Here is a 57,671-nt window from a genome sequence, read left to right on the forward strand (position 1 = left end):
CAAAAAAGACGAAGAAGGATATTTTTGGTTTGAAGGAAGAAACGATGATATTATTATCAGTTCAGGTTATACAATTGGACCTTTTGAAGTTGAAGATGCGCTTGTAAAGCACCCACTTGTCAAAGAATGTGCGGTAGTAGGAAGTCCAGACCCAATTCGTGGCAATGTTGTTAAGGCATTTGTTATCCTAAAAGAAGGTGTCGAAGAAAGTCAGGAATTAGTTCAAGCTCTTCAGAGTCATGTGAAAGGGATAACCGCACCATATAAATATCCGCGGAAAATCGAGTTTGTTCAAGAACTTCCAAAAACGATATCTGGTAAAATTCGAAGAGTTGAACTTAGAAATCAAGAAATAAGTTTGAAAATCGAACATTAAAATAAAGTTAGCCATTTCATGGCTAACTTTAAAAAGTTTTACAGAAATGTGCGTTTAACTTTATGCCAAAAAGTGTTATCTTTAAGCTTAACTGTTTTTATCTTTTTGTCACTGAGTTTAATTTGAATTTTCTCTACTTGACGAATGCTCAAGGCTTCATTATCAATAGCCATGATTGGATGCTCGTTCCCTTCTTTTCCTACAATCAATGTGACTGTTTTATCAGCGCTCACAATAAATGGAGAACCTAATGTTCGATACCTGTTATTATTTAATGAGCCGAGTTCGGTGATTTGCATACAAGCTAATTTAGGGTCAACAACGGCACCGTGAACCGACTTATTGTATGCAGTACTGCCAGTCGGTGTAGAGATCACTAGTCCATCGCCTCGAAAGGTTTCGAGTTGCAAATTGTTAATGTATACATCCAAAATAAAAGTCTTCACAATGGCCGATTGAATGCTAAATTCATTGATACATAAATAGGATAATTCATCATCTATTGTTACTTCAATAATGGGATAACGACGTACTTTCATTTGCTGATTGTGAATTGCATCCATTATTGTTTCAGGGTGATCTAAATAAAAGTCACAATAAAAGCTAAGTTGATCGGTGTTTGAGAATCCAGCATATAGACAGTCATCACGGAAACCAGTTCTTCGAATGCACTGCAAGAAATCTCCATCTCCACCGATACTCGCGATAATATTTGCGTCTTTAGCCGAGTTAACAACTTTGAAGCCGTTTTCAGCCATCTGATTCATTAAATTATTTAAATCTTTATGTATTTTTTCAGTTTCTTTATAGTAAAAATAAATATTTTTTCTATCAGCCATTTATCATGCACCTCCTAATTCGTATACTAGCAGAATATGGATAATTTTCATACTACCTTATTTGATTTTAAAATAATTTTGAAACATTTTATTTCTTAATGCGTAATTAAGAGACGACAATAAAAAAAGGAGGCAATTAAGTGAATAAGAAACGTTGGGCAGCCTTAGGGATTGCTGTCGTGCTATTTATTTTTTCTAGTATAACAAATGTTTTTTCTACCATTGTTTCTAGTAACTTTCAAAGTTCTTTAGAGGAGATGATGAATCCAACAGGTAATTTATTAGGTGAGGAAGTGATTGAGGATGGAAATCCTTCCAATAAAATTGCTGTACTCGATATTAATGGAACGATTCAAGATACGGGTGAACCAACATCGCTATTTTCTACTGTCAGCTATAATCATCGAGCCTTTTTAAAAAATCTTAATCATGCGAAAAATGACGGTTCGGTAAAAGGAATTATTATTAGAGTTAATACCCCTGGTGGTGGAGTCGTAGAAAGTGCGCAAATCCATGATAAGATTGTTGAAATTCAGGAAGAAGCAAAAAAGCCTGTTTATATTTCTATGGGATCGATGGCTGCATCTGGAGGATATTACATATCAGCACCTGCTCAAAAGATTTATGCAAGCCCTGAAACATTAACAGGCTCTCTTGGAGTCATTATGCAAGGGGTCAACATTACAGGGTTAGCTGAAAAATATGGTGTTAAATTTGAAACGATTAAAAGTGGCGAATTTAAAGATATCATGAGTTCAACAAGGGAAATGACCGAAGAGGAAAGAACGATTCTTCAAAATATGATCAATAATTCTTATAATGGATTTGTTAGAGTTATTTCTGAAGGCCGGGATATTCCGGAAGAAGAAGTGAGACGTATTGCGGATGGCCGGGTATATGATGGACGTCAGGCTAAAGAGATTAATTTAATTGATGAATTTGGTTACTTTGAGGACGTTGTCGATGCGTTAAAAGAAGATCATAAATTGGGTAATGCACAAGTTATTAAATATACAGAAAGCTTCGGCTTTGGTTCTCTGTTCTCAATGAGTGCACGTGGATTGCTTGGACAAGATGATTTGGAACTTGCAGGGATTATGAATTTATTAACGCAAAGTCATTCACCACGGTTAATGTATTTGTATTCGGAATAGGGGTGAAGAGATGAATGAAATGAATGGGAATCAAGCAAATAATGAAAAGGAAAAAGAACCTGTATATGAACAATCACAATCCATTCCTATTGATGAGGGCCCATTAGAAGTAAATAAACAAAGTAATCTTAATAAAATCGATCAACTCGAGCTTAAGTATGCAGGATTTTGGATGCGATTTTGGGCTTATTTATTGGATATCGTGATTGTCGGAAGTATTAATCGTATTCTTGTCTATCCCCTATTTAGATTGTTTGACTTACCGGTTCGGGAGGCGAGTATGTTTGCACCTGTTTCGATCATCACGGCGATTATCTTCTATGCTTACTTTGTTTTAATGACTAAATACTTTGGTCAAACTTTAGGTAAAATGGTGTTCGGCCTTAAAGTTATTTCGCTGCAAGGCCAAAAATTGAATTGGTCAACTGTGATGTTTAGAGAGTGGGTTGGCCGATTTATTTCCGGAACGATTTTAATTTTATATATTGTTGTTGGCTTTTTACCGAAGAAACAAGGAGTTCATGACCTATTTGCAGATACAACGGTTATTCATGAGCGCTCATAATTACGAAACCCGTCATCATCCGATGATGGGTTTATTTATGTCTTTTTTTGCCAATAATATCAGGTTGAAAGGTGTGAACAAATTTGAAATGGATTTTGCTCGGGCTTCTGATACTTTTTTTATTATTATTGGTTATCCTAATATCTAGAATAAATATTTATATCGTCTTCAACCATGCAAGAGATAATGATTCATTAATTATTAAATTTAGAGCTTGGTTTGGACTTATTCGCTATACGCTCAATGTTCCAATCATTAAAATTGATGACAACTCTCCGGCGATCGTAATGGAAGAAGAAATGAAAAAAGGTAAAGAGGAAAAAGTAACTAGTGAGAAAAGAAGTCAATTCTTTGCTGAAGATTTTTTAAATGGTTTCAAGGATATGGAGAAATTATTAAAGCATGTTGTTTCATTGCATCGAATTATAAGAAACTTTTTGAAGAAGGTTTCCGTCAAACAATTACAATGGCATACGGTAATTGGAGTAGGGGAGGCTTCTTTGACGGGAATGTTAACTGGAGCCATTTGGACAGTCAAAGGTGGTATTATCGGCATTATTAGTAACTATTTCAAACTAAAAGTAAATCCGACTCTATTGGTTCAACCCCATTTTCAAATGCCTGTTTCGCAGACTTCATTTCAATGTATGCTTCAATTTAGAATCGGGCATGCTATGTTTGCAGGTATAAAATTAATCAAATTTTGGAAAGGTGGACGACCTCAGTTCAGATCGAGGCTGTTTTCTATCCTTTCTCAAGAAAAGACTAACACAGTTTAGAAGTGGAGGAATAAAGAATGGCTGATCATCCAATTCAAGGTTTAATGACGACCGCAATGGAAAATTTAAAAGAAATGATTGATGTGAATACGATTATTGGTGACCCTGTTGAAACCCCAGATGGCAGTGTGATCTTAACAGTCTCTAAAGTTGGTTTTGGTTTTGCTGCTGGAGGTAGTGAATTTACAGTAGATGGTCAAATATCAGATTCTGATAAATCAATGGTTCCATTTGGTGGTGGTAGTGGTGGTGGTGTGTCAATCACCCCTGTAGCATTTTTAATTGTAAGTTCTAGCGGAGTAAAGATGGTTCATCTTGATGAGAATACACATCTATATGAGAGAATTCTGGACCTTGCTCCACAAGCAGTTGATAAGATACAACAAATGTTTGAAAACAAAAATAAAAATGATGGTTCTAATCAGTCAAACGGTCAAGCAAACCCGAGTGAATACAATGGACCTAAAAAGGAATTAGATCTATAAAAAAGAGGTTTAAAGGTGCCAGACCCGCTAATTCATAACTTTAGTGGTTTCTGGTACCTTTTATTTCTATATGGGAAAAGTTAATGTAATATTACTAATGGAAAATAATAGTCAAATAATATTCCAAAATTAAGCCATTTTTATTGCAAATATTCTAAATCGAGGATATATTTACAATGTACATATATTGCTTTTTGAGGAGGAAATAGGATGGCATCTATTACATTTGGAGGAAATCCAGTAACATTAGTAGGAAGTGAAGTAAAAGTAGGGGAGAAAGCTCCTAATTTTACAGTTTTAGCAAATGATTTATCACCGGTAACGTTAGAAGATAGTAAAGGCAGCGTTCGCTTAATCAGTGTTGTTCCATCTCTTGACACTGGCGTATGTGATGCGCAAACTCGTCGCTTTAATGAAGAAGCTTCAAAGCTTGACAATGTTAACATTTTAACAATCAGTGTAGATCTTCCATTTGCACAAAAGCGTTGGTGTGGAGCTGCTGGAGTAGATAAAGTTCAAACGTTATCTGACCATCGTGACCTGTCTTTTGGTGAGGCATTTGGTGTTGTAATTCAAGAAAACCGTTTGTTAGCTCGTGCGGTATTTGTTGTTGATTCAAACGACACAGTTACGTATGCGGAATATGTAAGTGAAGCAACCAATCATCCAAATTATGAAGCTGCGATTGAAGCGGCTAAACAAGCAAAATAATCAAAGTTTAAAGTCGATAGAAAGCGGTAATTTTGCCGCTTTCTATTTATATGACTTCAATCTCTACAAGATTCCTCGTAAATACTCCAAATTTGCGTTTAAACCACTTTTAACTTGTCCATCTACATAAACATAGCTAAAATAAGGTACGAAAAGAAAACTCAGGAGGAATAACAGTGAAAATGACTCCAGTGGAAGAATTATTTACCGTTATAAATGAAACTGCAACACTTATTCAAGAAGAATCCAAATGTAGCTATTTAGAAGCTCTCGCAGAAACAGGGGAAAATCTATTTCAGGAAACTGTTTTACAGGAATTAAGTGAATTAACAGAAAAAAGGTTAAGGAAAACATATCAAGAGGTTCAACTAAGTAATTTTACTAAGGAAGATATTCGAAAATCATTCCAACTTGCCATTTTAAAAGGGATGAAAGACAGTACTCAACCAAATCATCAAATGACTCCAGATACAATCGGAATGTTAATAGGATACTTATTAAAAAAGTTTATAAAAAGTCCAACTTATCGATTATTAGATCCAGCTGTCGGTACAGGAAATTTGTTAACAGCAGCCATTAATCAAGATCCAGATAAAGCGATAGATGGAATCGGAATTGAAATTGATGATTTATTAATTAAATTAGCTTATGTTAATGCCAATTTACAGGAACATCCGATTCAATTTTTTAATCAAGATAGTTTAGAGCCGCTATTTATTGAGCCTGTTGATGCAGTCATCAGTGATCTGCCTGTTGGGTATTATCCGAATGACATAAGAGCGGCTGATTATGAACTAAAAGTTGATGAAGGTCATACATATGCACATCATTTATTTATTGAACAAAGTATCCGTCATGTTAAACCGGGAGGCTATTTATTTTTTATTATCCCTAATGGATTATTCGAGAGTGAACAAGCAAAGAAATTACAGGAATATCTAAGTAAAACGGTCAACATTCAAGGTATCATCCAATTGCCATTATCCATGTTTAAGAATAAGGAAACTGGGAAGAGTGTCTTCATCTTGCAAAAAAAAGCAGAAAAACTAAATGCACCAAAGCAAGTTTTATTAGTGAATATGCCTTCACTTTCAAACGTTACCGAAGTAGAAAAAATCTTAGTGAAAATTGATCGCTGGATTAATGAAAATAAATAATTTTTATCCTTTTCCCAGAAAACGACAATTATTATTTATTGAAATCACTTTCATTTGTCGAACCTTGTGAAAGATTGGTGAAAACTCTTGAATAATGAATCAGACAATGTTTTAATGATTAGTGAATAATAACTGGGCAAACTATAAGAGCAAGACTTTGACTTTCATTAATACGGATTAGTTTATATAAAGGAGCGTTAAAAGATGGCAAAAATTATAGCGATCAACGCTGGTAGTTCATCATTAAAGTTTCAATTATTTGAAATGCCTAGCGAGCAAGTAATCACTAAAGGGTTAATCGAAAGAATTGGACTTGATGAAGCGGTTTTTAACATTACAGTTAACGGTGAAAAACAATCTGAAACAACCGATATTCCCAACCATGATGTGGCTGTTAAACTTTTATTAAGCAAATTAACTGACCTTGGAATTATTAAATCACTGGATGAAATTGAAGGGGTTGGACACCGGGTTGTACATGGTGGTGAGGCATTTGCAGATTCTGTTTTAATTACAGACGAGGTACTACGCAAGATTGAAGAATTATCTGAGCTTGCGCCATTGCATAATCCTGCTAATATAACTGGAATTAAAGCATTCCAAAACGTGTTACCAAACGTACCAGCGATTGCGGTATTTGATACAGCTTTCCACCAAACAATGCCAATGAGCTCTTACGTTTACAGTCTTCCTTATGAATATTATAGAGATTTTGGTATTCGTAAATATGGTTTCCATGGTACATCTCATAAATATGTATCAGAGCGTGCGTCAGAAATGCTTGGCAGACCATTAAGTCAACTTCGTTTAATTTCCTGTCACCTTGGAAATGGGGCGAGTATTACAGCGATCGAAGGTGGAAAGTCGATTGATACAACAATGGGCTTTACACCACTAGCTGGTTTAACTATGGGTACACGTTCTGGGGATATTGATCCTGCATTAATTCCATATATTATGGAAAAAACAAATCAAAATGCTGATGAGGTATTAGAAGTCTTAAACAAAAAGAGTGGAATGCTTGCCCTATCAGGTTTCTCTAGTGATTTACGTGACATTGAACAAGCAGCAGCTGAAGGGAACGAACGAGCTGAACTTGCATTAACTGTTTTTGCAAGCCATATCCATAAATATATTGGTTCTTATGCAGCACGTATGTATGGTGTTGATGCAATTATTTTCACAGCTGGTATTGGTGAAAACAGTGACACGATCCGTGCACGTGTATTAAATGGCCTTGAATTTATGGGTGTGTATTGGGATCCATCTCTTAATGAAGTTCGTGGGGATGAACGTTTTATTAGTTACCCACACTCACCGGTTAAAGTAATGATTATTCCTACGGATGAAGAAGTAATGATTGCAAGAGACGTTATGCGCTTAAGCAATAAAGAAACAGCAAAGTCAAACTAATGGATTCATCAAAGACAAAGGGCCAACCCTTTGTCTTTTTGTATGCAAAGAAATTCCGATTGCGAATATGTTATACTGATAAAAAATAAGCGGTATAATTAAATACACATAATCCCTGGATTCGAAAAAAGCTAACTTTGCTTGAGCAAGCCTCTTATTTTTCAAATAGCAGTGAGGTAAGTAGGTTAGCCGATATTTCAAAACTCAAGGAGGGGCAATATGACGTTAACGATTCGGGAACAAAAGGTTCTGCAAGAGATTCGTGAATGGGAAAATCGTATGTACAATTCTGAGGCAAATGATTTTCAACGAACTTACGATAGATATATTGAAAATGCCATCCAACAACTACCCCAAAAGGTGAAAGAACAAGTTTTTTCAAATCTTGATAATTGGTTGTTTCATCTTCATGCAATGATTCAAGGATCTGAAATGCAAATTGATGCAAAGGAGAGAATCATTGCTAGTGGGAGGGTTTTTCTAGAAGATATTCATTCTATAGAAGATCTAAAACAGCTTACGATCGATCAACTACAATACATAGCAGGACAGCAAATTATTCGGCATCGGATTTATTCTTTCGCACAAGGTGGGATTTCCGGAACCGGTGGAACGCTTTTATTAGGAGCGGATATACCAGCAATGGCGGTCATCAATTTGCGAGCTGTTCAATTAATTGCAATGACGTATGGGATTGAGGTCAATACTCCTTTTGAAATGATGACTGCACTAAAGGTTTTTAATGCATCCATTCATCCTCCTTATTTACAAAGTGCTGGCTGGCAAGATTTAATGAATGATTTTGGTGGAGAAGATCCGCGTTATTTTTATGAAGGAAATGAGGACTTAGCAAATATTACATGGCTGGATCAATTATTTAAACAGCTTCTCAAAGGAATGGCCATTGTATTATTTAGAAAAAAAATGATTCAAGGAATACCATTTGTGAGTATGGCGATAGGGGCAGGGGTCAATTATCAATTTACAAAAAAAGTAACTGAATTTGCCCATAAATATTACCAAGCAAGATACTTAATTGAGAAAGAAGGTGGACGCAGATGAGTCTGCAGGAACATAAGAAAAATGCGTTAAAGAGTGTTCGTTGTCAAGTGATAACAGTAAGTGATACAAGAAATAAAGACAATGATAAAAGCGGGAAATTAATAATCGAACTGTTAGAGAATGCTGGACATACGATTGTCGATTATTTGATCGTGAAGGATGAAAAGGAATCGATTAAGGAAGCGGTTCTAAAAGGATGTGACAATCCAGATGTCGATGTGATTTTGACAAATGGTGGAACTGGGATTGCCATGAGGGATGTCACCATTGAAACAGTTAAATCACTGTTCGATAAGGAAATTGATGGCTTCGGTGAATTATTTAGGATGTTAAGCTATACAGAGGATATTGGTTCAGCAGCCATTCTATCTAGGGCAGTCGCAGGGGTAATTGGTCATAAAGCGGTATTTTCAACCCCAGGATCATCGGGAGCGGTTAAACTAGCTATGAATAAATTAATTCTGCCTGAATTAGGTCATGTTGTGAAAGAGCTTCAAAAAGACTTATAAAACGAAAAGAGTGACTTGGTGTCACTCTTTTTCCGTTTACATATGCACTTTTTCGCTAATGTCCTGATCTGTACGAAACCACAGCCATAAATCATTAATTGTAGAAGCAAGATCTGCGATTTCACGATTTAATTGACAGGATCGATCAAAATTAGATTCGTTGGAAAGCTGAGACTGTTTAGTATTGATGATTTTTTCTAGATCCTTTATACGGTCTGGAATCTTTCCGCGAATCTTTTCCCAATGCAGCAAAATGGATTGTTGGATATCAGTTGTTAACGAATCCCAATCTTCTTTTATAACAGGAACATCAATTCCTAATCGTTCATTATAGTAAAAATATTTATCCAATCCATTTCCTCCTATATGTTTTCTCTATTTTACTACAGAATGGTAAGAACTTCTATTAGTCAAATCTTAACAGTAATTTGCATAATATTTTTGTTAATTTTTTTATTTACCTATTGAATTTTAGCGAAAAAGTTGTTAAAGTTTAATTCATAGAGATGAATAAAAATATAACATTATGTATAAATATTCGTTTATCATATAGGGGGATTAGTAATGGAAAATCCAAAAGTTGTTCTCGCATATTCAGGTGGTTTAGATACATCAGTTGCTGTAAGTTGGTTAAAGGACCAAGGCTATGATGTTGTAGCGTGCTGCTTAGATGTCGGTGAGGGAAAAGACTTAGATTTTATTAAAGAAAAGGCGCTTAAGGTTGGGGCGGTACAATCTTATGTGATTGATGCTAAGGAAGAGTTTGCGCATGATTATGCATTGGTGTCATTACAAGCACATACATTATATGAAGGAAAATATCCACTTAGTTCTGCACTTTCAAGACCATTAATCTCAAAAAAACTAGTTGAAGTAGCAGAAGAAGTTGGTGCGGTAGCTGTTGCACATGGTTGCACAGGCAAAGGAAACGACCAAGTACGTTTTGAAGTATCAATCCAAGCATTAAATCCAAACTTAGAAGTAATCGCTCCCGTACGTGAGTGGGCTTGGTCAAGAGAAGAAGAAATTGAATATGCGAAGAAAAAGAATATTCCAATTCCAATTAATTTAGACAGTCCATATTCAATCGACCAAAACTTATGGGGAAGAGCGAACGAATGTGGAGTCTTAGAAGATCCATGGGCAACTCCTCCAAAGGATGCATATGAATTAACGGCTGAATTAGAAGATACTCCTGATACGCCAGATATTATTGAAATTGGCTTTGAAAAAGGGGTACCTGTTACTATTAACGGACAATCTTATCCATTAGCAAATTTAATTCAAGAATTAAATGTACTCGCAGGAAAACATGGGGTTGGAAGAATCGACCATGTAGAAAATCGTTTAGTTGGAATTAAGTCAAGGGAAGTATATGAATGTCCAGCTGCCATGACATTAATTAAAGCTCATAAAGAATTAGAAGACTTAACACTTGTTAAAGAAGTGGCCCATTTTAAACCAGTAATTGAGAAAAAAATAACGGAAATGATCTATGATGGACTATGGTTCTCTCCTTTAACTTCAGCTTTAAAGGCCTTCTTAGTAGAAACTCAAGAATATGTAACAGGTATAGTAAGAGTCAAACTGTTCAAAGGTCACGCGATTGTAGAAGGAAGAAAATCAGTACACTCGTTATATGATGAAAATTTAGCAACTTATACTTCAGATGATCAGTTTGATCATGCTTCAGCAGTAGGATTTATTAAGCTTTGGGGTCTACCAACAAAAGTTCAAAGTATTGTTCAATCAAACAAGAAGGTGACAGTGTGAAAAAACTTTGGGGCGGAAGATTTACCAAATCTGCAGAAGAATGGGTCGATGAATTTGGCGCCTCTATTTCCTTCGACCAAGAATTAGTAATAGAAGATATAACTGGCAGCATCGCCCATGTGACGATGCTTGCCAAAACAGGTATTTTGACAAATGAAGAAGCCCAGCAAATTAAAGGTGGATTAGAGACACTAAAGGCAAAGGCGCTAAATGATGAATTAAAATATTCCGTTGCACTTGAAGATATCCATTTAAATCTTGAAAGCCAGTTAACCAATTTAATTGGTCCTGTTGGTGGGAAGTTACATACGGGAAGAAGCCGTAATGACCAAGTAGCGACAGATATTCACTTATATTTACGAGAACAAGTCAACCTTGTTATAGATTTAGTGGAAGAGCTTCAACAGGCATTATTGGATAAGGCAGAGAGCCACATTGAAACCATTATGCCAGGCTATACTCATCTACAAAGAGCACAGCCGATCTCCTTTGCTCATCATTTAATGGCCTACTTTTGGATGTTAGAGCGTGATAAACAACGTTATAAGGAAAGTTTGAAACGAATCAATATTTCTCCGCTTGGAGCAGGGGCATTAGCGGGTACTACTTTTCCAATTGATCGAGAATACAGTGCGGAATTGTTAGGGTTTGATGGTATTTATGAGAACAGTCTAGATGCTGTGAGTGATCGTGACTTTATTCTTGAGTTTCACTCCAACAGCTCAATTTTAATGATGCATCTTTCCCGCTTAAGTGAGGAGATCATTTTATGGTCGAGTCAGGAATTTCGATTTATCGAACTTGATGATAGTTTCTCTACGGGGAGCAGCATCATGCCGCAAAAGAAAAATCCGGACATGGCAGAACTTATTCGTGGGAAAACAGGACGTGTGTATGGTAATTTAATGGGACTATTGACTGTCTTAAAAGGTTTGCCACTAGCTTATAATAAAGATATGCAAGAAGATAAAGAAGGGCTGTTTGATTCAGTTAAAACAATCACAGGTTCATTGAAAATTTTTGCAGGAATGATTCGCACGATGAAAGTGAATCAAGCTGAGATGATTCAAGCAACAAAACAAGATTTCTCGAATGCAACCGAGTTAGCTGATTACTTATCTGATAAAGGGATGCCGTTTAGAGAAGCGCATGAAGTTGTTGGAAAACTTGTTCTCCAATGTGTTCAGAAAAATTGTTACTTAGTTAATTTATCAATGGATGATTATAAAGCGGCCAGCAGCCTGTTTGAAGAGGATATTTATGAAGTACTAGCACCTGAAACTGCAGTAGCACGCCGTAACAGTGCTGGTGGGACAGGCTTCGCGCAAATAAAGATCGCCATTAATAAAGCGAAAAACTGCTTAGCCTAAAATAGAAAGCCACGTTATCAATTGGTAACGTGGCTTTTATATAGAGGTATTCACGATTACTCATCTACATCTTCACTGCGAACAACTAATACATCACAACGTGCATGACGTGTGATATGTTCAGATACGCTACCAATTAAGAAACGTTCAACTGCATTTAACCCCGTTGCTCCACACATGATTAAGTCAATTTCATTCTTTTTAGCAATATCTTTTGGAATTTTAATTTTTGGAGAACCATAATCAATGACATATTCTACATCTGCTACGCCAGCATCATTTGCTTCCTTTTTATAATTTTCCATTAATTCTTTTGCAAATAATTCAGCTCTTTCTGCAATGGTACGATCGTACGCTTCGACTGTTGCAAATGTACGTGTATCAATAATATGGGCAATGACTAATTTAGCGTTATTTCGTTTAGCAACTGCAATTGCCTTCTTAAAAGCCCATTCTGCTTCCTTAGATCCATCAACAGCGACTAGGATTTTCTTATAAGATAGTGCCATTAGAATTCCCTCCTTTTTCTACAACTTCATTATACAACATTTTTCGAGCCTATTTGTGAAAAGATTTAGAAAAGTTCGTTAAAAACAGGAAAATATTTTTGACTTATAGGAATAATTGAAGTTCTTTTGGAAACTTCGTTAAAATTTCAACTCCATCTTCAGTCACAAGAATGTCATCTTCAATTCGAACACCTGCCACACCTGGAACATAAATACCTGGCTCAATTGTATAAACCATTCCAGGTTCTAATACTAATGGGTTTGTTTCAGTTAAAGAAGGGTATTCATGAACTCCAATTCCCAAACCATGACCGAGCCGATGGGGGAAGTAATCTCCAAATCCCGCATTACGAATTATATTCCTAGCCGTTAGGTCAAGACTAGCACAGGTGACTCCTGGCTTGCTGGCTTCAATGGCTGCTAGTTGTGCTTTTAACACTGTATCGTAGATTTCTTTTTGTTTGTCATTTATATCACCGTATGCCACTGTACGGGTAATATCTGAACAATATCCATCAACGATGACTCCTAAGTCAAAAAGAACGAGGTCGCCTTTTTGAATTTTCGTCATTCCGGGAGTACCATGTGGAGACGCACCGTTTGCTCCAGTTAACACCATTGTTGCAAAGGACATGTCTGTAATCCCTTTTTTCTTTAATTCATATTCAATAGCAGCAACAATTTCTAATTCTGTTTTTCCTTCCTTAATTTCTGCACAACCGACTTTTACTGCATAATCGGCTAGCTTACAGGCTTCTCGAATGATTGAAACTTCTTTTTTATCCTTAATCATGCGGAGCTTTTGTAATTTTTCTTCGGCTGAAGTAAATATAGCGCTAGGAAAGATTGACCCAATGGCCTCAAAGCGTTCAACATTCATATGTGCCTTCTCAATCGCCACTTTTGAGACTTTTGAGATTCTTGAATAAATGGCTTTATTAATAAGCTCCCAAGGGTTTTCAATATCAGTATAGCCAATGATGTCATGATTCCAGCCTGAGCGTCTAGCATCTTCTATTTCCATTGCAGGGCAGACAAGAAACGGTTCTGCCTCTTGAAATAACAGTAGACCAAGCAACCTTTCATGCGGATCACTATAAAAACCACTTAAATAAAATACATTTTCTGTGGACGTAAGAAAAGTAACGTCTATTCCGTTTTCCTTCATCCAATGCAATAACTTTTCCAATCTTTGTTTCATCAAGCTACCTCCTTATTCTATAGGCCACTACATTTAATTAATGTCATTGTAAACCTTTCAAATTAGATATGAAAGGGGATAAAAAAACTGAAATACTAGGGCAAAAGAAAACTAAGCATGTTCTAAGGGGAATTAAGAACTATAATTCAGGAATGAGATAAATATTGTACCTATTGGTAAAGTGATAACGTAAAAATAAGGAGACTAGCTGAAAATTGCGTAATCTGTAAGGTAATACAGCAAAAAACAAAGGGTAAAATGGGGATGCCCTAAAAAACAGCGTTATAAGAGAATAATCCTTAATAATTGAATTAAAATAATCGGAATCCTACCAAAATGACGAATAACACCACATAATAAAATAAATAGATCGAATAGTGTGATATGTTGAAAAATGTAGTATTATAGACATAGCTAAATGACGGAGCTGGAAAAAGAAAATTTGAATATTCAAGTTACTAGTACAATGATTTTTTAGAAAAAATTTTTTAAAAATTAATAAAATAGATTGAAATAATATTATTTTAATATTATAATTTACTACACAAAAGCATAACAGTACAAAAGCGTAAAAGCGGTAAATAGAGAGAGAGCTATACAATTAAAGGGGGATAAAAAGGTGAAGAAGAGAAAGTTTTTTAGTTTTGCAGCAATAGGATTAGCTGGTTCATTATTACTTAGTGCATGCAGTGGAGATAGTACATCTGGTGATAATGCTGGGGAAGGGGAAAAAGTGTACAAAGTTGGAATTACGCAATTTGTCACACATCCTTCTTTAGACTCTGCTACGGAAGGGTTTAAGAAAGCTTTAAAAGAAGAAGGCCTTACTGTTGAATATGATGAACAAAATGCAAATGGAGACCAAACTACCGTTCAAACTATTGCTGCTAATTTAGCAGGTGATAATGTTGATTTAATCTTTGCGAATGCAACTCCGAGTGCACTAGCGGCGTTAAATGCGACGAAAGATATTCCAATCGTGTTTACATCAGTTACAGATCCGGTAAAAGTACAACTTGTTCAATCCATGGAAGAGCCTGGTGGTAATGTAACAGGTACAGCTGACATGCATCCTGAAGCGATTCCAAATACGGTTAAATTCATTCATGAAAATTTTCCAGATGCAACGATTGGAACAGTTTATAGCGCTGGTGAACCAAACTCAGTTGTTCAAGTTGAAGTGATGAGAGAGGCTGCTGAGGAATTAGGAATGAAAAAGCCTGTTGAATCTACAGTAGCAACATCAGCTGAAGTTAAGCAAGCAGCAGAATCACTAGTTGGCAAAGCTGATGTCATTTTTATTGTTACTGATAATACAGTGGTTTCAGCATTAGAATCTGTTGTCCAAGTAGCAGAGGAGAAAGATATTCCATTATTTGTTGGTGAACTAGATTCAGTAAATCGCGGAGGCTTTGCTGCATATGGATTTAGCTATGAAGATATCGGTTATGAGGCTGGTACTATGGCAGCTCAAATTTTAAAAGGTGAAAAAGAACCTTCTGAATTACCTGCTCAATATCCACAAAATCTAAAATTAGTAATGAATAAAAAGGCAGCAGAAGAAATGAATATTGAATTGAAAGATGAATGGAACGATATTGCAGAGTTTATTGAATAATAAACGTATTATAATGGGGCTCCGAACTTTTATGGAAGCCCCATTATTCTATATGGAACGCAATTGTAAGAATAGTTTTGAACTTAGACTAATGTTTAGCTTTAGCGCCTAGCCCCTAGAGATCACAAATCAAACCAAAAGGGCAATCTTCATTCCGACTCGTCTTGTGCTTGTCGGGGCTGAATAAGGCGCTTACGCTTTTCACGAAAGGAGATGCAACATGTTTAATGCTATATTTGGTTCCTTTGAGGCAGGGATTATTTATGCCCTGATGGCCTTAGGAGTTTATTTATCTTTTAGAATCTTAGACTTTCCAGATATGACAGTCGATGGTTCTTTCGTAACAGGAGCGGCAACAGCATCAGTATTAATTGTTAATGGGACAGATCCATTTATTGCGACATTTATAGCCCTTATTGTTGGATTTGTCGCTGGATGTATAACTGGACTTCTTCATACAAAAGGAAAAATCAATGCACTCCTAGCAGGGATTTTAATGCAAATTGCCCTTTATTCAATTAATTTACGCATTATGGGAAAACCAAACGTGCCATTGCTTCAGGAGGAAACAGTTATTACGAAGCTTACAAGCTTCTGGCAAAACTTAAAAATTGATGATGCGATTAACTCAGTTTTGTCGGCAATTGGACTGGGGGCTTTTATTCCTAAATCTTGGGGGATTCTGATCATTATGATCGTCGTTGTTTTTATTGTGAAAAAAGCTATAGATTTTTTCCTTAGAACAGATATTGGATTGGCTGTCCGTGCCACTGGTGATAATGAAACAATGATACGTAGTTTTTCGGCTGATACAGACTCTCTGAAAATCTTAGGATTAGGAATCTCAAATGCACTAGTCGCTTTTGCAGGTGCTATTATTGCTCAGTATAATGGATTTAGTGATGTTGGAATGGGAATTGGGTTAATCGTTATTGGTTTAGCCTCTGTTATTATCGGTGAAGCGATTTTCGGTGCGAAAAATGTTGTTAGAGCAACTTTAGCTGTTATTGGTGGTTCCATTTTATATCGTATCATTGTTGCATTGGCCCTTCGTGTTGAATTTTTGGATACGGGCGATATGAAGCTCATTACAGCAGTGATTGTAATTATTGCTTTAGTTTTGCCGAAAATAAATGATAGTCGGAAAGAAAAGCAGCGAAAAAAGAAAAGAATACAGACTATGACGAATGATCGTACCATTGGAGCATAGCGTATTAGAAACTTATTAAATTGATCTTGAACTGAAAACGAGGTGAAACCTTTGTTACAATTAGAAGGAATTAATAAAGTATTTAATGAAGGAACGCCAGATGAAAAAATAGCCTTACAGGAAATTACACTTAATCTAGAGCAAGGGGATTTTGTAACAATCATCGGCAGTAATGGCGCTGGTAAATCAACTTTGATGAATATTATTTCTGGAAAAATAATTACAGATCTTGGGTCTGTTTCCATTGATGGAAAAAATGTTACAAACATGAAAGAGCATAGCCGAGCTAAATTAGTCGGCCGTGTATTCCAGGACCCAATGGCAGGAACAGCCCCAACGATGACGATTGAAGAAAATTTAGCGATCGCTTATGCCAGAACTAAGCGAAGAGGCCTTCGGGTAGGGGTAACGAAAAAGAGAAGAGCCTTTTTTAAAGAGAAATTAGCTACGTTAAATCTCGGTTTGGAGAATCGACTAGAGGCTAAAGTGGGGCTACTATCAGGGGGGGAAAGACAGGCACTGTCCTTGTTAATGGCAACATTTACGGATCCAAAAATCCTTTTACTTGACGAACATACAGCTGCGCTCGATCCTTCCCGTGCAGAATTGATTACAAATTTAACGAGAGATATCGTACAAAACAATCGTCTAACGACATTAATGGTAACTCATAATATGCAACAAGCTTTAGATTTAGGGAATCGTCTTATTATGATGGATAAAGGCCAAGTTATTTTTCAGGCGAATAAAGAAGAAAAGAAACAATTGACCGTTGAGAAGCTTTTAGCAGAATTCCAAAGAATTCGCGGAGAACAACTGAATAGCGATAGAGCAATATTAATTTAGGAGACTGACAAGAATGTTCAGCTCCTTTTTTTGTTCTAAGATGTCCTCACTTTTATTACACTATAATAAGGGGCTGTACAAGGGGGAGATCTTTTGGCAAGAAAAATAGGGTTATATGGCATGTTAGCCTATTTTCTTTATGGGTTATTTTTTTATTGGTATTTATTTTATTTTGCTGATACGTCCTTACCTTTTGAATATCAAGGAACAGGAGCAGATCCGGCGACATTTTTTAATGGAAGAGAGCTAATGCTATCAGAAGAGTATTCAAAAATCCGTAATTTATTATTTTTCTTAGCAACTCCATTTGAATGGCTATTTTATTTGTTTATCCTACTATTTGGATTATCTAGAACTATTGAAAACTGGGCAAAGAATAGTTCAACTCATAAATCGATACAGACTGCCATTTATTTATTTTGGTTATCGATTATTTCGTTTGTTGTCACTTTTCCAATTAGTTATGTAAGCTATAAATTATCGAAAAGCTATCATATTTCAATCCAAACATTTTCTTCATGGATGAAGGAAGAACTCATTGATTTTTGGGTTAACTTTGGTTTGACTTTTGTCATTGTAGCGATTCTCTACTGGTTAATGAGGAAAAGTGAAAAAAGATGGTGGCTATATACGTGGCTTCTATCTGTTCCTTTTACGTTGTTTTTAACTTTTATACAACCAGTTGTCATTGCACCGCTATATAATGATTTTTATCCATTAAAAGATCAAGAGCTTGAAACAAAGATCCTAGAGTTGGCTAGCCAAGCTGATATTCCAGCCGATCATGTTTATGAGGTGAATATGGCTGATAAGACCAATGCATTAAATGCCTATGTCACTGGCATTGGCTCTAATGCACGAATTGTTCTCTGGGACACTACGCTTAATCAATTATCACATGAACAAATATTATTTATAATGGCACATGAAATGGCCCATTACGTTGAAAAGCATATTTATATCGGGATTGGAATTTCCTTGATTCTCTCTATTGTGGGGCTATATCTTATTTATCGGATGATGAATTGGGCGGTTCGACGCTATGGAGAAGCGCTAAAAATTTCCTCAGTTTCGGATTTGCGTTCATTGCCTCTATTTTTAATGATTATGTCTATGCTGTTTTTTGTAGCAAGTCCAATTGAAAATACCATTTCAAGATATCAAGAAATAAGGGCGGATCGGTATGCAATTGAATTAACAAAAGATACAGAAGCAGGCATAACTACTTTTCAAGAATTAGCTCGAGCTGGACTTAGTCAGGTAAATCCTCCGTTTCTAGTGAAAGTTTTCCGTTACGGTCATCCTACTATGTTAGAAAGAATTTCGACTTTAGAAGAGTACGAGATAAAACAAAAATGACTAGATGGAATAAATTCTACATTAATTGAAAACATCCTCCTAGTGTTTTAGGAGGATGTTTTTTTGTGGAAATTGTAATTACATAATTATTAAACTTTATTTAGCAATAAATTGTATCATCAGCTGGCCAAGGTACAGAGGTCTCCACTTCTATAAGTGGTGGGATGAATGCAAATGGTTTACTTATTCAGTGAGGGTCCCACCCTGACTGAATACAGTTAATGCCACTGGCGGATAATTTGAATGCAAACACGCCAAGGCGATTTTGATTTGAATGATGGAAAAAGGAGAATATTCTTGAGGGGAAAATAGGGTGCATTGACTCCTCTTTCTAAGTGCCAAATCGTTTAGTCAATTCTTTGTATTGATCTGATAGTTCCATAAAATTTTTTCGATTGCGTTGATCAATGGCTAGATCAATTTTGTTCAGTAACTTTTCCCTTTCTGCTTTTAACATAATTTCTGCTAAAAACATTTCAAGATACAAATCAAGCATATAACCCTCCTTAAGTTTCTTTTGTTTCAAGGCATTGGACTTAATCAATTCAGTGTTTGAGTTCTCTTTCATTTTGTTCACCTCGTTTTCTTATAAAACTCGCTTTTTAGTGAGTTTTCCTTATATTATATGAAATTATGATTCGTTAATCAACTGAATTTTACAAATTTTTAGAAAATATTAAATCTGTTTAATTGTGAACAATTTAGCAAACTTCAGTTTTTACTAGAAATAAAGACCTATATTTAAGGAAAATATTGGGTTTGTTTGCTATGATTGTACCTGTATATGTTAAAGGAGATGAATGGTATGAATGAAAAAATACTTATTGAGGATTTTGAAATTAACCCCCTGACGGTCGCGGTCCTCCCTTTGGAATATGAAGGTGATAAGATCTATTCAAAAGTATATCAGCTTGACGAGGAATCTGAATTATACGCCCCTTTTAAACCGCTGGATCTAATTAAAACCGCTTGTAACATCTATGGATCAAGTTATGAAGGCAGAAAAGATGGTTCTAGGCATTTAGTAGGAATTACTCATAAAATACCGATTGCCATTGACCCCACAAATTCCATTTATTTTTTCCCAACAACTTCACCAAGTAGGCCACAATGTGCATGGATTTCCTATGAGCATATTTGTGCATATAAGAAGATTGATTCTAAAAATACACTTGTTACGTTCCATAATAACAAGTCAATTGTCCTCCCAATTTCAAAGTACTCCTTTGATAGTCAAGTTAAAAGAGCAGCTTTACTACAAACAAGGATTATGCAAAAGATTAGAGATTACAAAAGACGTTCTAAAAATCATTCCAAAGCTTCTGAAAGTATAACCAAATATGGTGAGAGCGAGGAATATATTAAGATATACGGTTAGCTGATAATCCTACCTATAACATTAAGCAGAAGCATGAATCATAAAGCATGCTTCTGTTTTTCTTTATTTTCTATATTTAAATTTAATATATGTTTAGTTTTTTGAGTTAGAAGAAAATCTTTTGTATAAATAAAAACTAAGCAGTTCTTGAACTTTATTTCGGATTCTTGGATTAAAGTAATTATGTTGCTCCTCATATCCTTTATACAAAAAGAGAAAGCCGGTAAAGGCATCATCGTGACTGATCTGCTCGACTTTTAACTTTTGTTGTCTCATATAATATTTAACCTCTTTTAGTTCCTTTTGTATCGTTTTCATCGTTTCTTCAATTAGTTCTAAGTACGGCTGCTTTAATTTAAAAGGACTAGAGTTAACGATTTGAATGTCGCGGTTTAGAATGGTAAGTACCATCGGTAAATAGATGGCCTGTTCCATAACATTTCGATCTTGCTCAGGAATTCTAGTCATCTTCAAAACCTCCTTATCTCAAATGGGAACATTAGTTCTGTTTATTTTACATGAAATATATAGTGATTTCAAGTGCACATATCAAATATATCAACAGGTGTATTAGGTCATTTAACCCTTCACTTCACAATGGTTTTGAAAAAAATGACGTGACGAACAGGTTATTGGTTCGCAGGTACTTCGTTTTTAAGGTAAAATAAAGGAACACGTAAGTAAATCTGATTTTTCAGGCTTAACGGGCAGTAAAATCCACAACTCAAGATACTGAGTAGAGATCAACTGTCCGGTAAAGCTCCGAAATAATGAACACAGACTAACTACGCCAGCGGCAACGTCTGCGTGACCAGCATGCTGCCGGCCTCAACTAACCATCAGTGGCAAAGAACTCCACTGATAGAAGTTTCACTTTATTTAGGGCGGGGATCTAGCGCAATGAGATATGAAAAAAATCAAGAAAGAAAAAAATTAAAGAGAAGGCGAAAAAAGCGGAGATTACGGAAAGTTGTACTATTATTCTTTCTTCTCATCTTACTCTCGTTCGGATATGTTTTTATCCAGTACATACAGGGAATTAAAAATTCAATGGATGATACCAATATCAATCAGATAGAATATGAATTTAACGGAAAGAAAGATCGTTATGGCGGTACAAATGTATTATTGATTGGGAGCGATTCAAGAGGAGAGGATCGTGCACGCTCAGATACAATCATGGTTGCCCAATATCATCCTGAGAAACATTCTTACAAATTAATCTCAATCATGCGTGATACATATGTTGATATCCCTAACCATGGAAAAAATAAAATTAATACAGCCTTTGCAATAGGGGGGCCAGAGCTACTCCGGAAAACCATTAAAGAAAATTTTGATGTGGACGTCCAATATTATGCGATTATTGATTTTGAAGGTTTTGTTCATTTAATTGATGAGGCTTTTCCAGATGGGGTCGAAATTGAAGTGGAAAAGGCGATGTCGAAATATATTGGAGTTACGCTTGAACCAGGACTACAACGTCTTGATGGAGAACATTTATTAGGGTATGTACGGTTTCGACATGATGCCATGGGTGACTTTAATCGAGTTGAGCGACAACAAAAAGCCTTAAAAGAAGTAGCTGCTCAATTTTCTTCGATCCAAACTTTAACGAAACTACCCAAATTAGTGGGAGTCGTAAAGCCATTTGTGAATACAAACATGAATACATCAGATATTATTTATATAGGTAAAGATTATTTAACAAAGGATAATCGTAATATTGAGACACTAAGAATACCCGTAGATGGTGAATATGAACCACAAAGAATTAGCGGAGTCGGAGAAGTATTACGGATCGACCTTGAAGCAAACAGCGAGGCCATTGAAACATTTTTAGAAAAGTAGTGAATGGACAGGACCTCTAAAGGCCCTGCTTATGAAAGTTCCACTAGATTTACTGGGGATCTGTCTTGCGAATTTGATTGTAGGGTAGGAGAAATTGTGAATGGAATTTGAGACATTAAAAGATTGGATAACACTTGAAAATATTATGGAACTTATACAGGAATACCGATCGTTTGGTCCCTTAGCGGGTATCCTATTGCCGATGCTTGAGGCATTTTTTCCATTTTTGCCATTGTTCTTATTTGTTATGGCTAATGCAAATGCCTTTGGACTTTGGTTTGGATTTATTTTTTCATGGGTTGGAGCCTGTATAGGTGCCTTATTTGTTTTTTGGATTGTGAGAAAATACGGTCGTAAACGAGCTTTGAACTTTTTAACAAAACATAAACAAGTTCAAAAATTAATGAAGTGGGTTGAACGTCATGGGTTTGGCCCTCTGTTTATTCTCCTATGTTTTCCATTTACACCATCGGCCATTGTCAATATTGTAGCTGGTCTCTCAAAAATCAGTAGAAAACAATATATGTTGGCGGTCCTGAGTGGAAAGTTTGTAATGATATTTACAGTGAGCTTTATTGGACATGATATTCAATCTCTTTTAACCCAACCATTCAGAACAGCTATTGTCGGTGTGGTTATTTTTATTCTTTGGTATGTTGGAAAGAGAATCGAAGTAAAGATAAATAAAGGTGCAGAAAAAGTACAAAGGCGACAAGAAGGTTAATGCAGAAAAACGATTAATAGAAAGTTGCAGTTTGTCATTTGTCTACAAAAATCTATTGAAAGTGTGATGCATATGAAAGAGGAGTTGAAAAAAGAAGGGATTGAATGGTTAAAGGCATTTGCGATCGGAACGGTTGTTTTCGTTTTTATTCGTACATTTTTCTTCTCTAATTATGTAGTTGAAGGAGAGTCAATGATGCCAACTCTCCAAGATGGAAACAAGCTCGTTGTAAATAAAATTGGTTATCAAATTGGGGATTTAAATCGGTTTGATGTGATTGTCTTTCATGCCAATCAGGAAGAGGACTATGTTAAGCGGATTATTGGGTTGCCCGGAGATCAGTTGGAATATCGTGATGATGTGCTGTATATTAATGGGAAAAAATACAAAGAACCGTATTTAGAGAAATATCGAAAAGAGGCTTTTGGCGGTCGTTTAACCGGTGATTTTACTTTATTAGAAATGACAGGTAAAGAAACGGTACCTAAAGATCATATCTTTGTACTGGGAGATAATCGGCTTGGTAGTCGGGATAGCCGTGAATTTGGGTTTGTGTCTGTTGATCAAGTTGTTGGAAAGGTGGATCTACGTTATTGGCCCATCGATCAAATTGAGGTAACGTTTTAATAACAATTTTGGCTTTTAGATTCGTGACGTGCGAATCTTTTTTTTGTTAAAGGCTGTTTTCGTAAAGTTTGTTGTTAAAATTTTAAGGCCAAATTTAACGTGGACATAGCTTTTTCCGGGCTTTGAATTCATTTTGCAGCTCTTTTCTCTTCTGATAAAACTTGATACACAATATAAAAATAGATCAAACATCCTATTTTTCATGCTATAAGCAACAATGTCTGAGAAAAGAGCCTTGTTAAATGGAAGATAATAATACCGAAAAGATAATAAAAGAGCTTGTTAAAATATGATAAGATAAAAAGGCAAACCTGAAAGGGGGAGAAACATGTCCGTTCGTCTAATCATAGGGAGATCTGGAAGTGGAAAAACGACCCGTTGTCTCGATGAAATCAAAGCTAAATTAATGGAGAATCCGCAAGGAAATCCAATACTATATATTGTGCCAGACCAAATGACTTTTTTATCGGAATATCAATTAGTGCAAACGCCTGAACTAGGTGGAATGATCCGCGCTCAAGTCTATTCTTTTACAAGGCTTGCGTGGAAAATCCTTCAAGAAACTGGCGGAATTAGTCGTTATCACTTGAATAGTACGGGAATCAGTATGTTAATTCAAAAAATAATTGAGGATAAAAAAGAAGAGTTGCATTTATACAAACGTACGGCAGACAAAGCCGGTTTTATTAATCAAATGGAGCAAATGTTAATTGAATTTAAACGTTATTGTGTAGAGCCTCAAGAATTGATAGAGGTTGGTCAAAATGAATACAGCGGTAAAGTCTTAAAAGACAAGCTTCATGACTTACAGCTTATTTATGAAAATTTCGAAAGAGAACTAACGAATAAATATATTGACTCAGAAGATTATTTTCGATTGTTATCAGAGAAGATTGGTGAATCGAAATTGCTGAAAGAAGCTGAAATTTATATAGACGGCTTTCATGGTTATACGCCGCAAGAATATATGATCATTGAAGGGTTAATGAAACATTGCCCCCAAGTAACTATTACCTTAACATTGGATAAACCATTTTACGGTCAAGGACCTGATGACTTACATTTATTCCGTCTAACAGGTGAGAATTTTAGAACCTTAGTTGAAATGGCTAAAGTGAATGAATTGCCAGTTGAGGAAGTGCGATTAAAAGGACAAAAGAGATGGGGAAATTCTGCTTTACAGCATCTTGAAGCTTATTTTGACACAAGACCGGCCAAGACGTACAATGGCGACCATTCAATTTATATGGCAGAGGCTGTAAATCGCCGGGCTGAAATTGAAGGGGTTGCTCGGCAGATAAGACACCTTGTTTATAAAGAAAATTATCGCTATCGTGACATTGCAATCCTGATGAGAAATGGTCAAGATTACCAAGAAATAATCGAAACGATTTTTGGTGATTATGAAATTCCTTATTTTATTGATCAAAAACGAACGATGTTACACCATCCATTAGTTGAACTTATACGTTCTGTCCTTGAAATAATTAACAGTAATTGGCGATATGAACCCGTATTTCGAGCAATAAAAACAGAACTCTTATTCCCGTTTGGCCAAAATGTTGAAAAGCTACGGGAACAAATGGATCTTCTCGAAAATTACGTATTAGCCTATGGGATCAAAGGCGATAAGTGGATTAAAAGGGAGCGATGGAAGTATCGCCGAGTTCGTGGTTTAGAATTGGAAAATGTTGCACAAACGGATAAGGAAAGACAGATCGAACAAATTTTAAATGAATTACGTTTAATGATTACAGCACCAATTCTTCGCTTATCAAGAAGATTGAAAAAAGCTGAAAGTGGCCGTCAGTTGGGAGAAGCTCTTTATTTGTTTATCGAGGAATTAGATATTCCTGTAAAGTTGGAAAGCTGGAAAACGATCCAAGAAGAAAAAGGCAATCTTGTTAAAGCTCGAGAACATGATCAGGCTTGGAATGCAATTATTGACATTCTCGATCAATTTGTTGAAATTTTAGGGAATCAATCCATTTCTCTACCTGCATTTTTAAAAATAATGGAGGCTGGTTTAGAATCGCTACGATTCTCACTTGTTCCACCTGCCATGGATCAAGTGTTAGCAGGTGATTTAGAAAAATCCAGATTATCTAGTGTAAAGGTTGCCTTTGTCATTGGAATGAATGAAGGGGTCCTGCCAAAAAAGTTCACAGATGATGGAATTCTGGCTGATGAAGACCGTGAGAAAATCATTGTTAGTGGGCTAAAAATTGCACCATCAAGCAGATCTAGATTACTAGATGAAGAGTTTCTAGCGTATATGGCGTTCACGACTCCATCGGATCAACTATACATTAGCTATCCACTTGCTAATGAAGAGGGAAATGCGTTAATGCCTTCTCTTTATATTAAAAGAATCCAAGACTTATTCCCGAATTACACAAGGCTTGTTTATATGACAGATCCAAATGAAACGATTGAGGTAGATCAATTATCCTATATCTCTCATGAAAATAGAAGTCTATCCTATTTAACATCTCAGCTGCAGATGAAAAAGCGTCAATATCCTGTAGCAGACTTTTGGTGGGATGTTTATAACTGGTATGTCGAAGGGCCAAAGAAAGAGACAGCTCTCAGGGTGCTATCTAGTTTAACTTATAAAAATGGAGCTAAGCGATTACCGAACGAGTTGAGTCAAGAACTTTATGGAGATCATATTCAAGCAAGTGTTTCAAGAATGGAGCTGTTTCACAGCTGTCAATTTTCTCATTTTGCTCATCATGGCCTCAAGCTTCGCGAACGTCAAATGTTTCGTTTGGAGGCGCCAGATATAGGAGAGCTTTTCCATTCTGCCTTAAAGCATATTGCCCAAACCGTTATGGACAGTCAATTATCTTGGTCTGAATTAACGAGAGAACAGTCTGAAAGGTTAGCAAAAGAGGCAGTAGAAATATTAGCTCCAAAGCTGCAGAATGAAATTTTATTAAGTTCCAATCGTCACGCTTATATTATGAGAAAGCTCCAGCAAATCATTACTCGGGCTTCGATTATTTTAAGTGAGCATGCGAAGGCCAGCGGCTTTACTCCGGTAGGATTAGAAGTTGATTTCGGACCGAAAAAGGAATTGCCGCCATTAACGTTTAAATTGCGCAATGGAACAAATATGCAGCTTGTAGGCAGAATTGACCGAGTCGATAAAGCAGAGGATGAAAATGGTGTTTATTTAAGGATTATTGATTATAAATCAAGTGCCCAAGAGCTCAACCTTGCTGAAGTTTATTATGGAGTTGCATTGCAAATGCTAACGTATTTGGATATTATCCTTCATCATTCCAAGGAGCTTATTGGGCAAGAAGCCATACCTGCAGGTGTCCTTTATTTCCATGTGCATAATCCAATGCTAAATGCGAAGAAAATTATGACGATAGAAGATATTGAAAATGAGCTGTTTAAAAAGTTTAAAATGAATGGACTTGTTTTAGGTGAAGAAAATGCCGTCCAATTAATGGATTTAAGTTTGGATGCCGGATCAACATCTAATATTGTTCCCGCAAAAATGAATAAAGACGGAAGCTTTTCTAAACAATCAAAGATTGCTAGTAAGCAAGAGTTTAGTACAATTAGCGAGTACTTACACCATTTATATGTTAAAACGGGGAATGCGATTACAGAAGGCAATGTAGCCATCTCTCCTTATAAGTTAAAAGATCGGACCCCATGTACATTTTGTAGTTTTAAATCCTTTTGTCAATTCGATGACTCGATGGAGGAAAATCAATATCGTTTGCTTGTTCCAAGATCTAAAGATCAAGCAATTCAAATGATGGAGAAGGAGGTTGCAGATAATGACGACAAATAGAATTCCTCCTAAACCAGAAGATGCAACTTGGACAGATGACCAGTGGAAAGCAATAATGGCAAGTGGTCAGGATATATTAGTAGCGGCTGCAGCTGGATCTGGAAAAACGGCTGTGCTGGTTGAGCGGATCATTAATAAAGTCATTTCAAAGGAAAATCCAATTAATGTGGATGAACTATTAGTCGTTACCTTTACAAACGCGTCAGCGGCTGAAATGCGAAATCGTATTAGTGAAGCATTAGAAAAGGCGATCAATGATGATCCAACTTCCGCTCATTTACGAAAACAGTTAAGTTTATTAAATAAAGCTTCGATTTCAACGATTCACTCCTTTTGTTTAGATGTGATTCGAAAATATTATTATTTAATTGATATTGACCCAGGATTTCGAATTGCTGATTCAACAGAAGCCCAGATTTTGCGAGATGAGGTTTTAGATGAGTTATTTGAAGAGGAGTATGGGAAGCCAAATAATGAAGACTTTTTCAGATTGGTAGACAGTTTTACAAATGATCGAAGTGATGTTGCGTTAATGGATATCATTCGTGACCTATATGATTTTGCCCGTTCAAACCCTTCACCAAAAAGTTACTTACAAGACATTATCAATATGTATGAAGTTGAAAATGTAATAAAGCTTGAAGAGCTGCCGTTTATTGAAGCATTACTATTTGATGTGAAGCTTCAGCTTGAAGGGATTAAAGGATTACTAGAGACGGGACTGAATTTAACAAAGCAACCAGGGGGTCCAGCACCGCGGGCCGAAAACTTCATCGATGATTTGAAAATCATTGATACGATGATAGCTGCAAGCAAGGAATCGTGGAATGCCTTATATGATGAAATCCAAACCTGGTCGTTTTCGCGGGCCAAAACCTGTAAAGGTGATGAATATGATAAGTCATTAATCGAGCGGGCCCAGAAACTAAGAGATGACGCGAAGAAAAAGTTAAAAGCATTACAAGAAGAACTGTTTAATCGTAAACCAGAAAGTTTTCTTCACGATATGCAGGAAATGAAACCGTTAATTGAAACATTAGTGCGGTTAGTTCAATCTTTTTCGGATAAGTTTAACAAGCTGAAAACCGAAAAAGGATTAGTCGACTTTGCAGATTTAGAGCATTATTGTCTTGATATCCTTCAAGATCCATTAACAAAACATGAAGGGCAGTTAGTACCTTCGGAGGCAGCCCTTCATTATCGAAATACATTTAAAGAAGTACTAATAGATGAATATCAAGATGTCAATATGGTACAGGAAGCAATTATCAAACTAGTGTCAAAAGAAGAGGAAAGTACAGGAAATAAATTTATGGTCGGCGATGTAAAGCAATCAATTTATCGATTTCGATTGGCAGAACCGAATTTATTTCTCGGAAAATATAATCGATTTACTAGTGAAGGTGAAAATACAGGGTTGAAAATCGATTTAGCCCGTAATTTCCGTAGTAGGAAAGAGGTATTGGCTGGAACGAATTTTTTATTTAAACAAGTGATGGGAGTAACTGTTGGGGAGATAGAATATAACGAAGAGGCAGAACTCGTAAAAGGAGCTTCTTATCCAGAGGACGATTCATTCCCTGTTGAATTGCTGTTAGTTGATCTTGAAAAAGAAGAAAGTGATGAAGTACCGGTTGAGAGTGAGGAAGATTCAACCTTTGATGTCATTGAATTGGAACAGTCCCAACTTGAAGCAAGAGTAATGGCGAACAAAATTAAAGACATGATTGCAAACAAGAGCCCGGTTTATAATCCAAAAACGAATACTGCTCGACCTGTCATGTATCGAGATATTGTCATTTTATTACGTTCAATGACGTGGGCTCCACAAATTATGGAAGAATTTAAACAGCAAGGCATTCCAATTTATGCAAACCTCTCAACAGGCTATTTTCAAGCAACAGAAGTAACGATTATGATGTCGCTGTTAAAAGTCATCGATAACCCATTTCAAGATATCCCCTTAGCTTCGGTATTGCGTTCACCGATTGTGGGGTTACAAGAGGATGAGTTGGCGCTAATCCGAATACATCAAAAAAACGGCTCGTTTTATGATGCTTTATCCTCTTTCTGCCGTCAAAAACATACTGGGAATAACGAGTTTGTCTATGATAAAGTGAAACCTTTTTATATGCTGCTTAAGAATTGGCGTTCTATGGCAAGACAAGACTCTTTAGCCGCCTTAATTTGGCAACTTTACCGGGATACCCATTTCTATGATTATGTGGGAGGACTTCCGGGTGGTAAACAACGGCAAGCGAATTTACGAGCACTATATGATCGTGCCCGCCAGTATGAAGCAACTTCATTCCGGGGATTGTTTCGCTTTCTCCGGTTTATTGAACGAATGCAGGAGCGTGGGGATGATTTAGGAGCAGCGCGTGCATTAGGAGAACAAGAAGATGTAGTTCGTATGATGACGATCCACAGCAGTAAAGGTTTAGAGTTTCCAATCGTATTTATTGCAGGTCTGGGTCGTAGTTTTAATACGATGGATTTACGAAAACCTTATCTGTTGGATAAAGAATTTGGATTTGCCACTAAATATGTGAATGTAGATAAACGAATTACGTATTCCTCTTTGCCGCAGCTTGCTTTTAAACGAAAGAAAAAGATGGAGTTGCTTGCAGAAGAAATGCGTGTTTTATATGTTGCTTTAACTAGGGCAAAAGAGAAATTATATTTATTGGCATCTGTTAAAAGTCTGCAAAAGAATCTGGAGAAATGGGCAAATACCCTTGAACATCATGAATGGCTATTGAATGATTATGATCGTTCTGCTGCAGGCAGTTATCTCGATTGGGTAGGTCCATCACTCATTCGCCATCGGGATTGCCATTTGTTGCTAGGTGAAAATGCTCGACCATCCTCAATGATTCCAAAGGATCTTCTCCAGCATCCATCTTGTTGGAAGGTCGATATCTTGAAGCCTGCAGATATTAACATAATCGAAGAAATGGATGAAAATGATGAAACATGGTTAGAAAAAGTCACTGAAGGAAAGCCGATTTCAATTACATCTCCTTTTAAAGAGGATATTAATGAAGTGTTATCATGGAAATATCCCTTTACTAGTGCTGCTTCCTATCGCTCGAAGCAATCTGTTTCAGAAATTAAAAGACAAAGAGAAGTGGCTGATGAAGGCAGCGGAATTGAAATTTTAAAGAAATTTAAAAAGCCATTAATGAGTAGACCTCGTTTTATGCAAGAAAAAGCTTTATCACCAGCTGAAATTGGAACAGCTATGCATATGGTAATGCAGCATATCGAGTTTTCAAAAGAGCTTGATCATAATTATATTGAATCATTGATACAGGAAATGGTCCGTAAAGAATTAATTACTGAAGAGCAGAAAAATGTCATTAATCCTGAACTGATTGTTTCATTTGCAAGAAATCCATTAGGCCAGCGGATGAAAGCAGCGGAAAAATTAGATCGAGAGGTACCTTTCAGTTTTGCTCTTAAGGCAAGTGAAGCATATGCTGACTGGAAGGGAGATGATGAGCCGGTATTAGTTCAAGGGATTATTGACTGTATATTTGAAGATAGAGAAGGTTTAGTATTAGTAGACTATAAAACAGATGGAATAACTGATCGGTTTAAAGGCGGGTTTGAAGAAGCCAGACCGATTCTAGAGAAACGCTATCGAGTACAAATTGAACTATATACTAGAGCGATCGAACAAATATATAAACGAAAAGTAGCTGAACGATATTTGTTCTTCTTTGACGGAGCTCATCTTTTAAAATTGGAATAGGAAAAACGGTAGGTGTAGACTCTCCTACCGTTTTTTTTTAATTGTTTCCAACGTTAGGTTGGTCAATTAAGTTTGTATCAAAATGATTGGTTGCACTTATTCCATTGTTTGCCATGACGAATCCGGCAGTATTTGCAGCACCTGAACCTAAAGTTGATTTTGTATTACTTTTAGGTGAGATATTTAATGCATCACCAAATTGTACATTTCCTCCACCAATGTTAACAATTTGTGTCTGACCAACAAATGCAGGCATAATAATCCTCCTCTCAAGTAGGGTTCATCGGTTCATCAATCGTCTCGAGTTGCCTAATGTGTAAAACTCTAGATTCCATACGAATATGTTCGGTATTTCCAATATGCATAAAGGCTGATGTACTCATCGCAGTTACATCGATGGATCCCACTTTAATAATAGGGTTTGGTGAAGTTGTATGGATCCCGATCGGTTCATTGATAGGTGGCAGTGGGAGTGAATAGGAATAAATATTAAAAAGAGAAAAATCGCCTTCATTACTATAAAATACTTCCCTTTGTCTTTGTACCGCAAGAACACGGGCCAAACCATTCACTTCGTTTGAATCGCCAATTTGGATGTAAGAACCGAAAATGACTGATTTGACCTTAACGTTGTCGACTTTCGAAATTCTAGCTAACATTAGAGTCCCAAAGGTACAAATGGACCGATAATTAATGATTCAGGCGGAGTATCGAAAAGAGAAGTAAGTTGAATGGTATTGGTATCACCGACCATTAAAACTGAGGAACTTGAAACACCGAGTACGGTAATATTACCGACACAAATATCACGGTTTACTACTTCAAAATTCATTCTTTTTTCTCTCCATTCATATTATGGGGTAAATGTTGAAGAAAGACTAAAACACCATTTTGAATTTCTGTCTTTAACTGTTCAACAATCGATTCTATTTGTTGTTCTTTCGTTTGTTCATTTCTCATTGGTTGATTTAAATAAGCTTCAATTCGATTAGGAAGCTGTCTTTTAATATCTTGAAGAATAAAGTCGTGATAAGTTTCGTCAACATTATATTGTAATTGCTGGCAAGTTTCAGCAACAATAGACTGGAGATTTTCATCGAGAAATTGGTTAGTCAAATTTTCTACTTCTGTAAACATAGACATTCTTTCCTTTGGTTCAGGAGGCCCTTTTCCATTTCCGTTAGGTACTGAAAGATCCTCTATACCTTGCAAGTCAGAGGGGTTGAGCCCGATATTTAAAGTGCCTTCCAGGGTTTCGACTTTTAACTGATCAAACTTATATTCCATGCGATCGATATGAACGGAAGGTCGCTTTTGAAGTTCCGATATTTGCTTCTCTAAGGATTTGATTTTTTTTTGCATTCCTCGTATTAGATGATCTTGGCTATACATATAAGTTTGCATGGATTGGATTATTTGGTATATATCCTGATTCATATCTTCACCTCACGATGCTTTCTATTCATATTGATAATTTCTTCAAAGGAATAATCGTCATCTTGGATTTTGAGAAAGGCCAATGAGATGTCGTGCAACACCGACTTTTATTTAACTTGTTGGGGTTAATGGAACCAGTGGTGCTGTCTGTTGATATCCAGCGGTTATGGGTATCGGTGTTTGTGCTTGTGGAGCCGCTCCTGTAAATCCACCGGTGTTATATAAATTGGTGGCTGGTTTTATAATACCTGCACTGCCAATTTGTAAAACGGAGGAATTTGTTACACTGTTAACTTTTAAGAAATGAATGGTTATCGATTGTTGAACGTAGAGATTCACTAAAAATCACCACTTTATTTTTTGTATGATGAAGAGGTTGGAGATTTTGTGAAAGAAATGAAATCTAAATATTAAAGTAATTGCCTTGATCCATATTATCTTGATCAAATGTATTTGTTGCACTTTGATAGTTTTGTAAATGAACCTGATCACCTGTATTAAAGGAACCAGCTCCGGCAAAGGTTTTTGCATTAGAATGAGCCGATATTTTAAACGTATCACCGATATGAAAGACAGCAGCAGAACTGACGTTTATAACTTGAACAACACCTACAATAGCTGGCATTACTTACACCCTTTATGTTATTAATTAAGATAAAATATGAAACACTTGGACTTTGCCCAGTTTTTTATATTGTATGTATCGATGGAAAAAAGGTGAATTTTGTTGTAGGGTTAGTTTGTTTATAAATATGCTGTTTTTATTCTTGATATGCAAAATCAAATGAAACGAAGATTTTTCTTTAGCTTAGACAAATAAAATAAGTGATCGTTATCTTTAAAAGGGGTTTGATTATGAGGGGAATGACAGCTGGAATTTTAGAAAAGAATCGAATGGTTTCTTTAGATATAATAAGGGGACTTGCTATATTAGGTATTTTTTTAGTAAACATGTTGTCTTTTCATTCACCATTATTGTATATAGAACCTTTAGAATGGTGGCAGGAACCTTTTGACAAATGGGTTTATATGTTTATAGATATTTTTATTGGGGCGAGTTTTTATCCATTATTTTCAATGCTTTTCGGATATGGACTTGTCATGTCATGGGATCGAGCCAGGAAAAGAGGGATCAACTTTTATCCAATTATATTTAGAAGACTGTTTTTGTTATTAATCATTGGATTAACCCATGCTTTTTTGATTTGGCACGGTGATATTTTATTTAATTATGCGCTACTAGGCTTTATTTTCCTCTTTTTTATAAAATTAAGTGGAAAAAGGATGCTGATTATCGGAAGTATTTTTTATCTTTTGCCAAACTTATTTCTATTTAGTTTGCTTGCTTTTACGATGTTTATCATGGGAGCAACAGATTTTTCTATATCTAAACCGACATTGATTTCTCAGTCAATCGAAGTCTATCAAACTGGAAGCTTTTTAGAAATAACAAGACAACGAATAGCCGATTGGTCATACAGTAATAATCTGTTTGGGCTCCTCACACAGCTATTCACTTTATTGCCGCTTTTTTTTATTGGTGCTGGGGTTGCTAAGCTTAAATGGTTGGAGCGGGTTAGAGAACATCAGAAGGCATTTACGATCATCTTCTTGATTGCTTTTATATTAGGAGGATTGCTGAAAATCCTACCTTATATCCTGACTAATAATTTGGCAACTAGTTATGTACAAGACCTTTTTGGAGGTCCACTTTTAGCAATAGCTTACGGTTTAGTTATTGCTTTACTAGCAGAGAAGAAAGGGATCAGGAAAGGGATGATAAACTTTGCATATGTAGGAAGAATGTCTTTCAGCAATTATTTGTTTCAATCAATTGTTGCTACACTGATTTTCTACGGTTATGGATTAGGGTTATATGGAAAGGTTTCGGTTACTTTTGGAACCCTTCTTGTGCTGATGATTTATAGCGGTCAAATTTTGCTTAGCAGACTGTGGTTAAAGTTTTATTATTATGGCCCTGCAGAGTGGGGATGGAGAAATTTTACTTATTGGAAGAAACAAAAATTTCTTAGAAAAGGAGAGTAATAGCAGGCAAGGTATCCATCATTTGAATAGGTTTTTCCAATTGGCTGTGTTAAGATAAAACTGAATATTCTTGAGGAGGGGAAAAAAATGACACATGCACATATTACAACGTGGGTTATTGCATTAATTTTATTTTTTGTGGCGATTTCACTACATAAGAAGGATAATAAACGACCGTATAAAATTGTTACAATGATTTTGCGATTATTCTATGTTTTAATTATTGTAACAGGAGTGATGTTGTTACCTGGGATTACCGGAAGCTATGGAGTTAAGGCCTTACTAGGAGTGCTAGTAATTGGTTTCTTGGAAATGGTTTTAGGTTTAACGAAAAAAGGAAAATCAGCTGGTTTTGCGTGGATTTTATTAATTATTGGATTAATTGCTGTTATTTATTTAGGCCTTTCTCTTCCAATGGGAATTTATATTGGGTCTTAATAGAAGAGTGCGAGGGAGCTTCCGGTTCTTAGAAGATCTCTCGCACTCTTTGCATCTATTTAGCCGATTTTTTCAATAACCATTCGTTTCCCCGAACTTAATGTGAACTCAAAACGATCACTCTTTGTCTCATAATAAACGAAGTGATGTTGAACACTGCAAATGTTGTCTCCATTATCAAAGACAATAAAGTTAACACCACTTTTTTGACTGCTTTCGGTAAGAAAGTTTAAATGATTATAGCAATAAATGCAATCATAAATTGAAAAGTGCAACGAATTTAAATTGACGATAAATTGACAGAAGGCATCATCGTTAATTTCACCCAATAATTGTTCTAACGAGTAGACTAAACGTTTACGAAATCGAATTAAATCTTTATCTTTTAAGTAATAGTCTTCTTGTCTAAATCCAATCATGCCATCATTTTTTAATAAGCCTTTTCGCCAACGATTATACACGTATACTTCAATTTCTTCATTTAACCAAGCATTTAAAAGTGTGGCCTCATCTGTTTCCTCATCAAAAAACACCCATTGCTCATTTATATATTCAACAGTTCCCTCTGTAAAGGCACGCTGCTGATGTTGGATTAGTTTATTACGTTGTTGCTTTCTCAAAGACTTAAAACACCTCCAAACAGAAGAAATTCCATGATGTCATTCTTGTTCTCATTTTAGACAGATCAATTTCAGAAACACCATGGTATTGTTCGATAAAGTGAAACTTCCATCAGTGGGGGTTTTCTTTCATCCCCCACTGATGGTTAGTCACGCAGAGCCTGATTGATTTATCTAAGGGCTAAAGCCCAAAGATAAATCTTATTTCACCAATCGGAGCTTTACGGGCAGTTGATCTCCCACCTAACTTCTTTTATTTTACTCAGAATCTTGAGATGGGGGGCTTACTGCCCGTTAAGTCTGATAAAATTATGCATTATCTATTTTTAGACAGAATGCCACAGTTTTAAACACAATCCCTTAGTTTCGAGACAAATAACCATTTCGGGATAACAAGCATAGGCTATATGTTACTTTTATTATAAGGGATACTACTGGTAGAATATTCTGTTAATAACGATTGTGACACTGAAGTACTATAATCGCCTAAGCAAGATGAAAAAGAGTTTACGAGCGGTCTATTTGTATGTATTAGATAAATGCAGAAAATTTTAAAGTAATAGTATATTTATTGACGGTTTTTTTGTAAAAGGCTACTCTAAAAAGAGCGAATAAAAATCATTTAATATACTATCTAAGTGGGGATATGGAGGATGGATGTGAAAAAAGTATTTATTAGCATCATTTTATTATTATTACTTCTAACAAATGGTATGTCAGTTGGAGCCAATGATACACAGGATCGGAGATGGCAGGATGAAACGATTTACTCCATTGTAATTGACCGTTTTTATAATGCTGATCACAGCAATGATTTCGATGTTAATATGGATGACCCTAATGCTTATCATGGAGGAGATTTTAGAGGAATCATTGAAAAGTTAGATTACATAAAGGACATGGGTTTTACAACCATTTTATTATCAACTGTTTTTGATCAGACAGATGGTGATTATTATGGGGCTGGAGTGAAGGATTTTTATGGAACCGACGAACATTTTGGTACAATCGAGGATTTTAAGAGATTAATAGACGAAGCCCATAAACGGGATCTAAAAGTGGTGATAGACTTTGTCTTTAATGTTGATCCTAATCACCCTTGGAGGAACGATTCTACAAAACAAGGATGGTTGGTGACCTCTGATAACGATATGCTCCAAATTAATTTAGAAAATTCAGATGCCCGTCAGTATATCTTTGATGTGGCAAAATGGTGGATAGAAGAAACGGAACTTGATGGCTACCGGATTCTCTCCGCAGATAGGCTTTCTAATCAGTTTTTGTATGAATTTTCACAAAATATTAAACCAATGAAGGCTTCATTTTATCTAATGTGGGAATCCCAAGTTGAAAATGCTGATGGCTATTTAGAAATAGGGATGGATGGATTTACAAACTATAGGTTAAGCCAAGAACTAAGAAATGTTTTTCATAAACCTGATCACTCTTTTACAACGTTGTTCTCACAAATTGACAGTATTCACAATCCGTATGCTATGGCAACTTATATCGATAATGAACAAATGTCCAGGTTTACGAGACTCATCATTGAACAGAATGAACATCCAGGTCCTCGTTGGAAGCAGGCATTAACTTTCCTCTATACAACACCAGGGGTTCCAATTGTGTTTTATGGCAGTGAGATTGCCTTGGATGGTGGGGGAACACCGGATAATCTTCGACAAATGAATTTTCGAACAGATCCAGAGTTAATGGATTATATAACGAAAATAGGGGATGTCCGATCGAAACTTCCTTCACTTACTAGAGGGAACATGGAAGTTTTGTATGAAAAAGACGGCTTTTCTATTCATAAAAGGGAATATGAAGATGAAGTTATCGTTATTGCTATTAATAATACAACAAAAACACAGACAGCTTCCATTCCTGCCGAGAAGCTAAGTCATGACATGGAATTAAGAGGGCTGTTAAAAGGGGATTTGGTTCGTAGTAATTCTAAAGAGTACGCAATTACGATTAATCGAGATGAATCGGAAATCTACACATTGCAAGAAAAAACAGGTTTGAATAAGTCCTTTATAATCGCTACTGCCCTAGTACCCATTTTATTTGGAGTATTTTTATACTTAGTTTGGAGAAAATCTCGCAAACAACAAGTCTAATAAATATCAGTGCCAGGAACCCTCCGAGGGGGTGCCTGGCACTTTGGTATGTTTAAATATCATTAAGCTTGATTACCTGATTCCTCACGTGTAAAGAAGAAGATAAATGTAAGTATCACTAAAGCGACAAAGTAAATGCCGTTTTCAGATAATTTTATTACGGGTAACTTATTTAAAGACATGTTTATCATTCCTTTTCAATGTTTCTAAATAGGTTGGGGTCAATATTAAAGTGTGTTGATATCATTCGGTGAAAAAAGTAATAACTTTCTCTTTCTATTGGAAGTGAGGGTTTGTTTAAAGGTTCTCCAAATATAGGCCCACTGACAGTTAATGAAAGCCTTCCCGGTCCAACCAAAACACCAATTAGTCGGATTTCGTCTAGTATTAATAAGATAGAAGTAATGACATCAATGGTATCGATCAATGTATTGATGGCTACTTCTCCTGACTTGGCTTCTGTTCGGGCACCGCCAATTATAGGCCCGCTTAATGAAATAGTAAACCCACCTGAAGTGACGATAACCCCTCTGATTGTAAGCTGTCCTGATAGTATTAAAAACGCAATAGTAAGGTTTAAATCTCGCTGAATAGATGCAATTACAAGATCATCTTTTTCTATAGTAGTTTTGTACAAGGAAAGTTCACCTCTTCATCATCTTATTCAGAATAGCCCAAAATGACAGTAATAATGATTAATAAATTTGTGGATTTTAATTTATAACAGTTCTTCCAGATATCATGACTCTTTACGTTTAGCTTCAGAAGAAACTCCGAATACTAACGATATCATTTTATAGGGGATTTTATGAAAGGCTGGACAAAGGAAAATGGATATAATTTACAATGCAATCATAGTTTTTACGACAGGATTTTTCTTTTTAAAAATAACCGGAAAAAAAGCCGTTTCCCAAATGCACACTTTTGACTTATTGTATCTCTTTGTGCTCACTAATATTATTAGTGAGCCCGTGGAAGTTCATCATACCGGAAAAGCAATTGCTTATTCAGGAGTTATCGTCCTTTTATATAAACTATTTGTCCGTTTATCGTTGAATAACACATTTCGATGGGTTTTATATGAAAGTCCGACCGTATTGATTCGCAATGGGGATATTGATAGAAATGGATTGAAAAAGGTACGTATGCCAATGAATGAATTATTATCACAATTGAGAGTAAAAGGATTTACGGACACTCGAAATATTGCTATGGCGATAATGGAAGAGACTGGTAATTTGAGTGTGATTCCTAAGTCCGCTTATCGGCCCTTACAACCCATTGATTTAAACTTAAAAGTAAACAGAGAGTATTTACCTATCCCACTAATTATGGACGGTCAAATCATTCATGCTAATTTAAAGTATCTACAATTAGACCAGAACTGGTTATTAAATGAAGTTAAAAAAAGGGGGGGAATCGTAAAAAATATTATGTTAGCAACTTTTTTAGAAAATGGAAAGTTATATATTGATAATAATGGAATATCTGACCATGAACATGACCCATATTACTATGATCCGGGAAAAGATCATTAAATGGAGGTTGTTTGTAATATGTGGAGTTAATGAACACGGAGATCTTTCTAGTCTGCAAATAACAACGAAGCCACTAATCGTCTAAAAAATTAGTGGCTTTTTTATTAGTTTTCGTTATTATTTACCAGAAAAATCGAAAAATATTCAATGTAAATTCCCTAAGTTTTTTTTAGAACGAGTGCCTATAGGCAAAAGCCTGCTCTTTTTTAATTGGGACACATACACTAATCTTGAAACCAATGTGGGGTAAAAAAGCACCAAAAATAAGGTAGGGAGGAAGTGTTGGTATGTCCGCAAACTTAATGGAGGCTGCAAAGTATTTTGAAAAGTTTTTTCGTGAAAGCAATGAATATAAAAATTTACAAAGAGTTAGTATGGAACTAAATAAGGATCCACAAGCAAAACAGGTTTTAAATCGAATAAACTATTTAAATTCCCAGTTGCAACAAAAACAAATGATGGGGCAGGAAATTCGGGAGCAGGAAGTGGCAGCATTACAAAATTTGGAAGCAGCTGCCCAGCAAAATGAAAAGATTAGACGCTTAATGGAGGCAGATTATCAAGTTAATATGCTAATGATGGAAATGAATAAAATAATTTCAAAGCCCCTAGAGGAATTATACGGACAACTGGTTGAAAAATAAATTTCTCATATAAAATTTAAATATTCTAAAAGGTAGGCACTTATCTATTCAGCAAATGTCACAAACGCATACTCTATTTGTGAAATGATTTTTAGGAGGAGAGAAAATGGAAAGGCAATTCTTTGGAGGTAGTCCTATTTATGGTGGGTATGGTATGGGATACGGTGGTTATCCATTTCATCATTATGGATACGGAGGCTATCCATTTCACCATCACGGATACGGCGGTTATCCATTCCACCATCATGGATACGGGGGCTACCCGTTTCACCATCGACCATGGATCTATCGTGACGAATTCGAATCAGTTTATGACTATTAAGAAGAATAAAGTTAAAAATAAATAAATTAGATAGAATAAACAACTAGGAGGAATAAAAGGATGTACAGTGAGCTTGAGCCTGTTCAAACACATGAGGGTGAGGAAAGAATTTTTGGAAGAAGACCGTTTGGTTTTGGCCGACCGTTTGGTTTCGGAAGACCTTTTGGTTTCGGAAGACCATTTGGTTTTGGGAGACCGTTCGGATTCGGAAGACCGTTTTTTGGAAGACCTTTCTTTGGGGGACCGTTTGGTTATGGATTTGGTTTTGGCGCCCCGTTTTTAGGAGGACTTGCAGGAGGATTATTATTGGGCAGTGCATTGGGTGGTTTTGGTTACCCTGGATATGGCTATGGTTATGGCTACGGATACCCATATTATGGCTACGGATATCCATATTATGGCTATGGATATCCTGGATATGGCTATGGTTATCCATTCATTTAGTCATTTCTCGTCAAATATGTTTAACTCATAAATAAAAATAAAAAGATTCTCCATTTTATCAGTCAATCCTTATAAATAAGTCAAAATAGCTCAGTCATATTGAACTGGGTTATTTTTTTCTTTTCAATAAAGTGAAATTTCCATCAGCAGAGGTTTTTCTTCATCCCCCACCTATCCTTATTATCCATAGAATCTTGAGATGGGGGTCTTGGTCCGTTAAACCTGATAAAAACCCCTTAAAGAAATCTATGATTAAAATACTGTACCAATCATACATTGTATATTAAATCAAATGGGGGTGATCAAGTGGAGATTATTGGGAAATCCGTCATTCGCAAAGATGCATTTGCAAAAGTAACTGGAAGGGCGAGGTATACGGCAGATGAACTTGCAGGACCGACTCTTCATGCAAGGATGGTTACAAGCCCATATGGACATGCCAAAATCGTTTCCATTGATGTTTCTGAGGCAAAAAAAATACAAGGAGTGAGGGGCATTGTATTAGGAAGTCGTGATTTACCTCTAACTGGGGAGGAAATTAGAGATCGTCCTCCACTTGCTGTTGGCAGAGTTCGATACTACGGAGAACCAGTTGCTCTTGTTGTTGCGGATACCTTTCATATAGCGAAAAAAGCGGCAGATGCAATTGATGTGAAGTATGAACTTCTGCCTGTTGTAAATTCTCCGACTGAAGCGTTAAAGCCAGATGCACCACTACTTCATGAAAATCTAGCTTCATACGAAAAAATAGGAACTGCTTATCCCGTGCCACAATCGAATATTTCAAATGTGACCAAAATCCGTAAGGGCAATATGGAAAAAGGATGGTTAATGAGTGATTTCGTTGTGGAAGGTACTTATGGTTTTTCTCCTTCAGATCATGCTGCCATGGAAACAAGATGTGCGACAGCAGAAATAGATCCAGAAGGTTATATTCATATCACAACATCCTCGCAAGCTCCATTCATGGTTAAAAAATTGTTGAGTATTTATTTTAAAATTGATATTGGGAAAATTGTAGTGGAGACCCCTTTTGTTGGGGGTGCGTATGGGGGAAAGGCACCCATTCAGTGGGAAATTTTAGCCTATCTTGCGTCACAAGCGGTCGGAGGAAGACGAGTAAAAATTGTTTATTCAAGAGAAGAAGATTTACTGACAGCCCCTTGTCATGTAGGTCTTGAGGCAAAAGTAAAACTGGGGTGTACCGCTGATGGAATCATTAAGGCTGCTGAAATCCTCTACTTGTTCGACGGTGGAGCTTATTCAGATAAGGCAATCGATGTTAGCCGAGCTGGAGGCGTCGATTGTACTGGACCATACAATATTGAAAATGTTTGGTGTGATTCACTCTGTGTTTATACAAACCATCCTTATGGCAGTCCTTTTCGGGGCTTTGGACATTCAGAGGTCTTATTTGCATTTGAACGGACAATGGATATGCTGGCAGAAAAATTAGGAGTGGATCGACTCGAATTACGAAAAAAGAATGCGATTCGTCCAGGGCATACAACGCCTACACAAGTTTTGCTGAATAAAAGTAATGTCGGGAATGTTCATGCATGTATTGAACGGTTAAAAGAAATGATCCAGTGGGATCAGGGACAAATTCAAGAAATTGATGAAAGAAGAATAAGAGTAAAAGGAATATCTTGCAGTTGGAAAACCTCTACCATTGATCCTGATGCAAGTTCAGGTGTAATCCTAACTTTTAATCCTGATGGCAGTGTGAACCTAATCTCGGGTGTGATCGAAATTGGAACAGGAACTAAGACGGTTCTGGCTCAAATTCTTGCAGAGCGCTTAAAAATAGGGATCGATAGGATCCATGTGAAAATGAAAGTCCAGACGCAAACAACGCCTGAACATTGGAAAACGGTAGCTAGCCGTGGCACGTTTATGGGCGGAAGAGCGGTGTTGGAAGCAGCAGATGATGTCATCCGCCAAATTAAAGCAATCGCGGCATGTGTTCTAAGAGTGTCAACAGAAGATCTCGAGGTAGCTTACGAACGGGTATTTTTAAGAGATGATCCTAAAATTGGGTTAGATTTTAAAGAGGTTGTATATGGATATAAATATCCTAATGGCAACTCAATTGGTGGCCAAATTATGGGACATGGAAATTATATATTAAGACGGATGACTTCTCTAGATCCGGAAACCGGAGCGGGGCAGCCTGGTCCAGAATGGACGGTTGCCGCTCATGGTGTGGAGATAGAATTTGATAAAAGAGACTTGACTTATAAACTGCTTCAGGCAGTAACAGTAGTTGATGCTGGGACCGTTTTAAATTTGATGACAGCACGTGGCCAGGTAATGGGTGCCATGAGTATGGGATTATCCTTTGCTGGGAGAGAAACTTTCGTTTTTGATGATCTAGGAAGAGTACTAGATCCACAATTACGCACTTATCGACCGATACACTATGGAGAAAACCCTCATTATAAAGTTGACTTTGTAACAACTCCGCAAATAGACGCCCCCTATGGAGCTAGAGGGGTTGGAGAACATGGATTATTAGGAATTCCCGCCGCACTTGCAAACTGTTTAAGTAAAGCGGCAGGTGTTGAGTTGAATGAACTTCCGTTGACCCCCGAATTGATTTGGAGATCGATGAAAACATAAGGATTAATCTTTTAATCCCTATAAACTGTTCTTCTTGTAAGAATACTTCCGATTAACACTTTGTACTGTGAATTACAAGGGATAGGGTTTTCAAGTAGAAAGGCTGGGTGGTAAGGATAATGGGTTCAGTAGAATTAAGTGCCATTGTAAGCACCCGAAGTATTAAATCCTTTGAATATGAGCCTCATGGAAAAAGAGTCAGTTTTATTACTGATCGGCAAGGGTCTGCGCAGGTTTGGGGATATGAAATAGGCAATAGAAGGGCACAAACTCCCTTGCTCCAAGAAGGAATAACCTTTATTAAATATGTTGATGTAACATCAGATTTAATAATTGGGAGAGATGAGTCCGGAAATGAAAGGATCCAATTATACTTACTGAAAGAAGCTGGTAAATTAATTCCTTTAACAGATTCTCCGCAGCACGTTCATTTGTATGGAGGTAGCTCCCCTGATGGTAAGTGGATTGCCTGGTCCAGTAACCGACGAAACCAAGCCTTTTTTGACATTTATTTACAGAGCCTTGAGACACTGGAGATTCGTCTTGTTTTTGCTTCTGACGGGCAATATACGGTTGAAGCATGGTTTCCTGATGGGAAATCATTATTGGTCAGTAGAATGAATTCGCCCCTTGATAATGATTTGGGCATTTTATCCCTTTTAACGGGTGAGGTGAAATGGATAACTGAACATTCAGGAGAAGCAGGTTTTAAGGATGTTCATTTTAATCAAAAAGCCGATCATCTATATCTATTATCAAATAAAGACAGGGAATTTTATGGCCTTGCTTGTTTAGATTTGCATACCTTTCAGCTTACATGGCTTGAACAAGGTAATTGGGATTTTGAAGGATTGGCGATGAATGAACAGAAGAATTTGTTAGCTTTTAGTATGAACGAGGCAGGAATATCTAAAGGTTATTTAGTAGATTTAAAGAGTAGTACGCTTAAAACATGGGGAACACCCATGGGAGTAATCAAAAATCTTAGATTTTCACCAGATAGTGAAAGGCTGCTCTTTTTATTAAACGGACCTGCTCATCCACCTGAAATTTGGGAGCTGAATCTTCATACCCTTAAAGTTGATACGCACTTATCCTTTTCAGATCAGTCTTTCTTAAAAAAGATACTAGTTGAGCCTGTACCCATTTATTATCGTTCATTTGATAACCTGCTTATCCACTCTTTCTACTATAAGACTAAAAATACAGGAAAAAAGTTTCCGGTGGTCATTTATATTCATGGAGGTCCAGAGAGTCAAAGCCGTGCTGCTTTTAATCCTTTATTGCAATACTTATTAAATATTGGGTATTCCGTGGTAACGCCAAATATCCGAGGGAGTACAGGATTTGGAAAAACGTACTCTCATCTAGATGATGTTCGGAATCGGATGGATGCGGTAAAGGACCTGATTTGTTTAGTAAATTGGCTTAAAAGGGAAACGAATGTCGATCCTGGTAAGGTTGCAGTAATGGGAGGAAGCTATGGAGGATTTATGGTGCTTGCTGCCATTAGCCACTATCCTCAACTGTGGGCAGCAGCCGTTGATATTGTAGGGATGTCAAGCCTTCGATCATTTCTCAAAACAACAAGTCCTTGGAGGAAAAAGAACAGAGAGAAAGAATATGGAACGATTGAAAAAGATGGAGACTTTTTTGATCGGATTGATCCATTACATTATGCAGATTATATAGAATCACCACTCTTGGTCGTACATGGTGTAAATGACCCGCGAGTACCGATTGTAGAATCCGAGCAGATCATTAAGAAATTAATGAAACGAAATCATCCTGTTACATTTATTCGCTTAGAGGATGAGGGACATACATTAGAAAAAGAAAAAAATCAGTTATTTATCTATTCACAAATAGCTGATTTCCTTGAAAAATCCATGAAACGAAATCGATTCTACTAACATTAAAATCTAATGATTAATGGGATAAGGTATGAACAGGTTAATGGTGTGAAACAAGCATCACTGTGTAAATATTGATTCTTCTTTCCACATTGCCTACATACAATAAGGTTGAAATGACTTAAGGAGGCGACAAAAATGGCACAACCATTTTTTGATGAAAGAAGTATGGGATATGGGACTCAGCCGGGCTATGGGGCTGGCTATGGCATGGGCCATGGGGGATATCCAGGAGGCTATGGCATGGGCCATGGGGGATACCCGGGAGGATACGGCATGGGCCATGGAGGATATCCAGGAGGCTATGGCATGGGCCATGGAGGATATCCAGGAGGCTATGGAATGGGCCATGGGGGATACCCGGGAGGATACGGCATGGGCCATGGAGGATATCCAGGAGGCTATGGCATGGGCCATGGAGGATACCCAGGAGGATACGGCATGGGCCATGGGGGATACCCAGGAGGATACGGCATGGGCCATGGAGGATACCCAGGAGGATACGGCATGGGCCATGGGGGATACCCAGGAGGTTATGGAATGGGCCATGGAGGATCTCATGGCTTTGGAACTAGCAGCACACAGCCAACCCAGCATCAATCGTATGCGCAACAGCCAGGGCGCGATGATTTTGATTATGAACTTTAAGTAGAAATGGAAACCGAATAATAAATGTGTATTATTTTTATAATATAAAAATGGAGGAAGCTGTTCTGTACTATATATGCTTATTAAAAGTTTGTAGGAGAAGCTCAGGCTGTGCTTTACTGAGCTCTTTTTTTGCTTTTTCTATGAGGTAGATTGATGTTCATCTAATTTAACAAGGAGGGCAGATTCTTGATCTCATACGACTTCGAGTATTATCTTCCGATATCCATTAAAGAAGCAGTCCAATTATATGAGGATTTACAAAAGAAAGGAAAGGATCCGATTTATTTTTCAGGAGGAACAGAAATCATTACGCTAGGAAGATTAAATGCTGTAAAGACCGGGGCCGTCATTGATATTAAAGGGATACCAGAATGTAGAACATTCCAAACTCATAAGGAGCATTTATTAATTGGTGCAGCTACTACCTTGACTGATATCGAAGAGAGGAATCCTTTTCCATTATTAAGTAAAACCGTTAGTGAGATTGCTGATCGGACGGCCAGAAATAAAATTACAGCAGGTGGGAATATTTGCGGACAAATTTTTTATCGGGAAGCAGTCCTGCCTTTTTTATTATGTGATAGTGAAATGGTGATTGCGGGCTTAAACGGAATCAAAACTGTACCCATAAACGAAATTTTTAATGAAAAGCTTTTATTAGAACGCGGTGAATTACTTGTCGGAATTAAAACGGATATAAGCTATCTTGAACTACCATATGTCAGTATAAAAAGAAGAAGGCAATGGAATACAGGTTACCCACTTATTACTGTTGCGGCTTTAAAGGTTAATGGAAATATCAGAATAGCTATAAGCGGTCTGACTTCCTATCCATTTCGTTCTAAGCAGATGGAAGAGCAGCTTAATAACAAGGGGTCTTCTTTACATCAGAGAATTGATGAGGCAATCCAAACTTTAACGGTACCGCCCTTAGATGATTCAGAAGGATCTTTTCAATATCGATTATTTGTATTAAAGAATACACTACATGATGTGTTTCGCCAACTAGAAGGAGAGGAGCAAGACAATGTCTGACGCTTTGAGTGTAAGTACAATCCTAGTGGTCAATGGGGAAGAAAAGAGAGTAATTTTCCGTTATGCTGATATTCTATTAGATGTTTTGCGTTATCAATTAGGTCTTACAGGTGCCAAGCCTGGTTGTCTAAATGGAGATTGCGGTGCATGTACGGTAAACATCAATGGTGTCTCACAAAAGTCTTGTTTGACCTTAGCTGTTGAGGCCATCGGCAAGGACATCCTTACAATTGAGGGACTAAATGATCCTATTCAAGGGGCCTTTGTTGATCAATTTGCTTTTCAATGTGGATATTGTACGCCAGGGTTTATTATGAATTGCCATTCCTTATTGGAGCATCGTAAAGATCCTTCTAACCATGAAATTAAGAAATGGCTGGAGTCTAACATTTGCCGCTGTACGGGATATTTGGAAATTGAGGAGGCGGTTAAATCAGCGCTCCATTTATCAAAAAAACATAAATAAGGGGGTAATAGGAACATTAAGTGAATATATACGTATGATACGAATATCGTTTAGAAACTTGACCCATAATAAAGGAGAAAAAAATAAAAACAGCGATTAAAGAAAATCCCCCCATCTGATCCTATATCCTTCATAACAAACATATTTTCCAACCTCTCTATATAAATAGCTATGTATATAAACCAATTGATAACTTGGAAGGAGTTAAAGCTTATTTACTTAGAAATTAATAAGGCAACTTTTAACTTTCTTAATCTTGTTAGACTGTTACAGGAACCTATAGGCCTCTTATCGCATATAGTACCGATAAGATACATGATAGAAGGGTGTTTTTAAAATGCCGTCAGTTGTCATTAATTTACATTACTTAAAGATCAATAGTATTTCAGGTAATGGTTCCATCACAATTGGTGAAGCATCTTACAATAGTCCAACAGCTTATAACAAATCCCAAGGAATGAATGCTTCTTACGGAGATACATCACCAACCGAAGCCTTCATGGAGAATTTATTAAATGATCCTGATGTGAACGATCAAACAAATATTGGAAATGCCGATAACGCTTATATGAGTACACCTGTGCCACCCCCACCGCCAATACCACCAACTTATTAAAGGAGTAACTTAATATGCCATATCAAATAAATATTTTTAATATAAAGGTCAATGGAGCTAATCAGAACGGAAATATAGATATAGGACCTACTGTCCATAACAGTCACACAGCTAATAGTAAGTATGTGGGTGCTAATTTTTCTTTAGGAGATTTTTCACCACCATCGGCTATTTGGGGCTCGGGAAACTTGGATACAGATATTAGTGACCAAGATCAAATCGGTAACCCATCTATGCCAATTGCCAACCAGCTATAAAGGAGCAGAAACATGGATATAGAAAAAATGAGAAAGTGGTTGGAAATTACAAATGAATACAAAAAAACAGACTTTTGGACTCGAGTACTCCAAGAAAGATATCCTAATGAAAACATCAAGGAAGATAAGTACCAACCCAAATGTGATATGTATCAAAATGAAAGTTATAACTTTATTATTATTGAAATACCGGGTGTGACTCGTGAAAATCTTTCCTTAAGCTTAATTTCAAATACACAGCTAAAAATTAACGGAAAATGTCAGCCTATTTTCCTGCTAGAAAAGGAAATTAGAAGAGAAAGAGTGTATGGAGACTTCCAGCGAATCATTGATCTTCCTGAACCGACAAAGCCTGAACTGATGCATATTCAAATCGATAACGGGTTACTACTGGTTTCGTATCCTAGACAAACTGTAGAACCAATAAAATTAATTTAATATAAAGAAACATAATAATAAAAATGCCAAGCACTCTTCCGAGAGGACGATGCTTGGCACTTTTCATTAGCGATAATTAACAAATTGCACATCGACAGTCAAATCTGCTTCTTTCACTGCTTGGATGATTTTTTGTAAGTCATCACGGCTTTTTGCTGTTACACGGATTTGATCATCTTGTAATTGGCTTTTCACTTTTAGTCCGCTGTTTTTAATAAGGGTGTTAATTTTTTTAGCGTTCTCTTTATCGATTCCTTGGACAAGCTTAGCCCTTTGTCGAACCGTACCGCCACTAGCTTTTTCAACTTTGCCATAATCAAGGTTTTTAACAGGCACTCCACGTTTGATGAGTTTGCTAAATAACACGTCTTTTACTTGATCTAATTTGTACTCATCATCTGAAACAAGCACAAGTTCTTCTTTATCAAGTGAAATGTCACTTTTACTGCCTTTAAAATCATAACGTGTTTGAATTTCTTTCATTGCAATTTGAATTGCATTCGTTACTTCTGAAAAATCAACGTTTGATACAATATCAAATGAACTTTCTTTTGCCGCCATATGAACCTCCACTTATCTATATTTATCAGGCTTAACGAGCAGGAAGACCTTCCACCTTAGGATGCTGATTACAATAAAAAAGATGGGTGGGGATCAACTCCTGTAAAGCTCCGAAATAATGAACACAGACTGATTACACTACGGCAACGCCTGCGTGACCAGCATGCTGCTAGCTTCAGCTAACCATCAGTGGGGGTGTGAAAGAACTCCCCTCTACTGATGAAAGTTTCACTTTATCATTCTTTTCATCCATTTGGAGATAATAGAAAGAAGTTTCCCTTTACAAACCAATTATAGTAAAATAAACCAGTCGATACAACCTTTGGACAATGCTCAATCTTCTAGATGAATGATTGAAGAAAAAACAACAAACCTTTAAGGAGGGATTTGAGTGGCAATACAAGATCATATTGGTCAAGTGATTACCTTAAAAGTAACCAGACAAACGGAGTTCGGTTACTTTTTAACGGATGGAACAGAAGATATTCTTTTACATAATAATGAAGTGCATCGCGAATTAGAAAGTGAAGAAGATGTGGAAGTCTTTTTATATACAGATTCACAGGGAAGAATTGCAGCGACAACAACGATACCGAAAGTAACAGTAGGAACTTATGATTGGGCAACTGTTACTGATATGAAACAAGGGCTAGGTGTATTTTTGGATATTGGTATTCAAAAAGATATGCTTCTGGGGAAAGAGGATCTTCCCGTTCATAAAAGTGTTTGGCCTGATATAGGGGATATGCTGTTTATTACTTTACGGGTAAATAAAAATAATCGAATCTATGTTAAAACAGCGACTGATCCAATTATTGAGGAACATTCGGTCAAGGCCACAAGGGAGATTTTTAACAAATCGGTTCATGGTTTTATTTATCGAACAGCTAAAGTGGGTTCATGGATTTATACTGTAGAAGGCTATAAAGGCTTTATCCATGAGTCACAGCGAGATGTAGAACCTCGTCTTGGTGAAAAGGTAGAAGGCAGGGTCATTGATGTGAAGGAAGATGGCACGATAAATGTGTCTTTACTACCTAGAAAGCACGAGGCACTGGATAAGGATGCGGAAGAAATCTTGTCCATTCTTCAAGCAAGAGGTGCGATGCCATACTGGGATAAAAGTATGCCTGAAGACATCCAAGAGCGGTTCAATATGAGTAAAGCTGCATTTAAAAGGGCGTTAGGAAGATTAATGAAAGAGGGAATGATCTATCAAGAAGAAGGATGGACATATTTAAAAAAAGAAAATGCGGAATAATATCTGCATCAATCTTTCTACGTTATAACAGGCAGAAAAACCCTACATCAAGAGTAAAGTGAATAGAGATAGGTAGGGGTTTAACTGCCTGTAATGTATTGATAAATGAACGTAGACTAAGTATGCCTGCGGCAACGTCTACGTGACCAGTTTTCACTGGCTCTAACTAACGATCAGTGGAAACCCCTCACCGATGGGAGTTACACTTTATAAATGGTCTGTTTTCTTTGAGTATTGGTGTTTACCAGCTTTACGATTTTTTTCTCTCATCATATTCTTTTCATGGCGAAGGGCATTATTGTCCTTTGCTTTTTTGTCATTGTCAGATGTATGAGGCATATAATGAATCTCCTTTCCTTTATCCTTCTCTTGTAGTATGAGTGTTAAGGAAAAGAGTATGTTAGTGAGTTTTTACCAACTTATCAGGCTCAACAGCAGTAAGAGCTCAACCTCAAGGTTCTGAGTACAATATTAGAAGATAGTTGGGGATAACAGCTGCCGTAAAGCTTCAAAATAATGAACCCAGACTTAATGCGCGTACGGCAACGTCTGTGTGACCACTAAGCCTGGGCTGGCCTTGGGCTTTCCATAGTTAGGGGATGAAAGAAAATCACCACTGATAAAGTTGCCATTCTATTGAATCTTATTTAAAAAGAATATTGCAATCGTCCCGGGACCTGTATGAGAACCAATGACTGCGCCAATTTCTGTAATCAGCACCTCTTTTGCATGGAGCTCGTCTTCAATGAGCTTCTTCATTTCTGATGCTGTTTTTATATCATCGCCATGGCTGATCCCAACGGTTTGATTTTCAAAATCTCCCCCTCGTTCTTTCATGAGATCCACCATTCGACGCAATACTTTCTTTTTGCCACGAATTTTTTCAATGGGGACTAATTTCCCGTCATCGACATTTAATAGAGGTTTAATATTTAATAATCCCCCTAAGAAAGCGGAAGCCTTTGATAATCGACCACCCTTTGCTAAATAGTCCAAATCCTCAACGGTAAATAAATGTTCAATGTGGGAGGCTGTCGATTTAGCTCTTTTTACCACTTCATCAAGTGAAGCTCCTTTTCTGGCATGTTGCAAAGCATCCATGACAACTAGACCTTGCCCTAAGGAAGCGCATTTTGTATCAACAATCGCCAAATTAAAGTCAGGGTAGGCTTCTTTAACTTGGTCTCGAATCATAACAGCTGTTTGATAAGTTCCAGATAATTTGGATGAGAAAGCAATGTAAACTCCATCTTCATTATTTTTAGCCATCTCAGTAAACGTTTTTTCAAAATCAAGAGGTGATACTTGAGCCGTTTTCGGCACTTCCCCATTCCGAATCTCGTCAAAAATCGTTTTCGGTTTTATTGTTAATAAATCCTCGTATTCTTGGCCTTTTAACAGAACCTTTAAAGGGAAAAGGGTAATGTCATTTTCTTGATAAAATTGTAAGGGTAAGTCACTCCCGCTGTCCGTTAATATTTTTACTGGCAACTGAGAACACCTGCTTTCATTAAATCTTTTTATTTAAACTCTATGTACAATTATGAAATGTCATGCCAATCTAACTTTAGTGTATCATTAATTTTTTTACAATAAAGCAAGGGGAAAAAGAACTTTTAGTGAATTTTGGGGAGAAATACAAATAAAGAGGTTGAGTGTATCAACCTCTTTATGGAACCTTATGATAAGGAACCTAGCTCTTCTTGTAGTTCTTGGAGTTGCTTTTTTTCTGCAGTGGTGGAGTTAGCATAAGCGGACGATAACGCATTTTGTGCCTTTAAGTGCGCTTCTTCCGAGTAGCTATTTTTCGCTGCTTCGACCAATTTTCTAGCGTCTTGAAAAAGTCGATTACTCATATTATAAGCCCTCTCCAAGTTGAGATTCTGATTCTTTCACATTTGACATTTTATAAGCCTCAGCTTCAGCATATGTCATGTGATACGGGATACGTTCAGCATGTTTCGTGACAGAGTCTACACCTTGCTGTACAAAACGTTTTGATTTATTACGTTTACCCATTCGAATCCCCTCCAAAAAGAGTTTTGAAGCAAGAAGCTTCAATACTAGTATGGTCCATAGTTAAAAAAATAATATGGAAAAGTAAGGAGGCCCTCAATGATTAATATCATGTAAGAATTCTTAGATTGCTTTTAAATTCAGTAAATCATTTAAATAGTGACCGATTCCGTCTTCCTCATTGGTATAAGTTACTTCCTTAGCGATATTTTTTAATTCGTCAATTGCATTTCCCATTGCAATTCCGTAACCAGCATAATCAATCATTTCTAGATCATTATCCTCATCCCCAAAAGCAATAATTCGATCACGTGGAATTCCATAATATTGGGATACTTCTTTTAAACCGACCGCCTTACTAAGACCGTGTTTGACAATTTCAATGATTGGGAATGGATCGCCCCAGCTCCGTTGTTCAATGACCTCAGCATGGACATCTGCTAGATGCTGGCGAATGATCTTCAATTGTTCTTCTTCGGTATGAATTAACAAGGAGGTTGGAGAAGCATTTAGAAATTTACGTAGATCTCCAGTTGTAATTGTTGGGTTCCCATAATTAAATATTTGAAGAAGTTTTTCATCATGATAATGTATGTATACATCATCGATTACTTCTGCGATAATATTATGAAAATCAAAAGAGTTGCACGATTCAACAATGTCCTTTGCGACAGACATATCTAAAGGAGTATGACGGATGCCAAAACTGTTGTCTTTCGGATGGTGAACAAAAGCCCCATTAAAATTAACGATAGGGGATGTTAATTTTAATTCATTGTAATACATTTCTGAAGAGCGATAAGGCCTACCCGTTGCAATCATTACTTCATGTCCCAATTCTTTGGCCTTATTAAGAACCTTTTTTGTTTTACTTGAAATGGTTTTATCATCTTTTAATAATGTACCATCTAAATCCAATACAATTAAATGTTTTTCTGCCATTCTAACTCCCCTTTTATCAATTTTTTCTATTATTAATAAGTGTAATCCTTTTGGAAAACAAAAGTCTAATGTTAAACTTAATCTGTAATCAATGGTCGGATGCAATTCATTTAGTATGGATTTAATACTAATACTATTTTGTTAATAGTATAATCTTTTTTTGTAAAAATATCTTTACAAAACGTTTGGAGGCTTTATAAGTTGATACTAGTTGAAAATAAGCATATTAACGGAATCCCTTCCTTACATTTGGCACAAAAAGATCGTTATTATGATCAACTTCCATTAGTTATTTTTGAACATGGCTTTACAAGTGCAAAAGAACATAATTTACATTATGCTTATTTACTCGCTGAAAAAGGCTTGCGTGTTGTTTTGCCTGAAGCAGCTTTTCATGGAGAGCGCAGTGCAAATCTAGATACGGAACAGTTAGCTTTTCATTTTTGGGAAATTGTATTGCAGTCTATCAACGAATTAGACACGATCAGGCAATACTTTGAAACCGAAAAGTTAATTGACCCAGCAAAAATAGGGCTAGTTGGTACCTCAATGGGTGGAATTGTTACACTTGGTTCATTAACAAAGTATGAATGGATAAAGGCGGCAGCCAGCTTAATGGGTATGCCATCATATGAAAAGTTTGCACGATGGCAGTTAGAAACTTTGAAGAAAAATGGTATTCACCTGCCATTACAGCAAGAAGAAATTGAACGACTTCTTAATAAAATAAATACGTTTGATTTAAGTAAAAAACCTGAAAAATTAAATGGCAGACCTCTTCTCTTTTGGCACGGGAAGCAAGATCCGATTGTTCCATTTAATTATACTTATGATTTTTATGAAAAAATTAAACCATTTTATCAGGATTCACCAGGAAAGTTACTTTTTATTGTTGACGAAAAATCCGGACACAAGGTTAGCAGAGAAGGGCTTCTTAAAACAGTAGAATGGTTTGAGCAGCATTTAGCTTAATTAATAGAGGTTGATTTGTTATGATATAATGTGATTAGAGAACAGGGGGTTTGAAAAATGGAAGAAGCGTTAAAAGAGAATATTATGGGAGCTCTAGAAAATGTAGTCGATCCCGAACTTGGCATAGATATTGTTAATCTAGGTTTAGTCTATAAAGTAGAAATGGACGATGCAGGGATATTAACTGTTGACATGACTTTAACTTCAATGGGTTGTCCAATGGCTGGGGTAATTGTAGACCAAGTAAAAGCTGCGGTAAGTGAAATTCCAGAGGTAAAAGATGCAATTGTTAATGTTGTTTGGAGTCCCCCATGGACAAAAGATAAAATGTCTAGATATGCAAAAATTGCTCTTGGAGTTCAATAATAAAGAATTTATCCAATCAAAAGCCGGCAACTGCCGGCTTTTCGCTATAGAGGTTAAAAGTACTAATTTCAATCCATAGTGAGTAACCTCACTTCATTAGGGGAAAAGGTCATATATAATGTAAAAAGTATAAGCACAATGAGTTAACCAAAATGTTTTTTTATAGTACAATGAAAGTAACCTCAAGATTGTCAATAGTTGGCTGTGAAACAATAGGTCAAAAAAGTCTATAATGAGGTATGGATAAAAAATAATCATTAATAACATTTCTAATTCAATGGTTTAGAGGTTAATAAATCTCTAAAGGAGTTGACTAAATGACAAAAGAAATAATAAAAGATAAATTGAATCGGCCACTGAGGGATTTACGTATATCTGTGATTGACCGCTGTAACTTCCGCTGTCAATATTGCATGCCTGCTGATCTATTTGGTCCAGATTTTGCTTTTTTACCGAAGAAAGAACTACTAACGTTTGAAGAGATTGAACGATTAGCACGAATCTTTATTGGTCTTGGAGTAGAGAAAATTCGATTGACAGGTGGAGAACCGTTATTAAGGCAGGATTTGCCCGTTTTAGTGGAAAAGTTATCCTCAATTGAAGGTTTACACGATATAGCATTAACAACAAACGGTGTTTACTTGCCCAAATATGCCCAAGCTTTGAGAGATGCAGGTTTACAACGTGTGAATATTAGTTTAGATAGTTTAAAGGATGAATTATTTGGGGAAATTAATGGCCGAAACGTTGGAACCAAGCCGGTCCTTAAAGGGATCAAAGCGGCCCAAGAAGCAGGACTAGGTATAAAAATCAACATGGTTGTCAAAAAGGGTTTAAATGACTCCGAGATTATTCCGATGGCCCAGTTCTGTAAAGATGAGGGGTTGCAACTAAGGTATATTGAATTTATGGATGTAGGCAGCACGAATGGTTGGAAAATGGATGATGTGATTACGAAGAAAGAAATTTACTATATGTTGAAAGAACATTTTGAGTTAGAATCGCTTTATCCTGATTACTATGGGGAAGTTGCAAAGCGTTACAAGTATAAAGATAATGGGGTTGAGGTCGGGTTTATTACTTCTGTATCTGAGGCATTTTGTTCTACTTGTACAAGGTCTCGTTTGTCTGCGAATGGACAAATTTTTACTTGTTTATTCAATGGAAACGGCCATGACATTCGCGACTTTATGCGAAATGGTGCATCAGATCAAGAAATCCGAAATCGAATTATAGAGATTTGGCAGGGTAGAACCGATCGATATTCCGAAGAACGAACAGCTGAAACGGTAGCCAATCGAAAGAAAATAGAGATGTCTTATATCGGTGGCTAAAACCCCTTTTTAAGGGGTTTTTTCTCATTCAGAGGAGGTTAGGATAAAAAAGATTGTCGCAATGATTATTCTTTTCATACATAAATAGTTATAATAAAAAATAGAAAACATAGGAGTGAGTGATTTTATGGTTGAGATGAGAACGCCTATTCCAGTAGGTGAAGCTGTCAAAAGGGTAATGACATATAATAAACCAGGCAGTGTCGAATATGTATCCATTGACGAGAGTTATGGCAGATACTTGTCCGAGGATTTAGTGGCTACAAATAATGTACCACCATTTGATAAAGCACCATATGATGGATTTGCGATTCGATCAGTTGATACAAAAGAGGCGTCGCTTTCCAATCCAGTAGAATTCGAGGTAATAGATCATATCGGTGCAGGGATGGTCAGCTCAAAAGTATTGGGACCGTTTCAAGTGGTACGGATTATGACAGGTGCACAGATGCCAGAGGGCAGTGATGCTGTAGTCATGCTTGAACTAACAAAGGAATTAGAGAAAAGCGGAAAACCATACATAACGATTAAAAGATCATATAATAAAGGGGATAATGTTTCTTTTTGCGGGGAGGATGCCAAAGAGGGGGAAGTCCTAGTTAAAAGGGGAACCTTCATTAATCCTGGTGTACAGGCGATGTTGGCAACTTTTGGCTATGCAAAAGTACCTGTCGCAAAGAAACCAATCGTTGGACTTTTTGCTACGGGAACAGAGTTACTGGATGTGGATGAACCTTTGCAACCGGGTAAAATTCGAAATAGTAATTCTCATATGATTATGGCACAAATTGAACGTGTTGGCGCTGAACCTCGCTATTATGGCAAATTACCTGACGAATTAGATTTATGTTATAAAGCAATTTCTAAAGCGCTTCCTGAGGTTGATATGTTAATTACTACAGGTGGCGTTTCTGTTGGGGATTTTGACTTACTTCCTGAAATTTATGAAAAGCTTGGGGCGGAAATTCTATTTAATAAAATTGCCATGCGCCCTGGAAGTGTCACAACTGTTGCTCAGTTTGAAGGGAAACTCCTTTTTGGATTATCCGGAAATCCTTCAGCGTGTTATGTAGGCTTTGAGTTGCTTACAAGACCGATTATTAGAAAGATGCTGTTTTCTACTCATCCACATTTACGTAGAGAAAAAGCAATTTTAGAAGCTGATTTTCCCAAAGCAAATCCATTTACACGATTTGTTCGAAGTGCACTTTCAGTCTCTGATGGAAAGTTGGTCGTGAAGCCGAATGGAAAGGATAAATCTAATATTGTTATGAGTTTAGCTGGAGCCAATTCATTCATTATTTTGCCTGGTGGAACGCGTGGGTTCGGGTCAGGGGATGAAGTAGATGTATTATTGCTGGACGAGGTTGAGGGAAGTCAGTGGCCTTGGTAAAACCCTTTGTTTTTCAATTTGTAGGATATCAAAATAGTGGAAAAACAACATTTGTAAACACATTATTGTCCCAATTAAAAAAGTTTGGGGTTAAGACTGTTACAATTAAGCATCACGGACATGGTGGCA

Annotated in this window: 63 protein-coding genes (2 of these 63 running past the window's edge); 43 read left to right on the forward strand and 20 right to left on the reverse strand. The window is 36.6% G+C overall.

Annotated features, from left to right (window positions below; genetic code table 11):
• Positions 1-376: the 3' end of an acyl--CoA ligase gene (locus tag R4Z10_RS04870; protein ID WP_338472081.1), read on the forward strand. Its footprint begins 1,208 nt before the window's first position; the window shows 376 of its 1,584 coding nt (coding positions 1,209-1,584); its start codon lies beyond the left edge, outside the window; it ends in the stop codon at positions 374-376.
• A 38-nt stretch (positions 377-414) separates the two neighbouring features.
• Here R4Z10_RS04870 and R4Z10_RS04875 read toward each other — a convergent pair whose 3' ends face one another.
• Positions 415-1,215: an NAD kinase gene (locus R4Z10_RS04875; RefSeq protein WP_338472082.1), complete on the reverse strand. Its 801-nt coding sequence runs from the start codon at positions 1,213-1,215 to the stop codon at positions 415-417.
• A gap of 140 nt (positions 1,216-1,355) precedes the next feature.
• On the opposite strand from R4Z10_RS04875, the gene sppA reads away from it, so the two are divergent.
• From sppA to R4Z10_RS04920, 9 genes are all read left to right on the forward strand, one after another.
• On the forward strand, positions 1,356-2,369 hold the full coding sequence (gene sppA / locus R4Z10_RS04880) for a signal peptide peptidase SppA (RefSeq protein WP_338472083.1): 1,014 nt from the start codon (positions 1,356-1,358) through the stop codon (positions 2,367-2,369).
• A 10-nt stretch (positions 2,370-2,379) separates the two neighbouring features.
• Positions 2,380-2,934, forward strand: a complete 555-nt coding sequence (locus R4Z10_RS04885) for an RDD family protein (protein WP_338472084.1) — start codon at positions 2,380-2,382, stop codon at positions 2,932-2,934.
• 128 nt (positions 2,935-3,062) lie between these two features.
• Positions 3,063-3,713: a DUF2953 domain-containing protein gene (locus tag R4Z10_RS04890; protein ID WP_338472085.1), complete on the forward strand. Its 651-nt coding sequence runs from the start codon at positions 3,063-3,065 to the stop codon at positions 3,711-3,713.
• A 17-nt stretch (positions 3,714-3,730) separates the two neighbouring features.
• A complete protein-coding gene (ytfJ, locus tag R4Z10_RS04895) occupies positions 3,731-4,198 on the forward strand; it encodes a GerW family sporulation protein (protein WP_338472086.1) in 468 nt (155 codons plus the stop codon).
• A 210-nt stretch (positions 4,199-4,408) separates the two neighbouring features.
• Complete coding sequence (gene tpx, locus R4Z10_RS04900; protein ID WP_338472087.1) at positions 4,409-4,909, forward strand: thiol peroxidase; 501 nt, start codon at positions 4,409-4,411, stop codon at positions 4,907-4,909.
• A 176-nt stretch (positions 4,910-5,085) separates the two neighbouring features.
• The gene (locus tag R4Z10_RS04905) at positions 5,086-6,066 is read left to right on the forward strand and encodes a class I SAM-dependent methyltransferase (protein ID WP_338472088.1); all 981 of its coding nucleotides are present in this window, start codon (positions 5,086-5,088) and stop codon (positions 6,064-6,066) included.
• A gap of 204 nt (positions 6,067-6,270) precedes the next feature.
• The gene (locus tag R4Z10_RS04910) at positions 6,271-7,479 is read left to right on the forward strand and encodes an acetate kinase (RefSeq protein ID WP_338472089.1); all 1,209 of its coding nucleotides are present in this window, start codon (positions 6,271-6,273) and stop codon (positions 7,477-7,479) included.
• 219 nt (positions 7,480-7,698) lie between these two features.
• Positions 7,699-8,541: an EcsC family protein gene (locus tag R4Z10_RS04915; protein ID WP_338472090.1), complete on the forward strand. Its 843-nt coding sequence runs from the start codon at positions 7,699-7,701 to the stop codon at positions 8,539-8,541.
• Positions 8,538-9,050, forward strand: coding sequence for a MogA/MoaB family molybdenum cofactor biosynthesis protein (locus R4Z10_RS04920; RefSeq protein ID WP_338472091.1), 513 nt, complete (start codon positions 8,538-8,540; stop codon positions 9,048-9,050). Before R4Z10_RS04915 ends, R4Z10_RS04920 begins: the two co-directional genes overlap by 4 nt.
• A 36-nt stretch (positions 9,051-9,086) precedes the next feature.
• On the opposite strand, the gene R4Z10_RS04925 is transcribed toward R4Z10_RS04920, so the two are convergent.
• The gene (locus tag R4Z10_RS04925; protein WP_338472092.1) at positions 9,087-9,401 is read right to left on the reverse strand and encodes a hypothetical protein; all 315 of its coding nucleotides are present in this window, start codon (positions 9,399-9,401) and stop codon (positions 9,087-9,089) included.
• A gap of 213 nt (positions 9,402-9,614) precedes the next feature.
• On the opposite strand from R4Z10_RS04925, the gene R4Z10_RS04930 reads away from it, so the two are divergent.
• Together R4Z10_RS04930 and argH are read left to right on the forward strand one after the other, a co-directional pair.
• Positions 9,615-10,823, forward strand: a complete 1,209-nt coding sequence (locus R4Z10_RS04930; RefSeq protein WP_338472093.1) for an argininosuccinate synthase — start codon at positions 9,615-9,617, stop codon at positions 10,821-10,823.
• Complete coding sequence (gene argH, locus R4Z10_RS04935; RefSeq protein ID WP_338472094.1) at positions 10,820-12,193, forward strand: argininosuccinate lyase; 1,374 nt, start codon at positions 10,820-10,822, stop codon at positions 12,191-12,193. Before R4Z10_RS04930 ends, argH begins: the two co-directional genes overlap by 4 nt.
• A 56-nt stretch (positions 12,194-12,249) precedes the next feature.
• Here the strand turns inward: argH and R4Z10_RS04940 are convergent, their stop codons facing one another.
• Both R4Z10_RS04940 and R4Z10_RS04945 read right to left on the reverse strand, forming a co-directional pair.
• Entirely contained in the window at positions 12,250-12,702 is a 453-nt protein-coding gene (locus R4Z10_RS04940) for a universal stress protein (RefSeq protein ID WP_338472095.1), read from the reverse strand.
• A 103-nt stretch (positions 12,703-12,805) separates the two neighbouring features.
• Complete coding sequence (locus R4Z10_RS04945; RefSeq protein WP_338472096.1) at positions 12,806-13,903, reverse strand: Xaa-Pro peptidase family protein; 1,098 nt, start codon at positions 13,901-13,903, stop codon at positions 12,806-12,808.
• Positions 13,904-14,522: 619 nt separating this feature from the next.
• Between R4Z10_RS04945 and R4Z10_RS04950 the strand changes: the two genes are divergently transcribed.
• The 4 genes from R4Z10_RS04950 (at position 14,523) to R4Z10_RS04965 (ending at position 18,936) form a co-directional block, all read left to right on the forward strand.
• Positions 14,523-15,521 carry an ABC transporter substrate-binding protein gene (locus tag R4Z10_RS04950; RefSeq protein ID WP_338472097.1) on the forward strand — a complete coding sequence of 333 codons (999 nt, stop codon included), beginning with the start codon at positions 14,523-14,525 and terminating at the stop codon, positions 15,519-15,521.
• A gap of 220 nt (positions 15,522-15,741) precedes the next feature.
• Positions 15,742-16,731, forward strand: coding sequence for an ABC transporter permease (locus R4Z10_RS04955; protein ID WP_338472098.1), 990 nt, complete (start codon positions 15,742-15,744; stop codon positions 16,729-16,731).
• A 51-nt stretch (positions 16,732-16,782) separates the two neighbouring features.
• Positions 16,783-17,577 carry an ABC transporter ATP-binding protein gene (locus R4Z10_RS04960; protein ID WP_338472099.1) on the forward strand — a complete coding sequence of 265 codons (795 nt, stop codon included), beginning with the start codon at positions 16,783-16,785 and terminating at the stop codon, positions 17,575-17,577.
• Positions 17,578-17,670: 93 nt separating this feature from the next.
• Positions 17,671-18,936 carry a M48 family metallopeptidase gene (locus R4Z10_RS04965; RefSeq protein ID WP_338472100.1) on the forward strand — a complete coding sequence of 422 codons (1,266 nt, stop codon included), beginning with the start codon at positions 17,671-17,673 and terminating at the stop codon, positions 18,934-18,936.
• A gap of 331 nt (positions 18,937-19,267) precedes the next feature.
• Here R4Z10_RS04965 and R4Z10_RS04970 read toward each other — a convergent pair whose 3' ends face one another.
• Positions 19,268-19,504 carry an IDEAL domain-containing protein gene (locus R4Z10_RS04970; protein WP_338472101.1) on the reverse strand — a complete coding sequence of 79 codons (237 nt, stop codon included), beginning with the start codon at positions 19,502-19,504 and terminating at the stop codon, positions 19,268-19,270.
• 237 nt (positions 19,505-19,741) lie between these two features.
• Between R4Z10_RS04970 and R4Z10_RS04975 the strand changes: the two genes are divergently transcribed.
• Complete coding sequence (locus R4Z10_RS04975) at positions 19,742-20,314, forward strand: competence protein ComK (RefSeq protein ID WP_338472102.1); 573 nt, start codon at positions 19,742-19,744, stop codon at positions 20,312-20,314.
• A 93-nt stretch (positions 20,315-20,407) separates the two neighbouring features.
• Here the strand turns inward: R4Z10_RS04975 and R4Z10_RS04980 are convergent, their stop codons facing one another.
• Complete coding sequence (locus R4Z10_RS04980; RefSeq protein WP_338472103.1) at positions 20,408-20,782, reverse strand: hypothetical protein; 375 nt, start codon at positions 20,780-20,782, stop codon at positions 20,408-20,410.
• Positions 20,783-21,214: 432 nt separating this feature from the next.
• On the opposite strand from R4Z10_RS04980, the gene R4Z10_RS04985 reads away from it, so the two are divergent.
• From R4Z10_RS04985 to addA, 5 genes are all read left to right on the forward strand, one after another.
• Entirely contained in the window at positions 21,215-22,165 is a 951-nt protein-coding gene (locus R4Z10_RS04985) for an LCP family protein (RefSeq protein ID WP_338472104.1), read from the forward strand.
• A gap of 100 nt (positions 22,166-22,265) precedes the next feature.
• On the forward strand, positions 22,266-22,889 hold the full coding sequence (locus R4Z10_RS04990) for a TVP38/TMEM64 family protein (protein ID WP_338472105.1): 624 nt from the start codon (positions 22,266-22,268) through the stop codon (positions 22,887-22,889).
• Positions 22,890-22,961: 72 nt separating this feature from the next.
• On the forward strand, positions 22,962-23,516 hold the full coding sequence (gene lepB / locus R4Z10_RS04995; RefSeq protein ID WP_338472106.1) for a signal peptidase I: 555 nt from the start codon (positions 22,962-22,964) through the stop codon (positions 23,514-23,516).
• A gap of 328 nt (positions 23,517-23,844) precedes the next feature.
• Positions 23,845-27,330 (forward strand): helicase-exonuclease AddAB subunit AddB, encoded by a 3,486-nt coding sequence (addB, locus tag R4Z10_RS05000; RefSeq protein WP_338472107.1) that lies wholly within the window; start codon positions 23,845-23,847, stop codon positions 27,328-27,330.
• The gene (gene addA / locus R4Z10_RS05005; RefSeq protein WP_338472108.1) at positions 27,317-31,087 is read left to right on the forward strand and encodes a helicase-exonuclease AddAB subunit AddA; all 3,771 of its coding nucleotides are present in this window, start codon (positions 27,317-27,319) and stop codon (positions 31,085-31,087) included. Before addB ends, addA begins: the two co-directional genes overlap by 14 nt.
• 37 nt (positions 31,088-31,124) lie before the next feature.
• Here the strand turns inward: addA and R4Z10_RS05010 are convergent, their stop codons facing one another.
• The 6 genes from R4Z10_RS05010 to R4Z10_RS05035 all read right to left on the reverse strand — a co-directional run bounded on the left by R4Z10_RS05010 (position 31,125) and on the right by R4Z10_RS05035 (position 33,149).
• The gene (locus tag R4Z10_RS05010; protein ID WP_338472109.1) at positions 31,125-31,343 is read right to left on the reverse strand and encodes a spore germination protein; all 219 of its coding nucleotides are present in this window, start codon (positions 31,341-31,343) and stop codon (positions 31,125-31,127) included.
• Positions 31,344-31,356: 13 nt separating this feature from the next.
• On the reverse strand, positions 31,357-31,746 hold the full coding sequence (locus R4Z10_RS05015; RefSeq protein WP_338472110.1) for a spore germination protein GerPE: 390 nt from the start codon (positions 31,744-31,746) through the stop codon (positions 31,357-31,359).
• Positions 31,746-31,919: a spore gernimation protein GerPD gene (locus R4Z10_RS05020; RefSeq protein WP_338472111.1), complete on the reverse strand. Its 174-nt coding sequence runs from the start codon at positions 31,917-31,919 to the stop codon at positions 31,746-31,748. The genes R4Z10_RS05015 and R4Z10_RS05020 overlap by 1 nt, the downstream gene beginning before the upstream one ends.
• The gene (gerPC, locus tag R4Z10_RS05025; RefSeq protein ID WP_338472112.1) at positions 31,916-32,524 is read right to left on the reverse strand and encodes a spore germination protein GerPC; all 609 of its coding nucleotides are present in this window, start codon (positions 32,522-32,524) and stop codon (positions 31,916-31,918) included. The genes R4Z10_RS05020 and gerPC overlap by 4 nt, the downstream gene beginning before the upstream one ends.
• Before the next feature lie 111 nt (positions 32,525-32,635).
• Positions 32,636-32,863: a spore germination protein GerPB gene (locus R4Z10_RS05030; RefSeq protein ID WP_338472113.1), complete on the reverse strand. Its 228-nt coding sequence runs from the start codon at positions 32,861-32,863 to the stop codon at positions 32,636-32,638.
• A gap of 64 nt (positions 32,864-32,927) precedes the next feature.
• On the reverse strand, positions 32,928-33,149 hold the full coding sequence (locus R4Z10_RS05035) for a spore germination protein (protein WP_338472114.1): 222 nt from the start codon (positions 33,147-33,149) through the stop codon (positions 32,928-32,930).
• A gap of 230 nt (positions 33,150-33,379) precedes the next feature.
• Between R4Z10_RS05035 and R4Z10_RS05040 the strand changes: the two genes are divergently transcribed.
• Together R4Z10_RS05040 and R4Z10_RS05045 are read left to right on the forward strand one after the other, a co-directional pair.
• Positions 33,380-34,570, forward strand: a complete 1,191-nt coding sequence (locus R4Z10_RS05040) for a DUF418 domain-containing protein (RefSeq protein WP_338472115.1) — start codon at positions 33,380-33,382, stop codon at positions 34,568-34,570.
• Positions 34,571-34,657: 87 nt separating this feature from the next.
• A complete protein-coding gene (locus R4Z10_RS05045; RefSeq protein WP_338472116.1) occupies positions 34,658-35,008 on the forward strand; it encodes a YisL family protein in 351 nt (116 codons plus the stop codon).
• 59 nt (positions 35,009-35,067) lie between these two features.
• Here the strand turns inward: R4Z10_RS05045 and R4Z10_RS05050 are convergent, their stop codons facing one another.
• A complete protein-coding gene (locus tag R4Z10_RS05050; protein ID WP_338472117.1) occupies positions 35,068-35,628 on the reverse strand; it encodes a DUF2777 domain-containing protein in 561 nt (186 codons plus the stop codon).
• A 659-nt stretch (positions 35,629-36,287) separates the two neighbouring features.
• On the opposite strand from R4Z10_RS05050, the gene R4Z10_RS05055 reads away from it, so the two are divergent.
• Positions 36,288-37,751, forward strand: coding sequence for an alpha-amylase family glycosyl hydrolase (locus tag R4Z10_RS05055; protein ID WP_338472118.1), 1,464 nt, complete (start codon positions 36,288-36,290; stop codon positions 37,749-37,751).
• A gap of 187 nt (positions 37,752-37,938) precedes the next feature.
• Here the strand turns inward: R4Z10_RS05055 and R4Z10_RS05060 are convergent, their stop codons facing one another.
• The gene (locus R4Z10_RS05060) at positions 37,939-38,388 is read right to left on the reverse strand and encodes a hypothetical protein (RefSeq protein ID WP_338472119.1); all 450 of its coding nucleotides are present in this window, start codon (positions 38,386-38,388) and stop codon (positions 37,939-37,941) included.
• Positions 38,389-38,695: 307 nt separating this feature from the next.
• On the opposite strand from R4Z10_RS05060, the gene R4Z10_RS05065 reads away from it, so the two are divergent.
• The 12 genes from R4Z10_RS05065 (at position 38,696) to R4Z10_RS05120 (ending at position 48,697) form a co-directional block, all read left to right on the forward strand.
• Positions 38,696-39,289 (forward strand): DUF421 domain-containing protein, encoded by a 594-nt coding sequence (locus R4Z10_RS05065; RefSeq protein ID WP_338472120.1) that lies wholly within the window; start codon positions 38,696-38,698, stop codon positions 39,287-39,289.
• A gap of 287 nt (positions 39,290-39,576) precedes the next feature.
• Positions 39,577-39,933, forward strand: coding sequence for a YlbF family regulator (locus tag R4Z10_RS05070; RefSeq protein WP_338472121.1), 357 nt, complete (start codon positions 39,577-39,579; stop codon positions 39,931-39,933).
• 106 nt (positions 39,934-40,039) lie between these two features.
• Positions 40,040-40,255 (forward strand): hypothetical protein, encoded by a 216-nt coding sequence (locus tag R4Z10_RS05075; protein WP_338472122.1) that lies wholly within the window; start codon positions 40,040-40,042, stop codon positions 40,253-40,255.
• A 60-nt stretch (positions 40,256-40,315) separates the two neighbouring features.
• Positions 40,316-40,699 carry a hypothetical protein gene (locus R4Z10_RS05080; protein WP_338472123.1) on the forward strand — a complete coding sequence of 128 codons (384 nt, stop codon included), beginning with the start codon at positions 40,316-40,318 and terminating at the stop codon, positions 40,697-40,699.
• Positions 40,700-41,005: 306 nt separating this feature from the next.
• On the forward strand, positions 41,006-43,321 hold the full coding sequence (locus R4Z10_RS05085; RefSeq protein ID WP_338472124.1) for a xanthine dehydrogenase family protein molybdopterin-binding subunit: 2,316 nt from the start codon (positions 41,006-41,008) through the stop codon (positions 43,319-43,321).
• 119 nt (positions 43,322-43,440) lie between these two features.
• The gene (locus R4Z10_RS05090; protein ID WP_338472125.1) at positions 43,441-45,234 is read left to right on the forward strand and encodes a S9 family peptidase; all 1,794 of its coding nucleotides are present in this window, start codon (positions 43,441-43,443) and stop codon (positions 45,232-45,234) included.
• 138 nt (positions 45,235-45,372) lie between these two features.
• Complete coding sequence (locus R4Z10_RS05095) at positions 45,373-45,882, forward strand: hypothetical protein (RefSeq protein WP_338472126.1); 510 nt, start codon at positions 45,373-45,375, stop codon at positions 45,880-45,882.
• 189 nt (positions 45,883-46,071) lie between these two features.
• Positions 46,072-46,920 (forward strand): FAD binding domain-containing protein, encoded by an 849-nt coding sequence (locus tag R4Z10_RS05100; protein ID WP_338472127.1) that lies wholly within the window; start codon positions 46,072-46,074, stop codon positions 46,918-46,920.
• Positions 46,913-47,386, forward strand: a complete 474-nt coding sequence (locus R4Z10_RS05105) for a (2Fe-2S)-binding protein (protein ID WP_338472128.1) — start codon at positions 46,913-46,915, stop codon at positions 47,384-47,386. Before R4Z10_RS05100 ends, R4Z10_RS05105 begins: the two co-directional genes overlap by 8 nt.
• A 337-nt stretch (positions 47,387-47,723) precedes the next feature.
• Positions 47,724-48,002 (forward strand): spore germination protein, encoded by a 279-nt coding sequence (locus R4Z10_RS05110; RefSeq protein WP_338472129.1) that lies wholly within the window; start codon positions 47,724-47,726, stop codon positions 48,000-48,002.
• A gap of 14 nt (positions 48,003-48,016) precedes the next feature.
• A complete protein-coding gene (locus R4Z10_RS05115; protein ID WP_338472130.1) occupies positions 48,017-48,259 on the forward strand; it encodes a spore germination protein in 243 nt (80 codons plus the stop codon).
• 12 nt (positions 48,260-48,271) lie between these two features.
• Positions 48,272-48,697 (forward strand): Hsp20/alpha crystallin family protein, encoded by a 426-nt coding sequence (locus tag R4Z10_RS05120; protein WP_338472131.1) that lies wholly within the window; start codon positions 48,272-48,274, stop codon positions 48,695-48,697.
• Between the two features lie 66 nt (positions 48,698-48,763).
• On the opposite strand, the gene R4Z10_RS05125 is transcribed toward R4Z10_RS05120, so the two are convergent.
• Complete coding sequence (locus tag R4Z10_RS05125; RefSeq protein WP_338472132.1) at positions 48,764-49,258, reverse strand: YajQ family cyclic di-GMP-binding protein; 495 nt, start codon at positions 49,256-49,258, stop codon at positions 48,764-48,766.
• Between the two features lie 391 nt (positions 49,259-49,649).
• Between R4Z10_RS05125 and R4Z10_RS05130 the strand changes: the two genes are divergently transcribed.
• On the forward strand, positions 49,650-50,519 hold the full coding sequence (locus R4Z10_RS05130) for a S1-like domain-containing RNA-binding protein (RefSeq protein WP_338472133.1): 870 nt from the start codon (positions 49,650-49,652) through the stop codon (positions 50,517-50,519).
• Between the two features lie 207 nt (positions 50,520-50,726).
• Here the strand turns inward: R4Z10_RS05130 and R4Z10_RS05135 are convergent, their stop codons facing one another.
• The 5 genes from R4Z10_RS05135 to R4Z10_RS05155 form a co-directional block, all read right to left on the reverse strand.
• A complete protein-coding gene (locus R4Z10_RS05135) occupies positions 50,727-50,858 on the reverse strand; it encodes a DUF3941 domain-containing protein (protein WP_075981472.1) in 132 nt (43 codons plus the stop codon).
• A gap of 294 nt (positions 50,859-51,152) precedes the next feature.
• Complete coding sequence (locus R4Z10_RS05140; RefSeq protein ID WP_338472134.1) at positions 51,153-52,010, reverse strand: DegV family protein; 858 nt, start codon at positions 52,008-52,010, stop codon at positions 51,153-51,155.
• Between the two features lie 188 nt (positions 52,011-52,198).
• The gene (locus R4Z10_RS05145; RefSeq protein ID WP_338472135.1) at positions 52,199-52,375 is read right to left on the reverse strand and encodes a DUF3813 domain-containing protein; all 177 of its coding nucleotides are present in this window, start codon (positions 52,373-52,375) and stop codon (positions 52,199-52,201) included.
• A gap of 1 nt (position 52,376) precedes the next feature.
• Positions 52,377-52,538, reverse strand: a complete 162-nt coding sequence (locus tag R4Z10_RS05150) for a hypothetical protein (protein WP_338472136.1) — start codon at positions 52,536-52,538, stop codon at positions 52,377-52,379.
• Positions 52,539-52,658: 120 nt separating this feature from the next.
• The gene (locus R4Z10_RS05155) at positions 52,659-53,477 is read right to left on the reverse strand and encodes a Cof-type HAD-IIB family hydrolase (protein ID WP_338472137.1); all 819 of its coding nucleotides are present in this window, start codon (positions 53,475-53,477) and stop codon (positions 52,659-52,661) included.
• Positions 53,478-53,678: 201 nt separating this feature from the next.
• On the opposite strand from R4Z10_RS05155, the gene R4Z10_RS05160 reads away from it, so the two are divergent.
• From R4Z10_RS05160 to mobB, 5 genes are all read left to right on the forward strand, one after another.
• Positions 53,679-54,449, forward strand: coding sequence for a prolyl oligopeptidase family serine peptidase (locus R4Z10_RS05160; RefSeq protein WP_338472138.1), 771 nt, complete (start codon positions 53,679-53,681; stop codon positions 54,447-54,449).
• Between the two features lie 57 nt (positions 54,450-54,506).
• Entirely contained in the window at positions 54,507-54,815 is a 309-nt protein-coding gene (locus tag R4Z10_RS05165; RefSeq protein ID WP_338472139.1) for a metal-sulfur cluster assembly factor, read from the forward strand.
• Between the two features lie 317 nt (positions 54,816-55,132).
• Entirely contained in the window at positions 55,133-56,149 is a 1,017-nt protein-coding gene (gene moaA / locus R4Z10_RS05170; protein ID WP_338472140.1) for a GTP 3',8-cyclase MoaA, read from the forward strand.
• A gap of 127 nt (positions 56,150-56,276) precedes the next feature.
• Positions 56,277-57,542 (forward strand): gephyrin-like molybdotransferase Glp, encoded by a 1,266-nt coding sequence (gene glp / locus R4Z10_RS05175; RefSeq protein WP_338472141.1) that lies wholly within the window; start codon positions 56,277-56,279, stop codon positions 57,540-57,542.
• On the forward strand, positions 57,530-57,671 hold the 5' portion of the coding sequence (gene mobB / locus R4Z10_RS05180; protein WP_338472142.1) for a molybdopterin-guanine dinucleotide biosynthesis protein B. The gene runs 368 nt beyond the window's last position; 142 of the gene's 510 nt are visible here — the first part of the coding sequence; it begins with the start codon at positions 57,530-57,532; the stop codon falls past the right edge of the window. Before glp ends, mobB begins: the two co-directional genes overlap by 13 nt.

The organism is Niallia sp. XMNu-256 (assembly GCF_036670015.1).
Lineage (GTDB): Bacteria > Bacillota > Bacilli > Bacillales > Cytobacillaceae > Bacillus_BD.

Coding starts and splice junctions, on each gene's coding strand:
- R4Z10_RS05145 (WP_338472135.1), bottom strand. CDS start 52,375: ATGAGTAATCGACTTTTTCAAGACGCTAGAAAATTGGTCGAAGCAGCG.
- R4Z10_RS05020 (WP_338472111.1), bottom strand. CDS start 31,919: ATGAATTTTGAAGTAGTAAACCGTGATATTTGTGTCGGTAATATTACC.
- moaA (WP_338472140.1), top strand. CDS start 55,133: ATGACAAAAGAAATAATAAAAGATAAATTGAATCGGCCACTGAGGGAT.
- R4Z10_RS05090 (WP_338472125.1), top strand. CDS start 43,441: ATGGGTTCAGTAGAATTAAGTGCCATTGTAAGCACCCGAAGTATTAAA.
- R4Z10_RS05120 (WP_338472131.1), top strand. CDS start 48,272: ATGGATATAGAAAAAATGAGAAAGTGGTTGGAAATTACAAATGAATAC.
- R4Z10_RS04930 (WP_338472093.1), top strand. CDS start 9,615: ATGGAAAATCCAAAAGTTGTTCTCGCATATTCAGGTGGTTTAGATACA.
- R4Z10_RS04980 (WP_338472103.1), bottom strand. CDS start 20,782: ATGACTAGAATTCCTGAGCAAGATCGAAATGTTATGGAACAGGCCATC.
- R4Z10_RS04945 (WP_338472096.1), bottom strand. CDS start 13,903: ATGAAACAAAGATTGGAAAAGTTATTGCATTGGATGAAGGAAAACGGA.
- lepB (WP_338472106.1), top strand. CDS start 22,962: ATGAAAGAGGAGTTGAAAAAAGAAGGGATTGAATGGTTAAAGGCATTT.
- R4Z10_RS05105 (WP_338472128.1), top strand. CDS start 46,913: ATGTCTGACGCTTTGAGTGTAAGTACAATCCTAGTGGTCAATGGGGAA.
- glp (WP_338472141.1), top strand. CDS start 56,277: ATGGTTGAGATGAGAACGCCTATTCCAGTAGGTGAAGCTGTCAAAAGG.
- R4Z10_RS04985 (WP_338472104.1), top strand. CDS start 21,215: ATGAGATATGAAAAAAATCAAGAAAGAAAAAAATTAAAGAGAAGGCGA.
- R4Z10_RS05035 (WP_338472114.1), bottom strand. CDS start 33,149: ATGCCAGCTATTGTAGGTGTTGTTCAAGTTATAAACGTCAGTTCTGCT.
- R4Z10_RS05045 (WP_338472116.1), top strand. CDS start 34,658: ATGACACATGCACATATTACAACGTGGGTTATTGCATTAATTTTATTT.
- R4Z10_RS05075 (WP_338472122.1), top strand. CDS start 40,040: ATGGAAAGGCAATTCTTTGGAGGTAGTCCTATTTATGGTGGGTATGGT.
- R4Z10_RS05040 (WP_338472115.1), top strand. CDS start 33,380: ATGAGGGGAATGACAGCTGGAATTTTAGAAAAGAATCGAATGGTTTCT.
- addA (WP_338472108.1), top strand. CDS start 27,317: ATGACGACAAATAGAATTCCTCCTAAACCAGAAGATGCAACTTGGACA.
- R4Z10_RS05155 (WP_338472137.1), bottom strand. CDS start 53,477: ATGGCAGAAAAACATTTAATTGTATTGGATTTAGATGGTACATTATTA.
- R4Z10_RS04915 (WP_338472090.1), top strand. CDS start 7,699: ATGACGTTAACGATTCGGGAACAAAAGGTTCTGCAAGAGATTCGTGAA.
- R4Z10_RS05150 (WP_338472136.1), bottom strand. CDS start 52,538: ATGGGTAAACGTAATAAATCAAAACGTTTTGTACAGCAAGGTGTAGAC.
- gerPC (WP_338472112.1), bottom strand. CDS start 32,524: ATGAATCAGGATATATACCAAATAATCCAATCCATGCAAACTTATATG.
- R4Z10_RS04885 (WP_338472084.1), top strand. CDS start 2,380: ATGAATGAAATGAATGGGAATCAAGCAAATAATGAAAAGGAAAAAGAA.
- R4Z10_RS04955 (WP_338472098.1), top strand. CDS start 15,742: ATGTTTAATGCTATATTTGGTTCCTTTGAGGCAGGGATTATTTATGCC.
- R4Z10_RS05165 (WP_338472139.1), top strand. CDS start 54,507: ATGGAAGAAGCGTTAAAAGAGAATATTATGGGAGCTCTAGAAAATGTA.
- R4Z10_RS04975 (WP_338472102.1), top strand. CDS start 19,742: ATGAATGAAAAAATACTTATTGAGGATTTTGAAATTAACCCCCTGACG.
- addB (WP_338472107.1), top strand. CDS start 23,845: ATGTCCGTTCGTCTAATCATAGGGAGATCTGGAAGTGGAAAAACGACC.
- R4Z10_RS05135 (WP_075981472.1), bottom strand. CDS start 50,858: ATGCCTCATACATCTGACAATGACAAAAAAGCAAAGGACAATAATGCC.
- R4Z10_RS04970 (WP_338472101.1), bottom strand. CDS start 19,504: ATGAAAGAGAACTCAAACACTGAATTGATTAAGTCCAATGCCTTGAAA.
- R4Z10_RS05095 (WP_338472126.1), top strand. CDS start 45,373: ATGGCACAACCATTTTTTGATGAAAGAAGTATGGGATATGGGACTCAG.
- R4Z10_RS05015 (WP_338472110.1), bottom strand. CDS start 31,746: ATGTTAGCTAGAATTTCGAAAGTCGACAACGTTAAGGTCAAATCAGTC.
- R4Z10_RS05070 (WP_338472121.1), top strand. CDS start 39,577: ATGTCCGCAAACTTAATGGAGGCTGCAAAGTATTTTGAAAAGTTTTTT.
- R4Z10_RS05125 (WP_338472132.1), bottom strand. CDS start 49,258: ATGGCGGCAAAAGAAAGTTCATTTGATATTGTATCAAACGTTGATTTT.
- R4Z10_RS05110 (WP_338472129.1), top strand. CDS start 47,724: ATGCCGTCAGTTGTCATTAATTTACATTACTTAAAGATCAATAGTATT.
- R4Z10_RS04910 (WP_338472089.1), top strand. CDS start 6,271: ATGGCAAAAATTATAGCGATCAACGCTGGTAGTTCATCATTAAAGTTT.
- tpx (WP_338472087.1), top strand. CDS start 4,409: ATGGCATCTATTACATTTGGAGGAAATCCAGTAACATTAGTAGGAAGT.
- R4Z10_RS04940 (WP_338472095.1), bottom strand. CDS start 12,702: ATGGCACTATCTTATAAGAAAATCCTAGTCGCTGTTGATGGATCTAAG.
- R4Z10_RS04990 (WP_338472105.1), top strand. CDS start 22,266: ATGGAATTTGAGACATTAAAAGATTGGATAACACTTGAAAATATTATG.
- R4Z10_RS05080 (WP_338472123.1), top strand. CDS start 40,316: ATGTACAGTGAGCTTGAGCCTGTTCAAACACATGAGGGTGAGGAAAGA.
- R4Z10_RS05010 (WP_338472109.1), bottom strand. CDS start 31,343: ATGCCTGCATTTGTTGGTCAGACACAAATTGTTAACATTGGTGGAGGA.
- R4Z10_RS04875 (WP_338472082.1), bottom strand. CDS start 1,215: ATGGCTGATAGAAAAAATATTTATTTTTACTATAAAGAAACTGAAAAA.
- R4Z10_RS05115 (WP_338472130.1), top strand. CDS start 48,017: ATGCCATATCAAATAAATATTTTTAATATAAAGGTCAATGGAGCTAAT.
- R4Z10_RS04920 (WP_338472091.1), top strand. CDS start 8,538: ATGAGTCTGCAGGAACATAAGAAAAATGCGTTAAAGAGTGTTCGTTGT.
- ytfJ (WP_338472086.1), top strand. CDS start 3,731: ATGGCTGATCATCCAATTCAAGGTTTAATGACGACCGCAATGGAAAAT.